Here is a 49,998-nt window from a genome sequence, read left to right as displayed (position 1 = left end):
GCTGCCACCACCTCACGCTACAGGCAGACGTCCGGCCGCGTACGCTGGCGCAAGCCATTGAACTGATCGAAGGCTGGCAGCGTCTGGCCGAGCAGGTGGACTTTCCGATCCTGCTGGAAACCCACCGTTATCGCCTCACCAGCGACCTGCTGTTCACTCTCGACATTCTCGCGCAAATGCCCGACCTCAAACTGTTGGCTGACTTGTCCCACTACGTCGTGGGCCGGGAATTACCTGAGTCGGCTACCGCTGAAGACGACGAACAGATCCTTACCATCCTTCGCCACAGTTGGGGCTTTCACGGCCGGGTCGCCAACGGCGAACAGGTTCAGGTGCCCTTGAGCTTCGCCCAGCATCGACCCTGGCTGGACCGATTCCTGGGCTGGTGGCGCTACGGGATCGAGGATTGGCTGGCCCGCCGGAACACACCCGCCAGCCTGTCCTTCACCTGTGAACTCGGCCCGCCACCTTATGCGATAACAGGGGCTGACGGGCGTGACATCACGGATCGCTGGGCTGAGGCATTGATGTTGAAGGAGCTGATGCGTGGGGTTTGGAGCGACTGCAAGGTGCGAGCGGCTATGTCAAAAGTTTGATTTCACCGATCAGGTCATCGACCTCAACGTCAATCAAACCGGCCACGCAGCGAAGGACACCAAAGTCTTGGCGGATGTCTGCACTCAGATGGTCACCAACCTGGTGGGGGAGGCGCCCGCTGACATGGCCAAGCGAGTAGGTCAGGGCAAGCCCTTCGAAGATGCGTTCAATGGTTATCGCGTATTTCTCAGTAAAAGCATCTGGTCGACTGGCAGGGGTTACGAGCTGAACTTTGTCCTGGCTCAATGCCGATGACCTGCTGCACTATCGAGTGATAATCATCCTTGTCGCGCTAGCGAGCTCGACTTGCGTGCTCTGTGCCGAATTCAACAATTGGCGCTCTGCTTCATGGGGAGTTGAGGAGAATTCACTAATGATCCGTGCTGGCCTTCCTGAATTGACCGCATTTGTAGCCATCGCTGAACAACGCAGTTTCAGCGGTGCTGCCAGGATGCTGGGTGTTTCGGCCTCGGCACTGAGCCATTCAATGCGCGGGCTAGAATCGCGCCTTGAACTTCGCTTGTTCAATCGGACAACCCGCTCAGTCGCCTTGACCGAGGCGGGGGAGCAACTTTTCTTGCGAGTGCAGCCACTGTTGGGCGAACTCGAATGTGCGGTCAACGACGTCACGTCAGAGCGCAATACCCCCTCAGGTCTGATACGACTGAGTGCATCCGAATCGTCATTCAAACTTTTGATCCGCCACGTTATGCCCCAATTTCTCCAGGACAATCCGCAGATCCATATCGAGTGTGTGGCTGAAGGCCGCTTGGTCGATATCGTCGCCGATGGGTTCGATGCGGGCATTCGGCTGTTTGACGATGTTCCACGCGACATGATCGCGGTGCGCTTCGGCCCCGATGTGCGATTTGCTGCAGTGGCTTCGCCCGAGTACCTCAGTCGGCATCCGGCGCCCAAAGCACCACACGACCTCAAGGCTCATCGATGCATCCGGTTTCGCTTTGCCAGCGGCGCGCTGTTTCGTTGGGATCTCGATCATCTGGGCAGATCAGCCAGCATCGATGTCGACGGGCCCATGACCATGGATAACATCAACCTGATGATAGAGTCTGCTTTGGCGGGCATTGGTATTGCGTGGGTACCTGAGCATCAGGCCGAGGAACATTTGCAGGCCGGGCGCCTGGTCCATCTGCTGCCTGACTGGGGCCCTTACTATGCCGGCGCATGTCTCTACTACCCAGCTAATCGGCACCCGCCTATGGCCTTGCGGATGTTCGCGGAAGCGGTGCGCGAGTGGGCACGCCAGCAACAATGAAACCACTCCTGCTGGCCTGTGGCGCTACTGGTCATCGCCATACAAGTATTGAGCGGTAACGCCGCCGTCCATAAGGATGTCGCTGCCGGTGATGAACGTCCCTTCAGGGCCCATAAGAAGAGCAGCGACCGCACCCACTTCATCGGGCGTACCGCCGCGCTTGGCTGCGGACGATTCGATCATGCGGCGGTACCCATCCCCACGCGGGCCATTGAGTTCATCCCGGGCCAAAGGCGTGAAGATAATGCCAGGGCTGATCGTGTTAACACGCGCCCCACGCTTTCCCCATCGAACGGCTTGCGCAGCCACACGCAGAGAGTTGCCACGTTTGGATATCTGATAGGCGTTCAGGGGATCGGTTACTAGCTCGGGCTGTAGCATCGGTAAAGCAAGAAGATCTTCAGTCGGGGTTAACGCCAAGGCTTTGTTCTGTTCGGTGGTGAGCGCCGGCAAGCGGTGACCTGACTGCGAGGCGATGACGATTGCCGAACCACCTTTTGCGATTACATCTCCAAATAGCTCCAGCACTAAAGCGGTGCCATACAGGTCGACCAGGAGAATGGTGGCAGGTGCAGCCTGAGATGGAGAAATACCTGCTGCGTGGATGACTCCGGTAATGTCACCAATGCTTGCAGCAAGGGCGACGAGTGCCTGGACAGACTCGCGGGACGCGATATCAACCTTGGACGTGGTGACTTCAAAACCTGCATCGCTCAAAACTTTCGCGGCTGCATCAACAGTTGCTTGCCGCAGATCGGCAAGCAATACATGTTTGCCAGCGCTCACGCGCCGAGCGATGGCTTGGCCAATTGAACCAGCACCGATTACTACGGTTACATCTGTCATTTTCATTTTCCTGCAATGGTGTGATTCCACTCTACGGTGAGAGGCGCTTGATGATTAGTCCTTCAAAAACGCGCGGCCTTGTGAGTTCAATTCAGTAATTCGTCGAGAAAATACTTCAGCTCTGATCTTGAACACGCTTGCCGAGCCCCCTTCGACAAGAGTCGGTGATTCATAACTTGTTCGAGCAGCTGAAACACTGACGAAACATTCCGGCCATATGATTCGCGTCACCGAAACCTGGGAGGGTTGGAGATGAATCGGCCATCAAGAAGCATGCGCAAACTGCTCGACGCCGTTGCCACCAACAATGAGGCTGCGGCGCTTGATGTGATGCGTGCTGCTGAGCAACTCCAGGATGAGGTGTTGCGCCAACGATTGCTCAACCTGATTCATCGGCTCAACCAGGATGCCAATGACCTGCGAATGGCGCGGGACGATATCCAGGCGGAACCATCAAGCTCGCGTGACCCGCGTCCACCACTTAAGCTCGGTTGACCTCAGTCGCTTACCCGTGCATTGAGCGTAATGACGGGGCCAAAAGTGAGCAGTGGACGTAGTTCATCCATAACGCTGGCGACATGTTGGTTGCCAGCGTGGTCTTCGACAGCCTGCTGGTTTGTCCAGCCATCGATAATGTAAAACGTATTGGGTGCCTCTAAACTCTGATAGAGGTCGTAATACAGGCAACCGGGTTCCGCTCTTGCCGGTTCGACAAATTGCAGGATCAACGTTTTGACCCGCTCGGTGTTGCAATCATCGCAGCGAAGCTCGCAGATGATGTGCCGCTCTTCGGATTTGGTGCTTTGCATGTTCTTACCCTGGATGTAAAGGAACCCTTTGCGGGCGCTAAGTAACCGATTCACTGCCGGTCATTCGACGTACAGCGCCAGATTTGCCAAACGATTTACTCGGAGCGTTTTTCGAATACTCCTTTGGCGATGGCTGCCGCCGACATTGCGTTCGGCCAGCCGGCGTAGAAGGCTAGATGCGTAATGATTTCAGCGGCCTGAATTTGGGTCAGGCCGTTATCCATGGCTTTGTTCACATGAAAAGGGATTTGAGCGGCTTGCCCCACTGCAACCAGGGCTGCAACCGTGACCAGGCTGCGATCACGGGGAGTCAGTGCCGGGCGCAGCCAGAGGTCATGGAAAAGCACCGAAGTGGTGTAGCCTGCAAGCGCTTCGAATGCAGGGCCGATCATCTGTTCTACCGCCGTCACGCGCATCTGCTCAAAGGCGTCGTCAACTGGGAGCAAGTTGTCCTGTACATCCGCCAATGCGGTTGGCGCGATATCGCGAGTCTCAAATACGTCTTTGGCGATGGATGCCGCCAATGTGGCATTGCCCCAGCCTGAATAGAATGCCAAATGAGTGATGACTTCACTCAGTTCGGTGGGCGTAACACCATTGTTCAATGCCAAATCGAATTGGTGAGCCATTTCGGCTGGCTGATGCCGCGCAATCAAGGCGGCAACGGTCACGATGCTGCGATCCCGGGGCAGCAATTGCGGACGCTGCCATATCTCTTCCAGAAGCACGTCCTGGGTGTAGCGTGCAAATGCCGGTACGGCGAAGTTCGCTTCGTCTGACTTCATAGTGATTGATCGCTCGTGTAGGTGAATAGTGGGAAACGAGCGCGTGACGGTGCCCCTGAAGAAACACCGTCAGGCGCTGAAGAACGCTTAACGGTTGATGGTTTTCATCATCTGCGCGTTGTAACGCTCACCTTGTACAGGCACCTTGGCCAGAACCTCACCGAGTTCACGAAGGTCTTCTGCGGTCAATTGCACGGTTGCTCCGCCTACGTTCTCTTCAAGGCGATGCAGCTTGGTTGTACCGGGGATAGGCGCAATCCACGGCTTTTGTGCCAGCAGCCAGGCCAATGCAATCTGGGCCGGGGTTGCTTGCTTGCGCTGGGCGATTTCACCGATCAGGGCGACGAGATGGTGGTTGGCCTCGCGGGCACCATCAGCAAATCGAGGCAGATTATTCCGTACATCACCGCTAGAGAACGTCGTACCGGCATCTATTTTCCCGGTCAGGAACCCTTTGCCCAACGGGCTGAAGGGAATGAATCCAATCCCGAGCGCTTCGAGAGTTGGGATTATTTCCAGTTCCGGCTCACGGGTGAACATCGAATACTCACTTTGAAGTGCCGACAGCGGCTGCACTGCATGGGCACGACGGATAGCGTCTACGCCAGCTTCACACATGCCAAAGTATTTGACCTTGCCCTCGGTGATGAGGTCGCGCACGGCCCCGGCAACATCTTCCATAGGGACATTGGGATCGAAGCGATGTTGGTAAAACAGGTCAATGCAGTCGGTCTTCAGGCGCTTGAGTGATTCTTCCGCCACCTGACGGATGCGCTCAGGTCGACTGTCCAGCCCAGCGGCGGGATTGCCGTCCTTAAAACCGAATTTTGTCGCGATGACGATCTGCTCGCGAAATGGTTGAACGGCTTCGCCCACCATTTCTTCGTTGACTTGCCCATAGGCTTCTGCCGAATCGAAGAGGGTGACACCACGCTCAAAGGCCGCCCTGATGAGTTTGATTGCGTCCGCTTTGTCAGTGGCGGGGCCATATCCGAACGTCAGACCCATGCAGCCCAGGCCAATGGCTGAAACTTCGAGGCCGTTGCTGCCGATTTTGCGCTTTTGCATCATCCATCTCCTTTGAGGGTATTGGAAACCAACCCACAAACTGTTTGGTTATTGGGGATGCAGCTACTTTAAAAAGATCTGATCCATTCAAGAAGTGGCATACTGCGATAACCGGTATGAGATAAATTCATCATGGCGCAGAGCGATTTCAACAGCCTTGCGGTGTTCATCACCGTTGCGCGCGAGCGCAGTTTCACCAGGGCCGCGGCCCATCTGGGTGTGTCCCAATCCGCTATCAGCCATAGCATCCGTAGTCTTGAAGAGCGTCTCGGAATCCGCTTGTTGACCCGCACCACACGCGGGGCGTCGCCGACCGAAGCCGGCGAGCGTTTGCTCGCCAGCCTTGTGCCTTACTACGAGGGAATAGAAGCCGAAGTCGCCGCGTTGGGAGAGTTGCGCGACAAGCCATCAGGGACTATTCGGATAACGTCCCACGACCATGCCGCATCCACTATTCTCTGGCCGAAACTCTCCAGGTTGCTGCCGGAATATCCCGACCTCACCCTGGAGATCAACATCGGCTACGGGTTGATCGATATCGTCGCTGAACGTTATGACGCGGGGGTGCGGATAGGCGATCAGGTGGCAAAAGACATGATCGCAGTCAGGATTTCCCCTGACTTTCGCATGGCTGTCGTAGGCGCGCCGAGTTACTTTGCCCATCGTGAAAAGCCACAAGTTCCCCAGGATCTGACCACCCATAACTGCGCGAACCTGCGGTTGCCAACTCATGGTGGCCTGTATGCCTGGGAGTTTTCCAAGGCGGGTAAGGCACTGCATGTTCAGGTGTCTGGGCAGATGATCTTTAACACCTCACCCCAGACAATGGCCGCCGCTCTGGAAGGATACGGGCTGGCGTATGCGCCGGAGGATCTTGTCCAGACCTATGTCGAGGATGGTCGGTTAATCCGTGTTCTTGAGGACTGGTCGCCGACTTTTCCGGGATATCACCTTTACTACCCAAGCCGGAGGCAGTCCTTGCCAGCCTTCGCCCTTGTAGCCAACGCTCTACGCTACAAGGGTTAGGGGCATGGGCAGATCTTTTATAGGTTGACGATAGTCATCGTTGATGACCAAGTGTTCCGACCAGGGTTCAAGTACAGCAATGCAGAGGTACACCTGCTCAGTCTTTGCCCAAAAGGTGAATACACGGATGACCTTTTTTCCATCTCACAACCGGTCACTACTGAAAAGCTCATGAGCGTGCTGGATTCCATCAATGAGCGATGGGGTAAGCGTCTACTTGGCAGTAAGGTATCTCAGCGCTGCTGTCGGGCTATGGTTCGGCTAGCATCGCGTGCTGGCTGACCAAACGAGTTTGGTTTGGGTACAAAAGGGAGCCTTTCAAAACAAGGTTGGAGGGCCAGCAATAGACGCTCACATCTATGACGCCTGGACTGCTATTACCACTAAAGAAGGCAGACGCTCCTTCGGAATCATTGGCTTTCTTGTCATCGACAGGATTACTAGTGCGCCCGTTACGAAGAGTCCCCCGGCGATACCAAATGCCCAATTGTAGCTACCGGTGGCACTGATCACATAGCCGGTAGCAAAACCGATGCTACCGGCAATGACGAAAGACATGCGCCAGCCGAAAGCCGCGACAAGGGCTGCTAGCACCAAGGAGCAAATGGCAGGGCCGGCATACGACCCACTGTTGAAAATAGCGGTGATCATGCCGCGTTCGGTGCTGGGTATCCATTCTCGAATGACCTTGGCGCCAACAGGATTGCTCACTGATTCACCTGTACCCATTACCAATCGTGCTGTCAGCAGGCTGGCAAAGCTTGAAGCTGCGCCAGTGAGCGCTGTTGCCAGCGACCATATGAAAATACCAAACCCACCCACGCGTTTGACTCCAAATTTGTCGATCAGCAGGCCGACAGGAATCAGGAACAGGGCATAGCTCCAAATGAAGGATGAGAACAGGTAGCCCACCCCACTGACGTCAGATGAAATTCCTCTGCGATAGGTTTGGCCGCAATGGATAGAGCGATGCGATCCATGTAGTTGATCATGGCCAATGAAAACAGGAAGACGGCTATCCAGCCTCTACGGTAAGACTTGTGGTCACCATTATTGTGATTGTGGTGGTTGCTTAGTCGACGCACTGGCTAGTAGGCGTGGCTTCGTAGGCGATATTGAAGTTTTTGTTCAATGGTTGACCTTGCGGAGGGAGGCGGTCAGTCCGATACAACAGATTTTTCCGCATATTTAATCCAGTTGCTGAGCTCCGTCACCATTTGATTGACTTCGCTACCCTCGGCTTCGGAGGGACGAATAATAGCGTTCCAGGCGATATCCAGGCCCTCATTCAGGGCGGCCCATGCAAGCTCGCCACGCTCCAGGCTGGGGGTTACCAAATCGCGTTGCAATATGCTGATTCCATACCCTGACCGCACGAGCTCGACGATGGCTTCGATCAACTCTACGGTGATCATACGGCGCGGCAAAATACTTGCCGGCGCGAAGAAGCGGTCATATTCCCAGCCGCTTGCGCGATCGGTTGAGTAGGTCACCAGGTTGTAAGTCTTGAAGTCCTCGGCGTAGATGTTTTCCCTTCCCGCAAGGGGATGGTCAGTGGCCATGATCGCGATTAAGTCGTCGCGGAACAGCGGCAACTTGGCGACACCGCTAGGCACCATGCCGTCATCGATAATGGACACATCAAGCCGTCCTTGCATCAGGCTCGCGTACACGTCGTTACGAGGCACGGTCACCAGGGTAATTTCGATATCCGGGCGAAGACTTGAGTAATGCTTGATGAATTTTGGAATCCAGCGAAACGGGCCATAGGACGTAACGCCCATACGCACGAACGCTGTGACCCCTCCAGCCATGGATCGCGCCTCGGACTCTGCTTCGTTAAGTATCGCAATGATGTCTTGGGCGGCTCGTTGCAGACGCACACCCGCGGGGCTAAGTCTCAGTTTTCCGCCAGATCGTTCTGTAAGACTCACGCCTAGCCGCCGCTCCGCCTCCCGCATGCGATGACTGACCGCTGAAGGCGTGAGCCATAGACGCTCGGCAACGGCCGTTACGGAATCGACTTCCGACAAGGTTTGCAGCATTACAAGGTGATCCAGGGTGAGTCTCATAAATATCGACCTGAAAATAATTCACAAAATCGCGGAAAAATATGAGCGTGACTTGTTTTCTGTGTGGATGCAATCTGCATCCAGCAAGAGCCACCGGAGAACAACAATCATGACCCTGCTTTCTCTCACACCTGCGCCAACCCTGGGCGATATCGTCGACCTCAAACGCTATCCGATTACTGATCGAACCCACCCGGACTACCTGGCGTTGGTTGCCCGTAGCCAATCACTGCTGGAACAGGAAGGCGTTGCGATCTTCCCGGGTTTTGTCCGTGATGAACCGGTTGACGCGATGGCGGAACAAACGCTTGCGCTGCATCCACGGATGTTCCATTTCCGCGAAAACCATACGGTTTACTTCAAGCCGCAGGAAGAAAGCGTTGATGCCGGGCATCCCCTGCGGCGCCTGATGAAAACCGAAAAAGATACCGTCGCTTACGCCGATATTCCGGGTGAGCATATGATTCGACAGATCTACGAATCGGACGCGGTGCTGTCGTTCATCAGAGACGTGTTGGGGCTGGATGCGCTCTACCGCCATGCTGATCCGCTGGCTGCCCTGAACCTCCAGGGATTTACCGTGGGGCAACAACTGGGTTGGCACTTTGATCGCTCCGATTTCAGCGTCACGCTGTCGCTCCAGGCGGCTGATTCAGGTGGCGATTTCGAGTACGTGCGCATGCTGCGCAATGAAGCAGACGATTGCTATGAGGCGGTCAGGGGATTTCTGGATAACCCCGCAACACAGCAGATAGAAGTGCTGCCTCAAGTGCCTGGAACCCTGACATTGTTTCGCGGCCGCTACTCATTGCATCGTGTGACGCCGGTGGTGGGAGACAGGCTGAGGCTCAACGCTGTATTTGCCTACGTGGATCAGCCCAATGTCGAGTTCAGCGCCTACGCCCGTCAATTGTTTTACGGACGTACCTCCACTGACCCATTGGTTTAAGTTGTCCCAATAACAATAAAAGCAATTGATTCACTCCTTCGCTTCACGTGTTTGCACACTACCTGTCCACGCTGGATCCGTTGGTCTCGTTCGCCTCGTGTGTGCACGCAACAGCTCGCTGCCCCCAATAATAATTTCGGAGCGTCTGATCATGAAAAACAGGAAGAGTGTGCTGGCCTCGTTACTGACCCTGGGCTTGCTCGTTGGTAGTGCTTCAAGCCAGGCCTCGGGATGGTGCGAGTCGGGCAAGTCGGTGAAATTCGCCGGTCTGAATTGGGAGAGCGGGATGCTTCTCACCGACATCATGATGATCGTGCTCAAGGAGGGCTACGGTTGTGCAACCGACCAGTTGGTGGGAAACACCATCATTCTTGAGACCGCCCTGGCCAGCAACGATATTCAGGTATTTGGCGAAGAGTGGATGGAGCGCAGCGAAGTCTGGAAGAAGGCTGCGGCAGCCGGAAAGGTCGTCGGGGTCGGTGCACCGATCATTGGTGCGACTCAAGGCTGGTATGTGCCGCGATATGTCGTGGAGGGAGATGCCAAACGCAACAGGCCAGCACCGGCACCTGACCTCAAGACTGTTTCCGACCTGAGCAAGTACCCGGGTATTTTCAAAGATTCGGAGGAACCGTCCAAAGGCCGTTTCTACAACTGTCCGGCTGGTTGGATTTGTGAGCAGGACAATACCGAGATGCTCAAAGAATATGGTCTTGAAAACACCTTCACGAATTTCCGTCCAGGCACCGGTGCGGCCCTGGATGCGGCAGTCCTGTCCAGCTACAAACGCGGTGAACCGGTGCTGTTCTACTACTGGTCACCGACGCCGCTGATGGGCCAGATTGACGCGATAAGACTGGAAGAAAAGACCGGATCCAACAAAGACGTCATCACCATGGTCGGACTCTCCAAGACATTTCATGAACAGGCCCCTGAACTGGTGGCCGTACTGGAAAAAGTCAATATTCCCATCGGTCTGTTGAATCAGAACCTGGCGAGGATGACCAAGGAGCGCATCGAGTCTCCTAAGCTGGCGAGAATATTTCTTAAGGAACACCCGGAAGTCTGGCATGCCTGGGTCGATGAATCCGTCGCAAAAAAAATCGACGCAACGCTCTAATCAACTCTTGGGGCAAGGAAGCCCTGACCATTGCCACGTCACTGACGCGACCTGCGTAAACACTCGCTCACTGCTGATTTTTCTTGTTTCTACGAAGAGACGGTGCCTCTTTGCGCCCGGGAATTACGAATATGATCAAATCACGTGCTGCCGTGGCCTTTGCCGCTAACCAGCCCCTGCAAATTGTCGAAGTCGATGTGGCTGCACCGCAACCCGGCGAGGTGCTGGTACGCATCATCGCGACCGGTGTCTGCCATACCGATGCATTTACCCTGTCCGGTGCTGATCCCGAAGGTATCTTCCCTGTCATTCTCGGCCACGAAGGCGGCGGTATCGTCGAGGCCGTGGGGGAGGGTGTGACCTCAGTCGTGGTGGGCGATCATGTGATCCCGCTTTACACCCCTGAATGCGGGGAGTGCAGATTCTGCACGTCCGGCAAGACCAACCTGTGTCAGAAAATTCGTACGACTCAAGGTAAAGGCCTGATGCCAGATGGTACCAGCCGCTTTTCCTACCAGGGCCGCCCCATTTTTCACTACATGGGTACCTCGACGTTTTCCGAATACACGGTGTTGCCGGAGATATCGCTAGCGAAAATTCCGAAGGACGCTCCTTTGGATAAGGTTTGCCTGCTCGGTTGCGGTGTCACGACCGGCATTGGCGCGGTGCTCAACACAGCCAAGGTAGAAGAGGGCGCCAGCGTGGCGATCTTCGGTCTTGGCGGCATCGGCCTGGCAGCCATCATCGGCGCCACCATGGCCAAGGCCGGTCGAATAATCGCAATCGATATCAACCCTGCGAAGTTCGAGATCGCCCGGCAATTGGGCGCCACCGATTTCATCAACCCCAAAAATTATCACAAGCCGATCCAGGATGTGATCGTCGAGCTGACCGAGGGAGGCGTGGACTACTCGTTTGAATGCATTGGCAACGTCAACCTGATGCGGGCAGCCCTGGAGTGTTGCCATAAGGGTTGGGGTGAGTCGGTGATTATCGGCGTCGCTGGCGCCGGTCAGGAAATCAGCACCCGGCCGTTCCAGCTGGTAACCGGCCGCGTCTGGCGCGGCTCGGCCTTTGGTGGCGTGAAAGGTCGCAGCGAGCTGCCCAGCTATGTCGAGAAGTCTCAACAGGGTGAGATCCCGCTGGATACCTTCATCACTCACACCATGGGTCTGGATGACATCAACAAGGCCTTCGACCTGATGCACGAAGGCAAGAGCATTCGCACCGTTATCCATTTCGATCGCTGACTCAACCGGCTTGGCGATGGCCGCCGGGGTGAGTCTCGCCCTGGTGAAACTGCAATACCCACCCACAGCATTTCTACCAAAGAGAACATTAAGATGACCATCTTCACTCACGTCACTGTCGGTACCAACGATCTGCAAAAAGCGCGCGATTTTTACGACCATGTACTGGGTACGCTGGGCCAAAAGCGCATTGCTGATCTTGATGACAATGGCTCAATCTGGGGGCAGAACGCCCCGTCCTTCTTCGTGCTGAAACCGGCCAACGGCGCTCCTGCCAGCGTGGGCAACGGTGTCACCGTCAGCTTTGAAGCACCGGATCGATCCGCCATTGACGCGTTCCACGCCGCAGCATTGGCCAGTGGCGGCACCGACGAAGGTGCGCCGGGGCCCCGAGGCTGGGCACCCAACGCCTATGCCGCTTACGCCCGAGACCTCGACGGTAACAAGCTAGCTGCGTACTGTTTCAAACCTGCCTAAGCTTCAGCGAGGCTTCAATCGAGCCTCGCACCACATTTCAATCCGGCGTCTTCACGCTCACGTGCCTCACTCAGCGGTAGAACCTGACGCTGATTGGTGTATTCGCTCATTCGGACAAGGCCCGGCTTGTAGTAGCGCGCCAGAGGGTCGAAGCCCAATATTGAGGCGCCAGATTGGGGATTGCTCATCCGCGAGAGTCTATTGCTGCCACCTTGTGTTGGCAGTCAAACGCTCTAGACCGCAGCTTCGGCCAATCACTGTCGTAAAACTGTAATGTTACGGTCATAGAATTGACACGACTCCTTACACTTTACCTCAGTTGGCCTTTGGCCTTTTCATGGATGAGCAACCCCTATGCGTCGTGTCGTATTCAATCAGAAAGGGGGCGTTGGAAAATCCAGCATTGCCTGCAATCTTGCCGCCGTGAGTGCTGCCGAAGGCTATCGAACGCTGCTGGTTGATCTCGATCCCCAGGCAAATTCGACTTACTACCTCACGGGTTTGATCAATGAGCATATTCCCGCAGGCATAGCCGACTTCTTCAAACAAACCTTGTCCAGCGGCTTCGAGGGTAGAAGAAATCGAGTGGCCATCACCGAGACTCATTACGACAACTTTCACCTGGTCACTGCCAGCCCTGAACTGTCAGACCTCCAGTCAAAACTCGAGCGCAAATTCAAGATCAACAAGCTGCGTAAGCTACTAGTTGAATTGTCCGAGGATTATGAGCGCATCTATATCGATACGCCTCCGTCGCTAAACTTCTACACATTCAGCGCGCTGGTGGCTGCAGATCGGTTGCTGATTCCATTCGATTGCGACAACTTTTCACGTCAGGCGATGTACAGCGTCATCGCACAGGTAGAAGAGCTACGTCTTGATCACAATGAGTCACTGAAAGTGGAAGGGGTGGTGGTCAACCAGTTCACCGGGCATACCGGCCTACACCAATCTCTAGTGAATGAGTTGCTGGCCGAAGGCTTGCCAGTGCTACCGGTCTATCTGAGCAGCTCCGTCAAGATGCGTGAATCTCACGAAGTGTCAGTTCCCATCATCCATTTGGCCCCTCGCCATAAGCTTTCGCTGGAGTTTGTTGGCTTGCTGGACGCCCTGGAGCGGGCGGCTTAGCTTTATCACGCAAGGGTAATCGAACCCTCAGAGGGCGCTCCTTAAGCTAGCGTCACATCAGCCGAAGCCGGTAACTCAAAGCCAGTTCGTGCAGTTGAAACACTGACGAAACATTCCGGCCATATGATTCGCGTCACCGAAACCTGGGAGGGTTGGAGATGAATCGGCCATCAAGAAGCATGCGCAAACTGCTCGACGCCGTTGCCACCAACAATGAGGCTGCGGCGCTTGATGTGATGCGTGCTGCTGAGCAACTCCAGGATGAGGTGTTGCGCCAACGATTGCTCAACCTGATTCATCGGCTCAACCAGGATGCCAATGACTTGCGAATGGCGCGGGACGATATCCAGGGCGGAGCCATCAAGCTCGCGTGACCCGCGTCCATCACTGTTCAGCTCGTCCACCTGAGCCACGATTGAGTGGCGCGATGAACAGCTTTATCTCAATCCAGGTAGTGCTGGACGGGGACGCTTCAAGCTGCTGGTGACACCAGCTCTACTTGAAGCAGTGAGGCCTCAATTTAGCCACGACTGATTTACCTGCTCGACTCGCATCATCCACGGTGAAGCGGACGACCAGAACACTCAGGTGTCATGAGCACTGCGAGCGTCATGTTGATGAACTCTTCGTTTCGGTCGAGAGCGGCCAGAGCCCCGCGCACATTGTCGGCGACGTCACCTGATCCGCGTTGCTCGACCCAATTCGTAAATCGGCATTTAATGCCCGCGACTGCTGCGAATTAACTCATAAGCCCGACGCACCAGAGGATTAATAGTATTGGGCCGAATCCAAAGGTGATAGGTGACGTCCGGCAGACGGGGCAAACCATCGCTTTCACCCAGCACCCGCATATCCGGGCCTAACATTTCCATGCTTCTGGCAGTGACGCCAAGACCTGCGCGGGTCGCCGCCTTGATACCAATCAGGTTCGACGCCAGATAAGCCTGGCGCCAAGGAATATTGGCGCGTTCGAGAGCCTCAAGAGCGTATCGCCGATAGATACTGGGTTCATCCACCAGGATCAACGGCAAGGGTTCGCCGGGGTTGTGAAGGTACTGCGCAGAACAAATCCACCATACCGGTGAGGTGCGTAAGGCAAAACCTTCCAGATTGGGGTCTTCGCGAGTGGAAATCACCATATCGACCTTGCCACGGTGCAGGTCGTCCATGAGAAACGGGCTTCGGCCGACGTCGATTTCCAGGCGCAAACGTGGCGCCGAACGCGCGATGTGACTGAGAATCGGTGGCAGGATGGTGTCGGCGATGTCATGGGGAGAGCCAATGCGCAGCACGCCGCTCAAGCTGCTTTCGCGCAAGGAGTTCAGCGCGTCATCGTTGAGCGAAAGCATCTGCCGGGCATGGCGTAGCAACTGCTGCCCGGCTTCCGTGAGCTGCTTTTGCCGCCCGCGTTTTTCGAACAGGCTGACCCCGACCTGTTGCTCCAGGCGTTGCATGTGCTGAGTGACCGACGATTGTGTGCGGGCCAGTTGCACACCGGCCTCGGCAAAGCTGTGCTGATCGACTACGGCAATGAAGGTGCGCAGTAGTTCGAGATCGAGGGTCGACATGGCGGCTGCTTTTTACATTAAGGGTGCGAACATAAACATTACATATCTTTATGTGTTCGGAGAAATTTATTTTTCCGGGAGCTCGCATAGACCAGTAAACGTAGGCTTATAAGCGTTTATCTAAAAAGTGACAGCACCTGAGTTATAACGATATTAGATATTTGTATTTCCGTTACCTCGGCGCTGTACGCAGGATGCCCACTCATCAGATCGGGGTTTTGCCGATCATTAATGAGGGGAAATCCATGTTGTTCGAGCGCGCGCCTGTAAAACGTTTATTGCCCATGATGTTGGGTGCCTTGATCTCACTAGCCGCCAACACTGCTGCCCAGGCTGACGCGACGCTGGATAAGATCGAGCAGCGTCATGTGGTTGTGGTTGGCGTGCTGCTGTCGGGTGGCCCCTTTGGCGGGATCGATCCTGCCACACAGAAGCCGCGTGGTCTGAATGTAGAGCTCGCTCAAGAACTGGGTCGGCAGTTGGGTGCTGAGGTGCAACTGGTGCCGGTATTGCCGGCCAACCGCGTGCAGTTTCTGCAGCAGGGTAAGGTCGATTTGCTGATCGCCAATATGGAATGGACGGCAGAGCGCGGTGAGATTCTCGGCTTTGTGCCGACACCGTTTTACCGGGTTGGCGGTACCGCAGCGGTACTCAAGGATAGCAAGATCACCCGCTGGGAAGACCTGAAAGGGCAACCGGTGTGCACCTCTCAAGGCAGCAGCTACGTCAAGCCGCTCACCGAGTTGGGCGCTGAGTTGAAGGCATTCAAAAGTTCGTCCGAGTCTTTGTTAGCACTGCGTGGCAACAACTGCGTTGCGGCAGTACATGACGCCACACTGATCAATCCGTTAATCGCCGACAACACCGAATGGCAAGGCTATCGCGCCATCAGTCCGGAGCTTAACCCGGCGCCGTCGGTGATCTGGACGCGTCGTGGTGAAAGTGACATCCAGGCCAAGCTCGACCCGATCGTCAAGGAACTGCACCGCAGCGGCTGGTTGATCGAAGCCCAGACCCGCAATCACATCACCCCCGCGTCACCTGCGCTGGTGGAGCTGCAAAAGCAGTTCCAGGTCAACGGCGCCTGATTCACCTCGTCGTATTCAATACGCCGCCGCATCGCGCGACGGCTATTCAAGGTAGTCGCGCATGAACCGTCATTTTTCCACTAAAAACCTGACCTCACTGTGCCTGGCCAGCGTTGTTGCATTGTCGTCCTGGTTTCGCCTGTCCACCGCGATCAATAGCGTCGCTGAAGCCAGACGTCGCATTGCCCGGGCCTGCGCGCAATTACGGGGCGAAGCATGAGTCATTGGTTGGAACTTTTCGTCCACTGGGCTGCCGGGTTCGGTCTGAACTACAACTTCCTGCTGGACGCCTATCAACGCGGCAGCGTGGTGCAGGGTGCGTTGACCACGATGTGGTTGTGCCTGTTTACCATCGTCGGCAGTTTGCTCGCCGGGATCGGCCTGGCGGCGATGCTGACGACGGGCAATCCGTGGCTGGAAAAACCAGCGCGGGTATTCGTCGAAGTCACCCGCAACACGCCGACCCTGGTGCAGCTGTATTGCGCGTTCCTCGTATTGAACATGTTGCTCACTCAAGCCGTTGGTGCAGCAAACCCACTGACGCCGTTCGCCTGGGTGGTGATCGTGATCTCGTTGCACAAGGGCGCTTTCCATGCCGAGGCCCTGCGCGCCGGTATCGAGGCTGTACCGGCGGTGACGCTGGAGGCGGCCAGTTCGTTGGCATTCAGCAGCCGTCAGTTGCTATGGAACGTGCAACTGCCGCTGGCGCTGCGGTTCGCTTTGCCTTCGCTGATCAACAACCTGATCGACCTGGTGAAGATGACCGCCGTCGCCTCGGCGATTGCCGTCGCAGACATCACCTACGCGTCGATCATGATCTGGACGCAGAGCGATAACGTTCTGGAACTGATGATTCTGATCCTGAGCTTTTTCGGTCTGCTGAGTTTTATTGTCAATTGCGTGGGGCGCTACCTTGAAGCGCACCTGAGGATGCCTGGCTATGGCCATTGAATCGTCCGTCACCGTACCGGTGGCCTGGCCGCGCCGGCATGTCGGCAAACTTCTGCTGTTGGTCTGCATCGTGCTCTGGTTGGTGTGGTTCGCCCCGCAAAGTCCGGTGTTAAAGGCGTTGCTGCAATGGTCGCCGGCACTGGTCGCAGGCTTTGGTCAGAACATTCTAATCAGCCTGGTCGCGATCGCATTGGGCTCGCTGCTGGGGTTGCTGGTTGGGGCGCTGGGGTTGTCGCCGCTACGTCTTATGAGTCTGCCTGCGCGGATCTGGGTGCAGATTTTCCGCAATGTACCCTGGCTGGTGCTGATCTATTTCACTACCTACGTGTTCCCGTTCGAGATCCACATCGGTAGCGCTCACGTGTCGTTTCCGGACTGGGTCAAAGTGACGATCGGCCTGGCCTTGCCGGCGAGTGCCAACGTTGCGGAAATCTTCCGTGGCGCCATCGCTTCGATCCCCAGCACTCAATGGGAGGCCGCACGCTCGCTGGCTTTTACCCGGGGGCAAATATTCCGATCGATCATTCTGCCGCAGTGCTTCAAGCGCATGTTGCCACCGTGGATGAACCTGTATGCGGTGATCACCATGGGCACTGCGCTGGCCTCTCTGGTGGGCGTGCATGATGTGATCGACACCGCACAGATTGCCAGCAACACCGTGAACATGACCGGTTTCACTGTAGTGATCTACCTGAGCCTGCTGGTGCTGTTCTTCGCTTACTGCTACCCGATTTCCCGTCTCACCCAACGCCTGGAGCGACGTTATGCCTTCTATTGAAACCGTCGCTGAGCCGCTGGTGAGCCTGCGCGATCTGCACCTGTCGTTTGGCAGTAACCCGGTGCTCAACGGCATCGACCTCGACGTGCATCGGGGGCAGGCGGTGTCGATCATCGGCCCGTCGGGCTCTGGCAAGTCGACCATCCTGCGCTGTATCACCGGGCTGTTGCAGGCGCAGCGCGGCACCATCCGCGTCGGTGCCACCGAGGTTCACACCCTGGCCCAGGAAGCCCAGCGCATCGAATTGCGCAAGCGCGTGGGTTTTGTATTCCAGCAGTACAACCTGTTCCCGCATTTGTCGGTATTGGAGAACCTGGTGATAGCACCGCGCAAGGTGTTGGGGCGCAGCCGGGTCGATGCCGAAAAAGAGGCACGTGCCTTGCTGGCCAAAGTGCGCATGGAGCACAAGGCTGATGCCTATCCGGGACAACTGTCCGGGGGCCAGCAACAACGTGTGGCAATTGCCCGGGCGCTGGCGATGCGACCGGAACTGATTCTGTTCGATGAAGTGACGTCCGCCCTTGACCCGGAAACCGTCGGCGAGGTGCTGACGGTGATTCGCGAGTTGACCGAAGAAGGGATGACTTGCGTGCTGGTCACCCACGAGATGCGTTTCGCCGAAGAGATCAGCGACATCGTCTATTTCACCGAAAACGGCGTGATCGTTGAGCACGGCAGCGCCGCTCAGATTTTTCAGCACCCGACCAGCGAGCGCACCCGGGAGTTCCTGCGCCATGCATCGGGTGATCCGGGGCGCCGTCCTGTTGTCGCCAACGACCCTTACCTGCTGACCAACCTGGGTCGCTACAGCCTGTCCGTCTAATACCGAGGAGCCTGTTCATGAGTACCGTTAACCGTGCCGTCGTCATCGAGGATTTCCTGAAGAAAATCCGCGTCATCAATCAACGCGGCGTCGACCGTGCCGCGCTGGTGGAAATCGTTGCCCTGCTCGAAGCCCTGGCCGAGCGCCGTGATCTGTTCAATTTCGACGAATTCCCGGCGCCGGTGCCGGGGCAGGGCAGTACCGCGTTTCGCTACCGTTTGAATGACGACGGCGATACGCCAACGCTGTACCTGAACTCGCTGTTGCCGGGCAAAAGTACGATCCCGCACAACCACGAAACCTGGGCGATCATCAGCGCCGTCGAGGGCCAGGAGATCAACTACGTTTACCGCCGTGACGACGAAGGTCGCGAATCCGGGTTCACCACCTTGCACCTGGAAAAGGAAGTGATCGTGCAACCCGGCACGTCGATCTCGTTCCTCGGTGAAGACTTGCACGGCATTCGCGTCGAGGGTGAGCAGGCGACCTTGCATTTCCATCTCTACGGTCTGCCGCTGGAGTCCCTCAACGGTCGCTATGGCGTTGAGACCGACGGACGCATTCTCAATTACAACGCCTCGCAAATGGCGCCGTCGATCAAGGCTTACGCATGATCGATCTTTAGTGCCTGGCGCGAACGCCTCAAGGCGCGTCCAGCCATTCAGCATGCGTACGCGAAGGGCCGCGAACTGGCGGCCAATGAGCGCTCTCTGGCGCTTCAATAATCTTCTTTCGAGCGAAACTCCTATGAGCCAGACCGTAACCCCAGGGCAATTGCAGCAGTGGCTGTTTGATGGGCAGGAAATTGCCCTGTTTGATGTGCGCGAGCATGGTCAGTATGGCGAGGCCCATCTGTTTTTCGGGGTCAATCTGCCTTACAGCCGACTGGAGCTGGAGGTGCTGCGTCTTGCTCCGAATCCCCAGGTGCGGCTGGTGATCTATGACCAGAACGGCGGTGATGTCGCTTCGCGTTCTGCCCGGCGCCTGCATGCGTTGGGGTATGGCAACGTGCACGTTCTGGAGGGCGGTGCGGATGGTTGGCAGGCCGCCGGTTATCAACTGTTCGCCGGCGTGCATGTCCCGTCCAAGGCTTTTGGCGAATTGGTGGAAGAGGCCAGTCATACACCGCATGTCACCGCGCAACAATTGGCCGATTGGCAATCTCGTGGCGAGCCACTGGTCGTACTCGACGGCCGGCCGTTCGATGAATACCGCAAGATGACCATTCCCGGTTCAGTGTGCTGCCCGAACGGCGAGCTGGGCTATCGAATCCATGACCTGGTGCCAGACAACAGCACGCCAATCGTGATCAATTGCGCTGGTCGAACCCGTAGCATTATCGGTGCGCAGACGCTGATAAACCTGGGTTTGAAGAATCCGGTCTTCGCGTTGGAAAACGGAACCCAGGGCTGGTACCTGGAAGACTTTCAACTGGAGCATGGCAGCAGCCGTCGTTATGCCGATGCGGTGTCCGTTGCACCACTAACGGCGCAACGTCTGGCGGCCGCGCAACTGGCGGAGCGGGCCGGTGTGAAAACGGTAACGGCTGCAAAGGTCGAGCAGTGGGCCACAGACGTCGGGCGCAGTCTGTTTTTGTGCGACGTGCGCACCGCCGAAGAGTTTGCCGCCGGCAGTTTACCCGGTGCTCAACACACGCCAGGCGGTCAGTTGGTTCAATCGACTGATCTGTATATCGGCGTGCGTCAGGCGCGGTTGGTGCTGATCGACAGCGATGGTGTACGGGCGCCTATCGTCGCGAGTTGGCTGCGCCAATTGGGGCATGAGGCGTATGTGCTGGAAGGTGGCGTGAGCAGTGGCCTGGCGTTACCCGCGGGTAAAGTTCTCGCTCATGAAAAGTTGTCAACGATCACTGCACGGGCACTCTCTGATGCGTTGAAAGATAACGCCGTCGCGCTGATCGACCTTCGTCCGAGCATGACCTATCGCAAGGGGCACATTGTCGGCGCGAGCTGGTCGATCCGCTCGTTGCTGGCGTCACACGTCGCGGGCGAACAGCGACCGCTGGTGTTACTGGCCGATGATCCGCAACTGGCTGCGCTCGCCGCACAGGAATTACCTCACGCCCAGCGTGCGCAGGTGCAACTGCTTGACGGAGGGCTCGAGGCCTGGCGTGCAGCGGGTTTCGCCGTGCAGGAAAACCCGGACACGCCATCCAGTGATCGATGCATCGATTTTCTGTTTTTTACCCATGACCGCCACTGCGGCAACAAAGACGCGGCGCGTCAGTATCTGGCTTGGGAAATCGGTTTGCTGGCGCAGATGAGCGACGAGGAAATCGCCAGTTTCAAGCCATTACAACCTCCCGCTCGTTCGGATTCGCAGGTGCGTACGCGCCTTGTGCATTCGGCGCGGGCTCAGGGTGCCGGCGGCCGCGCAGTCAATGTGCCGGTCACTCGCTTAAGCACCGTGCTGTTCGACAACCTGGCGCAAATGCGTGACGCCCGAGCTCGCCGTGATAGCGAGCGTGTGCTGAGTTATGGAGCACGCGGAAATCCAACGGCGTTTGCCCTCGAAGACCTGGTCACCGAGCTGGAGGGGGGTTATCGCACTCGCTTGTTCGGTACCGGGTTGGCAGCGGTCGCGCAGACGTTTCTCGCTTACCTGCGCCCCGGCGACCATGTGCTGATCACCGACGCGGTATACGCACCTGTGCGGCGTCTGGCACGGGAGTTTCTTCAGCCCTTCGGTATTCAGGTCAATTATTTCGCCCCGGACGGCCGTGACTTGCAGGCTCAATTGCAAGCCAACACCAAAATGGTCTACACCGAAGTGCCAGGCTCTTTGTTGTATGAACTGTGCGACTTGCCGGCCATCGCTGCCTTGTGCAAACCGCGAGGGATTTTGCTGGCCGTCGATAATACTTGGGGCTCTGGTTACCTGTACCGACCGCTGACACTTGGTGCGGACATCTCGATCATGGCGCTGACCAAGTACCTGAGCGGCCACAGTGATGTGGTCATGGGCAGTGTCTGCACCTGTGAAGCAGTCTGGCAGCCCATGATGAATATGAGCGATGCCTTTGGCGCGACCGTCAGCCCCGACGACGCTTATCTGGTATTGCGAGGCGCCCGGACGTTGGCGCCACGCCTGGAGGTGCATGAGCGCCAGGCCTTGGAAGTCGCTCTTTGGTTGCAAGCGCAACCGCAGGTGAAACGGGTGTTCCATCCGGCCTTGACCGATCATCCTGGCCACGTCTTGTGGCAGCGAGATTTCACCGGCAGCAACGGCTTGCTGTCCTTTGAATTGAGCGAGGCGGACGACGCGTATGTCGAGCGCTTTATTGATGCACTGCAGCTATTCGGTTTGGGTGCTTCTTGGGGTGGTTTTGAAAGTCTGATCACCTTGGCCGATACCCAACACCGTAACAGCACGGCTGATCGCACAATGAATCCTGTGTTGCGGTTGCATATCGGCCTGGAAGATGTCGCGGCGTTGATCGAAGATTTGCAGCGCGGGTTTAAGGCTTTGCATGATCAATCCGCTGATCAGCCTCAATGATGGATCTTCGGCTGGCCATATCTGTGTATGGGCAAGAGGCTCAATCTTGGACTTTGCCCTGTTCTTCCTTTCGCGAAGTACCCATCAACACTGCTCATGGCCTGACACTTCCTCGTCTACCCTTTGACTGCTAGCGCGTCACTAGTCTCGCGTCCGGGAAGATAAAGGAGAGATTGAATGGGCATCGTTCGTCAGCACCAACTGGATTTGAGCGCACAACGAGCCGCCTTGGCGGCGAGCGGCGGCAAACAACCACTGAGCACTGCACCAACGGTTGAGGCTCACGATTTACCGCTCAAGCTGTTAGTGAGGCGAGCCTTTCTATCTGCCGGAGGTGCTCGGCCAACCTCAGTCGAGCAAGAGCGGATCATGGGGACGAACGATCTGGTCGACGAATTTTTTTTTGATCGGGCCCTGCTGGCGGGCATGCCGGTTTGTCGCATTCTGATTCGTGGGCAAGATGGGCGATCTCTGGGTTCAGGAACAGGGTTCATGGTGTCGCCCCGACTGCTACTCACCAATGAGCATGTTTTGCGCAGCGCTGAAGAGGCTGCGCCCTCATTGGCAGAGTTTAACTATCGAATGAACGTGGCCGGCGATCCTGAACCAACCTACCGATTTCATTTGCGGCCAGACCTGTATTTTTTTAACAACGTCGAGTTGGACTTTGCCTTGGTTGCAGTGGAACCCAAGTCAGTCGATGGAGCTACACCATTATCGCGTTTCGGCTACCACCGGTTGATGCCAACCAGCGGTAAGGCGGTGAAAGGCGAATGGCTCACGATTGTCCAGCATCCTGGTGGTGCGCCTCGGCAATGGGCCATTCGGGAAAATGAATGTATGGAAGACAGTCTGGCGGACGTGCTTTTGTACCGAAGTGATACGGCCCCCGGCTCCAGTGGTGCGGCGGTTCTGAACGATAGTTTTCAGGTAGTGGCGTTGCACCACTCAGGCGTGCCGAAGAAAGACGCTTCAGGCCGCCCGATGCTACGTGACGGCTCTTCGGTCGACAGCCTTGATGGTGTTGAAGATTCGCTTGTGGAGTGGGCCGCCAACGAAGGCATACGTATCAGTAGTATTTGCGCTCACATTGATCAGGCGGCGCCAGAAAACCAGGGCTATCTGGCAGAGTTGGTGGCCTCGCGGGAAGGGGGCGATATCCTTTCCACCGCGTTTCACGCCTCTCGTCGAAGCGAGGAGGTTACTCTGCAACCTGCTTCAGTTGCGCCTGCGTCGGCTTCAACACCTGTTTATGCGTCCGTTACCGGGGGAGGGCGTTTGGAACTGGGGACATTGGTGCTTGAACTGGGTGAGCCATTTGCCGGTCTCGCAGCAAGATTGGGGCTGGGGACGCAGCGAAATCTGGCCGGCAATGTTGCTGCAGACATGACAGATGTGAGCGTCGCGACGGAGACTTACAAAGAGCCGATTATCGATATTGATTACTCGACCAGAACTGGCTTCGATTTGAATTTTCTCGGTCTCGACACCCCCCTCCCTGAGGTCAATGACCCGTCGTTGATCGCCCCAACCAAGAGTGGCGATTCAATCATTCCTTACGAGCACTTCAGTGTCGTTTTGCACCGGAAAAGAAAGCTGGCCATCTTCACGGCCTCGAATGTTGATGGCCGCACGCAAGTTGTACAACCGCAACCGGGGCATGACTACACACGGGCCGGACTTACAGGTCTGCTCAAAAAAGGAGAAATGGAAAAGTGGGTTCTTGACCCGCGCGTTGACGAGCGTTTTCAGATTCCGGATCGGTTTTACACCAAGGACAATGGTGCGTTTGATAAGGGGCACATTGTTCGTCGAGAAGATGTCTGCTGGGGAAAAACTTTTGAACAAATTCAGCGGGCTAATGGTGATACCTACCACGTAACCAACTGCTCCCCTCAGCGTGGAAATTTCAACCAGACCGGCAAGAGTGGTATTTGGGGACAGCTAGAGAACTTTATTGGGTCGCAAGCGGATTCTGAGCGTTACTGCATTTTTGCCGGGCCGGTTTTGTCCGACAACGATGAAGTGTTTTCTGGAACCGAGCGAGTTCAGATCCCGTCTCGCTTCTGGAAGGTTGTTTGCGCCGTGAAGGATGGCAAACTTCAGGTTTTTGCCTTCGTCCTGGAACAGGATCTTTCAACTCTCCCCAAGGAGTTCGTCGTCACGCCGGTGTGGAAAGCCAGGCAAAAGTCTCTGGCTCAGATCGAGAAGCTAATCGGTCTGCTGAGCTTTGCGCAGCTCTATCACGACGCGGATCAGATTTGAGTTTGTTGGGCCAAAACTTGGCGTTAGTCAGAGGTCGGTAGGGGGGCCAGCGCCTGCGACGGCAGCGCCCCGCCGGTCTTGATGGTCTTGGTGACGATGTAGGTGAAGTAGCGTTCGATGCCCAGGCTTTCGAGCAGCAACTGGTCGATAAAGCGCTGGTACTGATCGATGTCCGGCGCGCGAATCATTGCGATGTAATCCACGCCGCCTCCGGTTGCGTAGCAGAACTCCACTTCGGCGGCATCGTTCATGCGCTGTTCGAAGCGGCGCATGCCGTGTGCCGTGTGTTGGGACAGAGTGATTTCCACCAACAGTTGCTGGCTCTTGAACACCAGGTTCCAGTCGATCACCGCGCGATAGCCCTTCACCAGGCCGGCGCTTTCCAATTTGCGCACGCGCTCCCACGTGGGCGTTACGGACAGGTTGATCGCCTCGGCCAGGTTCGACTTGGTGATACGCCCATCCTCGGAAAGGAGATGCAGGATTTTCAGGTCATAGCGGTCGAGCTTGTGCATCGTCAAAGAACTCTGTTACGGACGGGGGAGTATCAGGGCATCAACTTAAGTGGCGAGAGAGCAAGCTCCCTCGCCACAACGATAGCGTTAACCCAATACTTCTGCGGCCACCTGGTCAATCGCTCCCTTGGTGATATCGACAATCAAGTCCGCCTCGGCCTCGGTCAGGATCAGTGGCGGGGCGAAGCCGAGGATGTCGCCATGGGGCATCGCCCGGGCGATCATGCCGCGCTCAAGGCAGGCTGCCGAGACTTTCGGACCGACCTTCAAGGCCGTATCGAATGGTGTGCGCTGTTCACGATCGGCCATGAACTCGACGGCGGCGAGCATGCCGTCGCCACGCACTTCACCCACCAACGGATGGCCTTCGAGGGTTTCGCGCAGCCGGCGGTTGAGGTAACCGCCAACCTTTTCGGCGTTGGCCGTGAGGTTTTCCCGCTCCAGGATATCGAGGTTGGCCAAGGCCGCCGCCGCGCAGATCGGATGCCCGGAATAAGTCCAGCCATGGCCCATGGCGCCTTGGGATTCTGAAGCTTTTTCGATCACATCCCAGACTTTTTCGCCGACGATCACTGCTGACAGCGGCGCATAAGCACTGGTCAGGCCCTTGGCCGTGGTGATCAGGTCCGGACGCATGCCATAACGCTGGCTGCCCATCTTCGAACCCAGGCGACCGAAGGCGCAGACCACCTCGTCGGCGATCAGCAACACGTCGTACTTGTTCAGCACCGCCTGAATCGCTGCCCAGTAACCGGCAGGAGGGACCACGATGCCACCGGTGCCCATGACCGGTTCGCCAATGAATGCGGCGACGGTATCGGGGCCTTCGGCGAGGATCATTTTCTCCAGTTCGTCGGCGCAATAACGCACGAACGCGGCTTGATCCATGCCGGTCGGCGCCTTGCGATACCAGTGTGGGCACACGGTATGCTTGATGCCTTCGGCCGGCAGGTCGAAATGCTGATGGAAGCTCGGCAGACCAGTCAGGCTGCCGGTCATGATCCCCGAACCGTGATAACCACGGTCGCGGGAGATGATTTTTTTCTTCTGCGGGCGACCCAATACGTTGTTGTAGTAGCGCACCAGTTTGATCTGGGTTTCGTTGGCGTCGGAACCGGAAAGGCCGTAATAGACCTTCTTCATGCCTTCAGGCGCCCAGTCGATGATGCGGCTCGAAAGCTCGATGATCGCTTCGGTCGAGTGCCCCATGTAGGTGTGGTAATAGGCCAGCTCCTTGGCTTGCTTGTAGATCGCGTCGGCAACTTCGGTGCGGCCATAGCCGATGTTCACGCAGTACAGTCCGGCGAAGGCGTCGATGAGTTCACGGCCTACGTGGTCGCGGATACGGATACCCGAGCCGCCTTGGATGATGCGTCCTTTGAGCGCGCCGCTGGCGTGGTCATGGGCGTGAGTCGAAGGGTGCATGAAGTGCGCACGGTCTTGTTCGAACAGCGAGTCGAGTTCTTGGTTCATGGCATGTCTCCTGAGAACTGGCCTTAGAACTGGCCTTGATGGTGCAAGCAAAAGTATTTGGTTTCGACAAAGGCTTCGAAGCCCTCGGTGCCGCCTTCACGGCCGAGCCCCGAGGCTTTCATGCCACCGAACGGGATCGGATGGCCGGTGAACTTGACGCCGTTGACAGCGACCATGGCGTGGTCGAGTCGGCGGATCAGCGGGTAAATCAGGTCCAGGCGATTGGAACAAATGTAGGCGGCCAGACCGTATTCGGTGTCGTTGGCCATCTCGACGGCCTGGTCGAGGGTGTCGAACGGCATTACCCCGGCAATCGGCGCGAAATTTTCTTCGCGGTAGATGCGCATTTGCGGTGTGACGTCGGCCAGTACCGTTGGCTGGTAAAACAAGCCGCCAAGGGCATGGGCCTCGCCGCCGACCAGCCGTTGCGCGCCTTGTTGCAAAGCATCGGCGACACGTTCAGCGGTGACATCGAAGGCGGCCTGGTGCATCAACGGGCCGACATCGACCTGTTGTTCGCGGTCGCCGATCATTGCCGGACCGACTTTCAACTCACGCACGGCAGCGGCAAAGCGCTTGAGAAATTCCGGGTAAACCGAGCGTTCGACCATGATGCGGTTGGCCGCGCAGCAATCCTGGCCGGAGGTCTGGAACTTGGCCGCTACCGCGATTTTCACCGCCAGCTCAAGATCGGCGTCGGCGCAGACAATGAACGGCGCGTTGCCGCCCAATTCCAGCGAAACCTTTTTCACATCCTGAGCCGCCGCCTGCAGCACCAACTTACCGACGCGGGTCGAACCAGTGAAACTCACCGAACGCACGCGGCTGTCTTGCACCAGGGTCTGCATGGTCATCTGCGGTTCACCCAGCACCACGTTAAACACTCCGGCCGGGAAACCCGCTTCCTCGGCGAGTTGCGCCAAGGCGAACGCCGAGTAAGGTGTTTCATGGGCTGGTTTGATCACAACAGTACAACCGGCGGCCAGGGCGGCGGCCGCTTTGCGGGTGATCATGGCCGAGGGGAAATTCCACGGAGTCAGCAACGCGCAGACGCCGACCGGCTCCTTGACTGTGCCCAGGTGCGCGCCGGGGATGTGGCTGGGAATGTTTTGCCCGTACAGGCGCCGTGCCTCTTCGGCGAACCATGGAATGAAACTGGCGGCATAGGCGATTTCGCCACGGGACTCGGCCAGGGACTTGCCTTGCTCCAGGCTTAGAATCCGCGCCAGGTCTTCCTGATGCTCAAGAATCAATGCCGCCCAGCGCCGCAAAATCTTCCCGCGTGCCTCCAGGCTTTGTTCACGCCAGTCGAAGAAAGCACGGTGCGCGGCATCGACGGCGGCGACGATCTGCGGCTGATCGAGCAGCGGTACATGACCGATCAACGTCTGATCGGCGGGGTTATGCACGGCGATGCTGTGGCCGCTGTCGCTGTGCACCCAATGGCCGTCCACATAGCAGAGGGCCTTGAACAGCAACGGGTAATTGTTGGTCATGGTGTTACTCCCAATCGTCTGAGTTCAACTAATGCTAGGGCAGGGCGGTGGGGGGAATTCGCGGTTTGGTTGGGGGGCAACAGTCGTTTTTTTCTGATTACAGGCTGTCAAACAGAGCTTTTTGTGTTGAGCGGGAGCCCCCGCTCAACACAAGGCATTTGGCGCTACTGAGCGTTTTTGGCCGTGGCCACCCACCCATCCATCGTCGCCTTGTTTTCACTCATCCAGTCGTCAGCCAACTTGCGAATATTGCGTTCGCTTGAACCATCCTGGCTGATGGTTTTTTCCCAGTAGCTCCAGGTCGACTGGGGGAACGTCATCTGCTCCACCAGGGACTTGATGGCCGGGTTGGCGGCGATGAATTGCTTGTTGCCGATGGCGTACCAGTTCCACGCGGCCATGGCCATGCGGCATGGGTCGGCGCCACCGGCACAACCCGCCACCCCGGGAGTCAACGCCGAAGTGGTGCTCGGTACATTGCCAGGCAGGGCGTCAAACGGTGTCGGCAGCCACACCACGTCCTTGCCCGGCACCATGGTGTTGGTCATCCACGACGGCGCCCAGGCATAGAAAAACACCGGTTCGCCGCGCTTGAGACGGGCGACGTTCTCGAACATCAACGCCTCATATTTGCCGCGCACGGGGTTGACGGTGGCCTTCAGGCCAAACTTGTCGAGTTGATAGTCGACCACATCGCCGCAGCCCCAACCCGGGTCGCAGCTGATCAGGTCAGCCTTGCCGTTCTTGCCGAACAGTCCGGCGATCTTCGGGTCTTTCAGCTGTTCCAGACTTGTGATGTGGTAAGCGTCGGCGGTTTTCTTGTCGATCATGTAGCCGTTGTAGCCGGCGCCAGTGATAGAGCCGGCGCCTACTACCTCAGTACGTTCCTTGACCTTGTCAAAGCTGGGTTGCAACTGCGGCAGGGTCACATCCATCGAGAGGTCCAGGTCGCCCTGGGCCGCTGCCGGGAAAAACAGCGTGGTATTGACGGTGCTCAACTTGGTGGCGTAACCGAGGCGCTTGCTGGCTTCGATGGCGATTTTGGTGATGACGTAGTTACCGCCGGTGCTTTCCGACTGCACGAAGCGGATGGTCTTGCCGTTGCCCGGCAGGTCCTCGGCCTGCACCGCAGTGCAAGCCAGACCCACCACGGACAACGTTGCTGCAAATCCAAGCAAGGCGTTGAATGGACGCATCATGATTTTCCTCTTTGTTTTTCTCGTTATGGTTAAGGTGCGGCAGTCAATAACTGGCATTCATGACTTCTTTCTCTTATGCGTTGACCTGGCGCGAGTTGAGCAGCCGTTTGAACAGCGACTTGCGCTTGTGCGGCGTCGGTTGTGCCAGGTTCTGTGTGATCCGGTCGAGCATCATCGCCAGCAACACAATGGCGATCCCACCCACCGCCGCACGGCCCACGTCCATCCGTCCCAGGCCTTGCAACACCACCAGGCCCAGACCTTCGGCACCGATCATCGCCACCACCACGGACATCACCATAGCGGTGAGCACCGTCTGGTTCAGCCCGCCGAGAATGGTCGGGATCGCCAGGGGCAACTGGATTTCCCAGAGCAATTGGCGACGGTCGGCACCAAAGGCCTGGCCTGCTTCGACCAGTTCGGTTTCGACCATGCGAATGCCCAGGTAGGTAAAGCGGATCAGCGGCGGGCAGGCAGAAATCACCACCGCCACTTCGCCCGACACGGTGCCGACGCCAAACAGCATCACCACCGGCACCAGGTACACGAAGGTCGGCGTGGTCTGCATGATGTCGAGGATCGGTCGCATCACGGCCCAGACCCGTTCACTGCGGGCGCACCAAACTCCCACGGGAATGCCGATGACCATGCAGATGACAATCGCCGTGGTGATCAGCGACAGGGTGGTCATCGCCTCGTCCCACACCCCCAGCGTGGCGATGATCACCAGGGCAATGGCACTGAATAGCGCTACCCCCAGGCTGGCGGCGCGGTAAGCGATCAGGAACATCAGCAGCACCATCACCGGGAATGGAATGGCGTGGATCACCGTGTCGCTGAAGGCCAGCAGGTGCTCCACCGGCCAGCGAATGGCCTGGAACATCGGGCGAAAATGAATGCCCAGCCACTCGACGCATTGGCTGATCCATTGGTCCACGGGGAAAACGGCGAGGTCTTCTGAACTAAGCATGGTGTGCAACCTCCGAGACGAAAGGGCGAGTGGCCGGGGGGCTGGAAGGGAGGCCGGCGATGCAATCCAGGATGTGGGCGCTGTTCAGGGTGCCAACAAACACACCGTCAGCCTCGACCACCGCGACCGGCAGGCCGGGTTTGAGCAGCCGTGCCACTTCCACCAACTTGGCGCTGGCCGGCACGCTGACAAACTGCAGCGACAGGCGTTGCTGAGCATCGGCACCACCGCCCACCGCCAGCAGTGCACGGGAGTCCAGCACGCCAATTGCCTCGCCGGCGGCATTCAGCACAAACGCGCTGGCGCTTTCATTACCGACGATGCGGATGTCGTCCTGGACCAGCAGGGTGCCGGCTTGCTCCATGATCGAGCGCGCATCGAAAAGCCGCGAGCGATCCACCTCGCGGGTGAATCCGGCCACGTAGTCGCTGCCGGGGTTGGCGACGATTTCCTGGGGCGTGCCTTCGCGCACCACTTGGCCGTCCGCCATGATCGCAATGCGCGTGCCGAGCTTCAGTGCTTCCTGGAAGTCGTGTGTGATGAACAGAATGGTCTTTTTCAGGGTGCGTTGCAGGCGCAGCAGTTCGTCCTGCATTTCAGTGCGGATCAACGGGTCGAGGGCGCTGAAGGCTTCGTCCATGATCAACACATCGGCGTCGGTGGTCAGGGCGCGGGCCAGACCAACCCGCTGGCGCATGCCGCCGGACAGTTCATGGGGGTGATGATCGGCCCACTTGGCCAGGCCGACGATGGCCAGCACTTCCTCGGCGCGTTTGCGCCGCTGGGCGGCAGGTACGCCGCGAAGCTTGAGGCCGAACTCGGTGTTTTCGATCACGGTCTTGTTCGGCAGCAGGGCGAAGTGCTGGAACACCATGGAGATGCGCGTCCGTCGCACCTCTCGCAACTCGCTTTCGTTCAGGGCCACCAGGTCTTTGCCGTCCAGCAGGATCTTGCCGGCCGTGGGTTCGTTCAAGCGGTTGATGCAGCGGGCCAGGGTGGATTTCCCTGAGCCGGAGAGACCCATGATCATGTAGATCGCACCGCTGGGAATAGACAGCGACACGTTGTTGAGGCCGACCACCGTCGCGGTCTCGGCCAGGATCCGGTCTTTGCTGGCGCCGGCGGTCAAGAGCTGCATGGCTCTGTCCGGGGTTGAGGAGAAGACCTTGTAGAGGTTCTCAATCTTCAGTCGTTCGCTCACCAATTGCCTCCAATTGTTGTTTTTCAATCTGTGGAAAATTTCATCAATAGAAATTTTTTGGGCTTCTGGCAGTTAATGGTCTTTCAGTTGCTACGGGCGCAAGGGTGCAATCTGAAAATTTTTGTTGTTGTGCGGGGCACTTACAGCATGAGCGGTGTGGCGAGTGCAAGGTTGAGACGTCAGCCGGTAGCAGAATCTGTCGCACCCATGCTTTCCCGTGCTTTCCGGGCGACGCGGAAGGCTTCGACACCCGCCGGCACCCCGCAGTACACCGCGACCTGTATCAGGGCGCAGCGCAGTTCCTCGTCCGTAAGGCCATTGCGGATGGCGCCGCAGAAGTGCGTGGCAAACTCGTCCATGCGGCCCAGCGCCGCGAGCATGCCGAGGTTCAGCAGGCTGCGTTGCTTGAGGTCCAGGCCTTCATCGGTCCAGACCATGCCCCAGCAGTATTCGTTGAGCACGTCCTGGAACGGCCGAGAGAAATCATCGGCCTTGCCCAGCGCCTGGTCGACGTATGCATTCCCCAGGACTTGACGGCGAACCGTTTCGCCCTGGGCTTGCAATGACTTATCCATGTTGTACCTCCGGATCATCAATCAGAAAGTCACGCATCAGATTCGCCACCAGTTGCGGCGCTTCGATGAGAATGCAGTGGCGTAACCCCGGCAGGATTTTCAGTTGCGAGCCGTGGATACGCTCGTGCATGAGGGCCGCCATTCTCGGGTTGGAACCCGCATCGTCGGCACCGGTGGCAATCAGCGTCGGGCAGCGAATCCGCTGGAGTTGGTCGCCGAAATCCGACTCCGCCAACACCCGATACGCCGCCGCATAACAACCGGGATCATTGTTGGCATTCAGCTGCCGCAGACGGCTGACGGCCTCAGGGTGATGCGTCTGAAAATCCTCGGTCAGCCAGCGTGACAGCGACGCTTCGTAATGCGCCACCGGTTCGCCGGCTTGCAAGGTCGCCAGACGTGTCTGGACCCGTTCGCGTTCCTGCGCAGTACGCCCGGCGACCGTCGACAACAACACCAGACGCTGAACCCGCGCCGGATGAGTCAGCGCCAGGCGCTGGGCGATCAAACCACCCAGCGAGAAGCCCGCCAGGTCGAAGTGCTTGAAGCCAACGTGATCGGCCAGGGCCAGCGTTTCACCCACGAGGTGATCGATCTCATAGCGTCCCGGGGTGCGGGACGACTGGCCGTGGCCGCGCAGGTCGAAGGTCAGGATGGTGAACTGATCTTTCAATCCGTTCACCACATCACTCCATGCTTCAAGGCTTGAGCCAACGCCATGAATGCACACCAGTGGTCGCGGCCCATGGCCATCGAGGCGATAGTTGAGCGTGACGTTGGCCACACTGAATTGTTGTGCCTGGCTCATGGCGCTTACCCCGTGACCTTGTCGTGGCGTTTGGCGCGTTCGCGTTCGGCGAAAACCGGCATCACTTCATCGATGAACAGGCGCAGGGTCTGCTTCTGCAATTCGAATGGCAGGTTGAAGGTGAGCCCCAGGCAATACTGATCGACGCCAGCGGCTTCGTAGTCGAGCAACTTTTCGATGATTTGCTCCGGGGTGCCGAACATCAGGTTGCGCCGAATGTTTTCCGGGTTGTAGTTCTCCTTGCCCCGCACGGCTTCAAAGGGCACAGGCTCGGGGAAGCCGTTGTGCACGGTGCCGACGTTCTGCATGAGGTTTTCGAAGGCGCGGCCAAAGTCCATGCTGTGCTTGACCGGCAGTTCCCAGTCCTGCGGCTTGGCGTAGACGCAGGTGCGGCGCTGCATCATGAACCGCGGACGCGGTACATGGGGGTTGTCGGCCACGGCTTTGTTGAATTTCTCGCCCAGCACGGCGATTTCTGCCGCCGGGGCCGAGAGCGGGGTGGAGAGAATGTTGGCACCGATGCTCACGGCCCAATCGAAGGTGCCCGGATCCCGCGCGGCCACCCAGATACGCGGGTGATCCTTTTGCAATGGCTTGGGCACGGCGGCCGTCAGCGGGAATTTCCAGTAATGGCCGTCATGGGCGTAATCCCCGGCCCAGAGCTTTTGCACCGCCGGCACCAGTTCCTTCATATAGCCCACGCCTTCCTGCTGTTGCAGGCCAGGGGTCATGCGGTCGAACTCGTATTGATAAGAGCCGCGGGCGATACCGAATTCCAGGCGGCCCTTGGTCAGGTGATCGCACAGCGCAGCTTCACCGGCCAGGCGGATCGGATGCCAGTACGCGGCGGCCAGCGTCGCGGTGCCCAGGCGAATGCGCTGGGTGTGCTGGGCCAGCCACACCAGCGTCTGGAACGGGTTGGGGGCGATGGTGCATTCGAGGGTGTGGTGCTCCGAGGTCCACAGGGTTTCGAAGCCGCCTTCATCCGCGATCTGCGCCAGTTCCAGCAGGTTGGCCATGACGGTCTGCATGGGCACGTCAGGGGAAAAGCGTTCCATGCTCAGGGATACGGCAAATTTCATAAGGTGCTCCTTGAATAATCAGCGCAGGCGAATGACGAAGGGGTCTTGCATTTCGCCGGAGTAGTCGATGACCACGTTCTTGGCCCGGGAAAACTCGCGCATCACGTCGAAGCCGCCACGACGGCCGTAACCGCTCTGCTTGAAGCCGCCATTGGCGGACATGTAGGCTGAACTGCGGTAGGTGTTGATCCACACCGTGCCGGCGTCGATGCGGTTGGCGAAACGCATGGCGCGGTCGATGTTCTGGGTCCAGATCCCCGAGGCCAGGCCGTAGTGGGTGTCGTTGGCCAGGCCGATCATTTGTTCTTCCGAGGTGAACGGCATCACGCCGACCACCGGGCCGAACAGTTCGTCGCGCATGAACGGCATGTCGTTGCTGGCGTTGGCCATCACCGTTGGCTCGAAGTACCAGCCTTCGGACAGATTCGAGGCATTGGGACGTTTGCCGCCGATGGCCACTTGCGCGCCCTGTTTTGCGCCGCTGGCGATGTAGCCTTCGAGTTTTTGCAATTGGGCTTGCAGTGCCAGCGGGCCGATATCGGTGTGTTCTTCCATGGGATGGCCAACCTTGATGCGCTGGGTGCGGGCCACCAGGGCTTCAACGAATTTGTCGTAGATCGGCGCTTCGACGAAGCAGCGCGAGCCGGCGACGCAACTTTGCCCGGCCGCGGCGAAGATGCCAGAGACCACGCCGTTGACCGCCTTGTCGATGTCGACGTCGGCAAACACCACATGGGGGGACTTGCCGCCCAGTTCCATCTGGCACGGCACCAGGTTGTTGGCCGCATTGCCGGCGATGCGTCGGCCGGTGTCGGTGCTGCCGGTGAACACGTATTTAGCGATGTCCGGGTGGCGAGTCAGAGCATCACCAGTGACGGCACCGTTACCGGTGACGACGTTGACCACGCCAGCCGGGAAGCCCGCTTCGATCACCAATTCGGCCAAGGCCAGGGTAGAGGCGCTGGCATGTTCCGACGGCTTGATCACCACGGTGTTACCAATCGCCAGGCACGGCGCCAGGGTGCCGGTGAGCAGCATCAGCGGTGAGTTCCAGGGGGTGATCATGCCGACGACCCCCAGCGGTTCGCGGGTGCTGTAATTGAGCTGGTTGAGCTTGTTGACCGGGATGGTTTCACCTTGCAGCTTGTCGGCCATGCCGGCGAAGTAGATGTAGGCGTCGGGCAGGGCGCTCATCTGGGCACGCATTTCCCGAAGCAGCTTGCCGTTGTCGCGGGTTTCCAGCAGGGCCAGTTCTTCAGCGTTTTCGGCGACCAGTTGCGCCAGGCGATACAACAACTTGCCCCGTGCGGTGGGCGTCATATTGCGCCACTGCGGGTCGTGGAAAGTTTTGTGCGCCGACGCGACTGCGCGAGCCACATCGCTGGCATCGGCCTGGGCGAATTGGTACCAGGCCTGGCCGGTGGTGGGGTCGAAACTTTCGACCCAGGTTTCGCTGGCAGGCGCGACGAACCGGCCATCGATAAACAGGTTGAGGCGGTTGCCCGCAAGGGCGCTGACCGTGGTTTTCATGGAAGAGTCCTGTGGGTGCGTGTCAAAGGGGTTCGGCAGTCAGTGCGCAGCTCTCGATCATCGCCACCCGTCCGCTGGCGGCGGAGCCGGTATAGATGCCGAACTGCTGGTTCTGGCGCTCGCGGGCATAGCGGCGCACCACTGAGCGCAGTTCGTTGACCGGCATCAATTCGATGGGCAAATCGTCGAGGGGAAAGAAGCGCAAGGTGTCGGGTAACTCGACATCAGGGCTGTCGAGTTGGGCGCGGTAGATCAGGTAACCCGGGTCGGTGTCGTCGACATCGAACGCCGAATACAGAAAGGTCGACTCCAGTTCCACCGGCAGCGAGCTTTGGCCGGCATCAATGAAGCCTTTGCGCTTGCCGGCTACGGGCAGCGTCCAGCCGCCTTGGCCATCGGCGCGAAACAGGATCGCGTCATCGGCTTCGATCAGGTAGCCGATGATCATCTTGTGCGAGTCCAGCCAACTGGCCGGTAGCGGGTCCTGGATATTCCCGTAGCGGCCACGGCAAAAACACAGCGGCAACTTGGGGCTGGTGCCGAAGGCGCGAACCTGGCCGATCAACACCAGATGGTCGCCGGCTTCAATGCGCTGGTGCACGGTGCAATCGAACCAGGTCAGGCTGTCGGTGAGGATCGGCGCCCCGGTGTGGACCGTGTCGTGATTGACGGTCTGGAACTTGTCTGGCGATTTGGAGGCAAAGGTGCCCGAGACGTCCACTTGCCCTTCATGCAGCAGGTTCACGGCAAACTGTTCGCTGGCGGCGAACGCAGTGTAGCTGGCCGCCGATTTGCCGACGCACACCAGCAGCAGCGGCGGATCCAGGGAAACCGAGGTGAATGAGTTGGCCGTCATGCCCCGTGGATTGCCTTCGGCGTCATGGGTGGTGATGACGGTGACGCCGGTCACGAAGGTGCCGAAGGCCTGGCGCAAGGCGCCGGGATCGACGGCGGCGTTGGCATTGATCACGGTGCTTGGCATCGGAGTACTCCTGTTTCTTGTTGTTTGGAAGAAGCCTACGGGGAAGCAAAACCGTAGGCTTGCGTCGATCAAGAGGAAGTTTTGTGGAAATTTTGCTGCGTTAAGAAGGAAAGATCAGTCCTTGAGTTGTTCCGCTTCCATCTCCGCCATGTCTTGATAGCGGTCGGCAATCCTTGGGTGCGCACGGGAGCCGTCGGAGGCGCCAATGGCGATCAGCACTTCGTCCGGGCCCGGTGCATCGGCGATCTGGAAGTTGGCGGTCAGGAAGTGCGAGCGCTTGCCGGTTTCGCTTTTGTGCACCATCGGCAACGAGAGCAGGGCGCCCGGAGCGTTGCGGGTGTTGGTGAAACTCAGGTAGGCGGTGCCTTGTACGGCGTCGCGGAACAGGTTGCCGAAGCGCAGGGTGTGGATCAGCCCCGAGGCGTGTTCGATCTCACCGTTGACCCCGACAGCGGCGGCCTTGCCAAAGGCTTCGACCTTGTCGCCCGGCATCAGGGCCGTCAGGCGGCGGGTCATTTCATAGCCCAGGCCCGGGGCCAGGCGCAGGATCTCCGGGCGCAGGTTTTCGACGAAACCCTGGCCAGCCCAAGGGTTCTTCAACACGGCGGCCACCACGATCAGGGTGATCGGCTTACCGGCGTCCTTGCCGCCTTCGATAAAGGTTTCTTCGATAAAGGTGCAGTATTTCCTGACGCCCAGATTTTCCAGATTCATGATGACTCGTCGCCCTTGTGGCTGTTGGTTGTGGCCTTAGGCTAGGAGCAAAGGGAAAGAGCGTCTTCCGTGGTTTCGCAGTGAAAATTAGTTGGACATTGCTCTGAAACGGCGCAAGTATCCGGCGGGCCTGGCAGGCAAGTTGGCTGCCTTGACCTCCATGTTCAGGTGAGCGCCTTGAATCGAGAAATGCAGATACTGTCGTTGCGCGATGTAGCGAGTCAGATCAACTCCGGCGGTGATCTGCAATCGATGCTGCACCAATTGGTCTACGCCAGTTGCCGGCACACCCACTGGACCATGAGCTCGATCATGGCCATCGATATGGAAGCCGGTTTTGGCCATGTCATCGCCCGCCATGACCCGACCCTGGTGCAGCGGCCGCTGGTGGATTGCTGGGAGCTGTCATCCAGCCCGGTAATGACCGCCTTGCAGCGCAATGAGCCGGTGTTCATCCGTGACGTGCGCGTATGCGAGTACCCCGGTTATCGCCACGAATCTCTGGAGCGGGATTACCGCACGGTGATGGTGATGCCGATGAACTGCACCGACTTCGATGGCCGGCCCATGGTGCTCAGCGTGATTTCCCGCACGCTCATGGACGTATCGGAGGAAGATCGGGTGTTCCTCGGCATGATCATCCACCTGGGTGCCATCGCCGTGGAGCGCCAGCGTCAACTGGAAGCCGAGCGTCGCGCCGCCGAACGCATGCAACAGGCGTTGCATGTGCACACCACCTTATTGGAGCACGTGCTGGGTGGTGGTTCGGTGACCTCATTGTCGTTGATGGTCGGCAACCAATTGCCCAACCCGGTGATTGCCGTGGACTTTACCGCCAATCAGGTGGTCGCCGGTCGCTCGCCGGACACTGCATTGTTCGATGATGCCGCCTGGCAGTCGGCGGTCGCCGGTGTGCTGGGGGTGCAAATCTCCAAAGCGACCCATGAAAGCTTGCGCAGTGCTTTGCGCAGCACAGTCAACCTGTTTCTCGACGACGGCGAGCGCCAGTTCACCCTGCGGGCGCAAATCGAGCCGTTGATGGTCGATCAAGAACTTGTGGGAGCGCTGGTGCTGTTCCCGGTGGCTGCGCCGGTCAACGAACTGGACCTGCTGATGCTGGAAAGCGCCAAGTTCGCCTTGAGCGTGCAGATGATGCGCAGCTTTATCCGCTTTCGCTTTGAAACCCGCACCCAGACCGAACTTCTGCTTGAAGTACTTGAAGGTCGCTGGCGCGACACCGATGACATTCAGCAGCGGGCCCAGCGTCTGGGTTTCGGCTTCAACACCGCGCAGCAGATGATCATTGTCGATTATGGCGACAAGGCGCGGGAGGCGAAGAATCTGCACCACAACGTCGCCCGTATCCTGCAACGGGCGGGCATTCACTCGACGGTAATTATCGTCGACAACGGTCTGGTGTGCCTGGTGCCGTCCGAAGGCGAGAAAGGCCGCGAGCGGCTGGCCAAGCTCAAGCGGCAGATTGTCGATGACCTGGCGCATTACTTGGGGAGCGAGCCGATTCTGCTGGCCAGTGGCGTCTGCAAGGCGCTCAGCGATTACCCGGCCGCGTGGGAGCGCTGCCGGCGGCTGATCGAGATCGCCCGATCGTTTGGCCGCCGTGGGCCGATTTCCGATAAGGACTTCGGGCCGATGCCGATCTTTGTGGCCGCGGTGGGCGGGGAGGATATTCGTACCTTCGTCAATGAAAGCGTGGGCGCGATGTTGGCCCATGATCGCAAGCATCAAACGCCTTATCTGGAAACACTGACTGTGTATCTGCGCGAAAGATGCCGTAGCCAGGCCTGTGCGGATGCCATGGGAGTGCATGTGACAACGCTCAGATATCGCCTCACGCGGATTCAGGAGCTATTCGGCATTGATGTCGAGACACCGGAGCGGCGGTTTGCAACGGAATTGGCGATTCACCTGCAACAGGTAATTGATAATTAGGATGACGTTTTTTCAGGTTCAACGAACCTTTCAGATCGGATCATCTTGCAATCTGACTGCGGCAAAGGAAGCGACTAAGGGATGGCCGTAGGGTAACTGCGCCAAGGCGCAGTTATATCGCCGTTCCATGCGAGTATCTATCTTCACTGCGTGCTGGACCTATGGGCAAGACAGTGACGCCTGCGGCATGCCCTCAAAAGTCTAGCCCCTCCCGTAGGCCAGCGTCCTCGAAGTGAGCGATATCGTGATGTTCTGTAGCTAAAACAGCGGAATGCTATAAGTCACGATCAACCGATTTTGATCCTGGTTGCGGGACGCTTCGCTGTTCGACTTGCCATTGCGCCAACCGAATCCAACCCCTTTAAGCGCACCGGACTGGAGCACGTAGTCCAGGCTGATATCCCGCTCCCATTCTTTCTGATTATCACTGGATGTCGTCTTGATATTGTCCCCGCTGAGGTACATGACTGACGCTTTCAAACCCGGTACCCCCAAGGCTGCGAAGTCATATGCATACTGACCGAAGGCTGTGCGCTCGCCCGCGCGGGTGAAGGTCTGGATCAGGCGATCGGTATACAGGTAAAGACTGGCCCCACCGGCGCCTTTGTCCGGCAAATTGCCCTGATTGAGCTGAGTGAAATTACTACCGCTCGAAACGCTTTGGTAACCCGCCGTAATCGCATGGGCACCCAAGGAGTAAATCAGCGCGGCACTCCAGGTCCGGTTGTCGATCTCGCCATCGTTGTCTTGGGTGTAGCCACTGATTCTGTAGCCCGAGGTGCCCGAGCTGTTTTTACCGGACGAGTCGGTCTTGAAGTAACGCAGGTCGGTTTTCAGGGATTGATTGTCCGAGATCGCCAGTGTGTGGATCAGGCCGAAAAACTGCTGGGTGTAATAGTCGTCCAGGTTGGCGTAGTAATACTGGACGGTCAGGTCCTTGGTGATTTTCCAGTCGCCGCCAGCGAAGTCGAACGCATTGCTTTCACGGGTACCGCCCGTGGCGGCCAGGCCGGTTTGATCGCTTGAACCCCGGCCTGTGGCGTGTTCAATTCGGCCACCTGTCAGGGTCAGATCCTTGAACTCGCTCGAAGTGATTTGCCCGCCCTCGAATGTCTGCGGCAGCAGGCGACCGTCGTTGGCCACCAGGATCGGCAGCTTCGGCATCAGCGTGCCCAGACGCAGTTCGGATTTCGAGACCTTGACCTTGCCGGTCAGCCCCAACCGGCTCCACTCATCGACGGCGCTGTTGTCGCTGTCCGAAGGAATCATCGAGCTGCCGACATGCCGTCCTTTGCCGCTGTCCAGGGTAACGCCCATCAAACCCAGCGCATCGATGCCAAAACCCACCACGCCATCGGTGTAGCCCGACTTGTAGTCGAGCATGAAACCCTGTGCCCATTCTTCGGTTTTCGAGGGGGCGGCCGAGCCGTCGCGGTTGTCATTGTTGAAGTAGAAATTGCGCATGCCCAGCGTGGCTTTGCTGTCACTCAGGAAGTCGGCCTGCGCCTGGGTGCTGAGTGCAATGGCACCCAGAGCCAGGGTTACGACCGTGTTCTTGTTGCCCATATGAAGCGCCCCTTGTTTTTGTAGTTGGAATTGAGAAGGGTGACTCCCGCCATCACAGATGCGCTGTCGGCGGGAGCCTGCAGTTGGAATCAGATACCCAGTACGTTGGCACCGATGCACGGGTCAATCCCGCGTTCCAGACGACGCTGGTGCAAGATCACAGTGATCTCCATCGAACCAGTGGTGACTTCGAAATCCAGAATGTGGCCGCCATAGGCCTGGAACGTGGCGTCGCCGGCGACACCGTGCATGTGGATCGAAGGCTGGTCATTCTTCCACGCCACCGAGCCGGTGATGCTGGCCATCTCGACGTTGCTGAAGGTCTTGGCGTCGAAGTCCTTTTTGTCCTTGTTCCAGAAACCGAACTTCACGTTGCCGAAACCGATCCCGCTGATAGAGGCACTGGGGATCTTCTCGGCTATCGCCAGTTTGGTCAGTTCCTTGAACGCGTTGTCACCCGTGCGCAACACCATGAGGTAACCGGTGGGGGTCTTGGTGTAGCGGGGTGTGGCTTCAGTGGCACATTGCATGGGCGCTGTCGTCGCGGTGGGGGTGGTGTCTGCAACGGCCAGTTGAGTGCCTGCGGTATTGATCATCACGGCGGCAGTAACGGCCAGCATCAGTCTGCAAAAGCGTTGTTTCGGGTGACGTTGAACGTGCATGAGACTTCCTCTGTTTTTATTGTGGGTGCAGCGGTTTTCGGGACGAACGAATCCGATGCCTGTTGTTCACAGGCACGGAAGTTGTTGCTATCAGTGGGCGTTAGTTGAAGCCGGTGACTTACAGCGCTTCGCGGTGGCTGACGCCGTCAACCAGGCGGGCGATGCCCAGCGGGTTGGCATTTTTCAGGGCGTCTGGCAGCAGGTTGTCGGGGCAGTTCTGGTAGCACACAGGGCGCAGGAAGCGATCGATCGCCAGAGTGCCGACCGACGTGCCGCGCGCATCCGACGTCGCCGGGTACGGTCCGCCGTGGACCATCGCGTCGCAGACCTCCACGCCCGTAGGGTAACCGTTGAACAATACGCGCCCGACTTTCTGTTCCAGCAGGGCCAGCACGTCGCTGACACTGCCGACTTCCGTGTCTTCAATCATCAGGGTGGCGGTCAACTGTCCGCGCAGGCCGTGCAAGGCCTGCATCAACTCGGCGTGGTCGGCGACTTCGACGACGATAGTGGTCGGGCCGAATACTTCTTCCTGCAGCAATTCATCACCGTTGATCAACAGGCTGACGTCGGCCTTGAACACTTGTGGTCGTGCCTGACTACCCTGTTGGTCGGTGCCGGACAGGTGCGTTATGCCGGGGTGGGCGCGCAGGTTGTCCAGGCCGTGGCAGTAGCTTTTCAGGGCACCGCTGTTGAGCATGGTTTGTGCGGGTTGTTCGTTCATCAATCCGGCAAAACGCTCAATGAAAGCGGTGAACTCCGGCGAGCGAATGCCCAGTACCAAACCGGGATTAGTGCAGAACTGACCCGCACCCAGTACCACAGAAGCGCTCAGCTCGGTGGCGATTTTGTCGCCGCGTGCCTTCAACGCTTCGGGCAACAGCAACACCGGGTTGATGCTGCTCATCTCGGCGAACACCGGGATCGGTTGCGGGCGTGCTGCTGCCATGTCACACAAGGCCCGACCGCCGCGCAACGAACCGGTGAAACCGACTGCCTGAATTGCCGGGTGCTTGACCAGTGCTTCACCGACACTGCCGTAAAGCAGGCTGAAGACACCTTCAGGCATGCCGGTTTTTACCGCGGCGCGAGTGATCGCATCGGCGACGTAATCGGCGGTCGCCATATGCCCGCTGTGGGCCTTGAACACTACAGGGCAACCGGCAGCGAGGGCTGAGGCTGTATCGCCGCCCGCGGTAGAAAAGGCCAGCGGGAAGTTGCTGGCACCGAACACCGCGACCGGTCCGAGGCCGGTGCGATACTGGCGCAGGTCCGGGCGGGGCAGCGGTTGTCGGTCCGGCAGCGCACAGTCGATGCGCGCACCGTAGAAATCGCCGCGCCGCAGCATCGTGGCGAACAGGCGCATCTGGCCGCTGGTGCGGGCCCGCTCACCCTGGATGCGCGCGGCGGGCAGGGCGGTTTCCCGGCACACGAGGCTGATGAACGGTTCATCCAGCGCCTCCAGTTCTGTGGCAATGGCGTCGAGAAAACCGGCGCGACGTGCGGCAGAAAGGTTGCGAAAGGTCGGGTAAGCCGTGGCGGCTGCTTGTGCGGCTGCGTTCACTTCTTCCGTTGTCGCTTGATGAAAGCGGTACGGCAGCGCTTCCCCGGTGCTGGCGTCGTGGCTATGCAGGGTGGTCGTACCGTTTGCCGAACGTGTGCCGGCGATGTAGTTGTGGCCTGAAACTTCAAACATGTTGGACTCCTGGTGAGCGGTGCAAAGGGGTTCAGGTGAGCCGGTAGATGCGTCGGGCGTTGTCATGAAACAGGGCCAGCCGCTCAGCGAGGGGGCGGTCGCGAACAATGGCTTTGAACCCGTCGAGGACTTCGCTGAGGCTGTTCACCACGCCATCGACCGGGTAATTGCTGGCGAACGCGCAACGGCTGACATCGACAATCGAAATCGCGTCGTTCACCACCATCCGGTTCGCTTCGACTGGCCATGCCTTGCCGGGGATGCAGATGCCGGAAATCTTCAAGGCAACGTTCGGCTCCCGTGCCAGCAGCGCAAGGTTGGTACGCCACCCGGCCAAGCCTGCTTCGGACCGATCCGCCGGCAGCGCGGTGTGATTGACCACGATGGTCACGTCGGGAAAGTCCCGGGCCAGCTCGGCGGCTTCTGGCAGATGCCACCAGGGCGCCTGCAACTCGAAGTGCAGGCCGTTTTTCGCCAGGTGTGCGTAGCCCTCACGCCAGCGCGGGTCACGCATGGAGCCTGATTCTGCAAAATCTACACGCCAGGCCTCGCGGCTGGTCACCGTCGGTTTGTGGCGGATGCCGCGCACCAACGGGTGATTTGCGTACAGGCGCAACAGGTCGAAAGCGTCTTCACGGTCCAGCCAGGCCTGCGCAACCATCGCCGCCACGCCGGGTTCGCTCTGCGCCAGTGATTCGACAAACATCACTTCATCCGCAGGTGTTGCCGGGTCCCATTCACCTTCAATGACGACGGTCTGCACCACGCGATGCTTGCCGGCCAGTCGGCGATAGTCGGCCGGCAGAAAGTTGCGGCAAATGGACGAGTAATCGCCATAGCGGAACGGTCGCAACGGGCGATCGTTCAGCCACGGGTAGTAATGGGCTTCGATGTCGAAATAGTGTTGGTGCGCGTCGACGATAGGCAGGTCCGCATCGTCGCCGCTGGCCAGAAAGCGTTCCCGCCAGTCGATGCTCGATACCTCATCCATGCAGTTGCTCCAGGCGATAAAAGCGTTGAGCATTGCCGGCGAACACTGCTTCCTGCACGGCACGACCCATCGGCGCGAGCATGTCAGCCATGCCATTGGCAATCGTGTCGTAGGAAGCGCGCAGCCCGGCCACCGGAAAGTTGCTGGCGAACATGCAGCGTTCGGGGCCGAAAATCTCCAGTGCGGTCAGTACCACCACCCGGTTGTCGGCGTAGTTCCAGGGCGAATCCTTCAGGCCGAACTCCGACAATTTGATGTGCACGTTGGGCTGCAAGGCCAGTGCTTCCAGGCCTTTGCGCCAGCGTGCGATGCCTTGCGGGCTGCGATCCCAGGCGAAGCCGGTGTGATTGAGCGCAATGCGGATTTGCGGAAACATCGCCGCCACCTCGGCCGCCTCGACCAAGTGCCACGGCGGCACGCGCAAGTCCCACGACAGATCGTGATCAGCCAGTCGCGCAAATCCTTCCAGCCATTTCGGGTCCTGCATGGTGCCCTTGGCCCCGGTAATCGACACGTCCGGCGACACCGAGGTCAGCGGTTTCGAACGTATGCCTTTGACCAGTGGCCGCGCAGCCTGGGCGGCGAGAATCTCGGCGCTGTCTTCGCGATCGAACCAGGCGTGGGCGACGATGGCGCTCGGGAAACCATAACGGGCGTTCACCTGTTCCAGCCACTGGGTTTCGGCGACTTGCTCATCGCGTGCGCGCTCGGCCTCGACATGCACAGTGCCGACCAACCGTTGCTTTTCGGTCAGAGCGAGAAAGGTTTCCGGCAGGAAATCACGGCACAGGCTGTGATAGTCGCCAAGAAAGAAGTCCTCGTGATAGTCGTCCTGCAGCCACGGATATCGACCGTTGCCCAGGTCCCACAAGTGATGGTGGGCATCGACAATCGGCAGCGCGTCTTCGCCGGCAAGGTTCGGCAAACCGTTGCGTTCGTGCAGCGTGATCATGACGTCGTCCCTTGTTCAGCGCGCCGCAGTCAATTGGGAAGGGCTGAGCACGCCATCTTCGACGTCGCCCGCAGCCTCTGCTTCGGCTTTGGCCTGGACGCGGCTGCGCAGTTTGGCAACGTTCACCACTACGCGGGTGTGCGCCGCCGTAGCCACCAGTTCAACGTCATCGCGCACTTCGACGTTGAAGGTGACACTGCGACCTTCAATGCGCGTGACCGTGGCAGCGATGTTCACCGACATTCCCAGCAGTGTGGCGCCGACGTGGCGGATATCGACCGCGGCCCCCACAGTGTTCTCGCCTTCATCGAGGAAGGTCAGCAGGTAATCAAGGCAGGTCTGCTCGATGTCATCGACCAGGCGCGGCGTGGCGTAGATGCGCAAGTCTTCGCCGAGAAACGAGATGGTGCGCTCCTTGTCGACGGTCAGTCGGCGTTCGGTGGCGGAGCCTGCATGCATTGTGGAGAAATTCATGGAAAACCTCTTGGTCAAGTCAAAGGGCAATTCAGGCAGTAGGCAGGAAGCCGATGGAAACCCACGGCACGGCGATCAGCACCGCCAGTGCCACCACCAGCGCGCCGAGGTACGGCCAGACCCGACGCATGGCTCCGCTAGGGTCGACCTTGGCGATAGCGCATGCGGCGTAGAACCCCACGCCAAACGGCGGGGCGAACAAGCCCAGGCCCATGGCGAAGATCGCGACCATGGCGTAGTGCACGTCGTTGATGCCCATGGCTTTGGCGATCGGGAATAGCAGCGGTCCAAACAGGACGATGGCCGGGATGCCTTCCAAAAAGCTGCCGAGCAGGATGAACGCCACGGCGGAGATAATCAGAAAGCCCAGCGCGCCGCCCGGCACAGTCGACATCACTTGCGCCAGCTGGTGGGAGAAGCCTGACTGGGTCAGCGCCCATGCCATGGCGGTGGCGCTGCCGATGATGATCAGGATCGCGCCGGACAACGACGCGGTGCTGACCAGGATCGGATACAAGCGGCGCCAATCGAAGCAGCGATAGCACAGCAGACCGACGATGAAGGTGTACGCCACGCCGATGGCGGCGACTTCGGTCGCGGTAGCGACGCCTTCAACCACGGCGGTGCGGATCACGAAGGGCAGGGCCAGGGCCGGCAACGCGACCAGCAGCGAGTGGCCGATTTCCTTGCCCGTGGCGCGTTTACCAGTGGAAGCGTCTTTCTTGCGGTTTTTCCACCAGACCACCGCCGCCATGGCAATTGCGCCCACGACTGCTGGCATGAAGCCGCCGGTGAACAGTGCGGAAATCGACACACCGGTTACCGAACCGATGGTGATCAGCACCAGGCTTGGCGGGATGGTTTCCGACATCGCCCCGGAGGCGTTGAGCATCGCCACCAGCTCGTTTTCGTCTTCGCCGCGTTTCTTCATTTCCGGAAACAGCGCCGGGGCGATGGCGGCCATGTCGGCAGCCTTGGACCCGGAAATGCCGGAGATCAGGTAGATGGCACCTATCAGCACATACGACAGACCGCCGCGCACGTGACCGATCAACGAGCACAGGAAGCGAATCATCGCCCGCGCCATGCCCATGGCTTCGATCAGCGCGCCCAGGAACACGAACAGCGGGATGGCCAACAGGATCAGGCTCGCCATGCCTTCGTCCATCCGACCGACCACCAGGGTCAGCGGCGTGCTGGTCATGGTCGACAGGTACGCCACCGTTGCCAGGCCGAACGCGACCATGATTGGCACGCCGATGACGATCATCGCCATCACGCCGATCATGAAGAAGATCACCAGGTTCCAGTTACCCATCTGTAGCATCGTGCCTTGCGCCACCCACAACAGCGCGGCGAGAGAGGCGAGCATCGCCACTGACACCGAGAAATCGATCAGCCGGGCGCTGGTCAACAGCCGCGCGACACAGGTCATCAGCATCAGGCTCAGGCCAACAGCGATGGCTGACACGCGAAAGGCGTTGGGGATTTCCAGGGCCGCGGTGGTGATGACCCATTCATCGCTGACGTACTCCCAGGCCGGAGTGAACAGCAGCCCGATGAACGTGATGACGATGACTGCGCCCAAGGTGTCGACGAATGCGCGTTTTTCTACCGGCAAGCGGCCGATGAACGAGGTCAGGCGCATGTGCTCGCCGCGACGCATCGCCACCACCGAACCGAGCATCGCCAGCCAGAGGAACAGTAGCGACGCCAGTTCATCCCCCCAGACGATCGGCTGGTTGAGCACATAGCGCGAGAACACGTTGCAGAACAGCAACGTGACTTCGATCACCACCAGCAGAGCCGCGCTGCCTTCAGTCAACCAGCGCAGGCCGGTGTCCAGCGTGCGTCCCAGGCGAAACGTGGCGTGGCGCGGGCTGAGTCCTTCAGCGGTTGTGACATCCGTCATTGGAATTTGATTTTTCATGACTGTGTCTCCGGCTTAGGACAGTTGACCCGCGTACTGCTCGAGCAAGCTCCAGGCTTCAGGGCCGTACTTTTCCTTCCACTGGCTGTAGAAGCCTTTCGATTGCAGGTCAGCCCTGAACAATGCACGGTCGACTTTATTGAAGGTGATGCCGTGGGCGGTCAGGGATGGCTCCAGGCTGGAGTTGAGATCGATCACCTGTTGGCGCTGGACCAGAGCGGCAGCGTTGATTTGCCGGGAGACGATTTCCTGCACATCGGCGGGAAGTTTTGGAAAGGTCTTGCCCGACGCAACGATCCAGAAACCGCCCCAGATGTGGTCGGTCATCGAGCAGTATTTCTGCACCTCATAGAAACGCGCGGACTCGACCACCACCAGTGGATTTTCCTGGCCATCGACGACCTTGGTCTGCAAGGCCGAGTAGGTTTCATTGATGCTGATGCCGGTCGGCGAGGCGCCCAGGGCACTGAACATCGACGTCCACAGGGGGCTGACCAGAACGCGCAGTTTGAAGCCGGCGAGGTCTTGCGGGGTATTGATCGGCCGCGTCGAACTGGTGATCTGGCGGAAGCCGTTGTTCCAGACTTTTTCCATCGGGATCAGGCCGACTTTCTCGGTCTTGGCGCGTACGTGCTCGCCCAGCTTGCCGTCCAGCGCGGCCCAGACACTGTCGTAGTCCTTAAAGGCGAACGGCATGCTTTCGATCGACATGGCCGGCACCAGCGTCGAAAGAATCGCGCCGGGCAACGGAATGAAATCAATCGCCCCGGCGCGCACCTGGGACAGCATGTCTGTGTCGCCTCCCATGGCGCCGTTGGCGTAGACCTGCAAGTCCACTGCGCCATTGGTTTCGACCTTGATGGCTTGCGAGGCAGCTTTCATCTGCTTGTTCAGCGGGTGGGTGTCGGGCAGGCTGCTGGTGTAGCGCAACACAATAGGTTTGGTCGCGGCGAAGGCGCCGGAAGGCAGCAGGCTGGCGGCGAAAGCACCACCCACGGTGACGCCGGCAGACACCAGGAAGGATCGGCGGCTAACGGACTCGGTCAAGATACGGCTCATGATGTTCACCTTGTTGTTTTTGTTGTTGTTCTAAAAAAAGCGGATCGCTGTAGGAGCGAGCTTGCTCGCGATGGACTGGAGAGCGCCGCGTTTAACCAGGCAAAGCGCGTCATCGTTAACGTCCATCGCGAGCAAGCTCGCTCCTACAAGATTGCGGTACATCTCAGGAGGCGAGCGCGACCACCGCCTGGCTTCGAATCAACTCGTCGATTTCGTTTTCCGCGTAACCGCTTTCCTTCAGCACTTCGCGGGTGTGTTCGCCGAGCAGTGGCGCAGGGCGGCTGGTCGGTGGTGCGGCGTTGTCCATGTCGGAGAAGTGAATCGGCAGGCCCATGCCGCGTACCCGCCCTTCAGTGGGGTGTTCAGTCTCGACGACCATGCCGCGCGCCTTGGTTTGCGGGTGGGCCAGGGCGGCGGCGATGTCGAGGACAGGTCCGGCAGGCAGTCCGAGGCTGTCGAACAACACCATCCATTCATCGGTGGTGCGCGCCACCAGCACTTCGTTGAGAATTTCCACCAAAGCCAGGCGGTGCTCCATACGTAACGCGTTACTGGCAAAGCGCGGATCGGCCTTGAGCTGCGGGACGGCCAGCGCCTCGACCAGTCGCTCGTAGTTGGCCTGGTTGGCGGCGCCGATATTGATCCAGCCATCGGCGGTGCGGAACACCTGATACGGCGCACTGGTGGAGTTGGCTGAACCCATTTTCGGCAGGATGGTGCCATCGGCGAAATACGCTGCTGCCGGCCAGTACATCTGTTGCAGGCCGGCTTCGAACAGCGAGGTATCGACCATCTGCCCAAGGCCGGTTTTCTGTTTGGCGGCATAGGCGGCGCAGATGCCGAGGGCGGCGAGGATGCCCGAGTTGATATCGGCTACTGGCGAACCGGCCTTGACCGGCTCGCGTCCGGCTTCACCGGTCATGCTCATCATGCCGCTCATGCCCTGGGCGATCAGGTCGAATCCGCCTTTTTCGCCGAACGGTCCGCTGCGACCGTAGCCGGAGATCGCGCAATAGATCAGGCCCGGATTGAGGATTTTCAGGGTTTCATAGCCCAGGCCGAATTTTTCCATGGTGCCGGCGCGGTAGTTTTCCGTGACCACGTCGGCGTCCATCAGCAAGCGCCGCAACACGTCACGGCCGCCGTCGGTTTTCAGGTTAAGGCCGATCCCGCGTTTGTTGCGGTTGACCACCATGAACGAGGCGGATTCACCGCTGGCCATGATCGGCGAGAAGCGGCGCGAGTCATCGCCATCCGGGACTTTCTCGACTTTCACCACGTCCGCGCCCATGTCGGCCAGCATCATGCCGCACACCGGTCCGGACATGATGTGAGCCAGTTCTACGACGCGCATGCCTGTCAGCGGTCCCATGTTATTTGCCCTCGAATTGTGGTTTGGCTTTCGCGATGAAAGCGTTCAGGCCGATCTGAAAGTCCTGGGTGTCGTAGCAGGAGTAACTGCTGTCGATCTGCTCGTCGGTGGGTGCGACGCCGGCTTCCAGTTGTCGCGCAGCCTGGCGGTGCCAGCGAGCGACAAGCGGCGCGCCGTTGGCGATGCGCTTAGCCGTGGCGAGGGTTTGCGACTCGACTTCGACGTCGGCCACGACACGAGTCACGAGATTTTTCACGTAGGCGTCATTGGCGTCGAGAATGCGACCCTCCAGGAGAATTTCCAGGGTGGTCGAGCGTCCGGCCAGCGCCACCAGGCCGGCCATTTCGTCATAGGACATGACCAGCCCGAGCTTGCCGACCGGCGCGCCGAAGCGGCTGGAGCTGCC

At 58.7% G+C, this 49,998-nt stretch carries 50 protein-coding genes and 2 pseudogenes; 21 read left to right on the top strand and 31 right to left on the bottom strand.

All coding sequences use genetic code 11. The features are described 5' to 3' along the window. The coding region (locus PMI29_RS07040; RefSeq protein WP_008001732.1) for a hypothetical protein at positions 1 to 596 on the top strand (596 nt) is incomplete at its 5' end. Here PMI29_RS07040 and PMI29_RS32100 read toward each other — a convergent pair. Further along, complete coding sequence (locus tag PMI29_RS32100) at positions 580 to 843, bottom strand: hypothetical protein (RefSeq protein WP_157221377.1); 264 nt, start codon at positions 841 to 843, stop codon at positions 580 to 582. The genes PMI29_RS07040 and PMI29_RS32100 overlap by 17 nt on opposite strands. A gap of 127 nt (positions 844 to 970) precedes the next feature. On the opposite strand from PMI29_RS32100, the gene PMI29_RS07050 reads away from it, so the two are divergent. Further along, complete coding sequence (locus PMI29_RS07050; RefSeq protein WP_008001728.1) at positions 971 to 1,873, top strand: LysR family transcriptional regulator; 903 nt, start codon at positions 971 to 973, stop codon at positions 1,871 to 1,873. A 24-nt stretch (positions 1,874 to 1,897) separates the two neighbouring features. On the opposite strand, the gene PMI29_RS07055 is transcribed toward PMI29_RS07050, so the two are convergent. Then, on the bottom strand, positions 1,898 to 2,719 hold the full coding sequence (locus tag PMI29_RS07055) for an SDR family oxidoreductase (protein ID WP_008001726.1): 822 nt from the start codon (positions 2,717 to 2,719) through the stop codon (positions 1,898 to 1,900). Between the two features lie 252 nt (positions 2,720 to 2,971). On the opposite strand from PMI29_RS07055, the gene PMI29_RS0130380 reads away from it, so the two are divergent. Continuing rightward, the gene (locus tag PMI29_RS0130380; RefSeq protein ID WP_008001724.1) at positions 2,972 to 3,214 is read left to right on the top strand and encodes a hypothetical protein; all 243 of its coding nucleotides are present in this window, start codon (positions 2,972 to 2,974) and stop codon (positions 3,212 to 3,214) included. Positions 3,215 to 3,216: 2 nt separating this feature from the next. On the opposite strand, the gene PMI29_RS07060 is transcribed toward PMI29_RS0130380, so the two are convergent. The 3 genes from PMI29_RS07060 to PMI29_RS07070 all read right to left on the bottom strand — a co-directional run bounded on the left by PMI29_RS07060 (position 3,217) and on the right by PMI29_RS07070 (position 5,381). Further along, positions 3,217 to 3,528, bottom strand: coding sequence for a putative quinol monooxygenase (locus tag PMI29_RS07060; protein ID WP_008001722.1), 312 nt, complete (start codon positions 3,526 to 3,528; stop codon positions 3,217 to 3,219). 95 nt (positions 3,529 to 3,623) lie between these two features. Further along, entirely contained in the window at positions 3,624 to 4,313 is a 690-nt protein-coding gene (locus PMI29_RS07065; protein WP_008001719.1) for a carboxymuconolactone decarboxylase family protein, read from the bottom strand. 87 nt (positions 4,314 to 4,400) lie between these two features. Further along, positions 4,401 to 5,381 carry an aldo/keto reductase gene (locus tag PMI29_RS07070; RefSeq protein ID WP_008001718.1) on the bottom strand — a complete coding sequence of 327 codons (981 nt, stop codon included), beginning with the start codon at positions 5,379 to 5,381 and terminating at the stop codon, positions 4,401 to 4,403. A 132-nt stretch (positions 5,382 to 5,513) separates the two neighbouring features. Here PMI29_RS07070 and PMI29_RS07075 point away from each other — a divergent pair, with 132 nt between their 5' ends. Further along, positions 5,514 to 6,407: a LysR family transcriptional regulator gene (locus PMI29_RS07075; protein WP_007991134.1), complete on the top strand. Its 894-nt coding sequence runs from the start codon at positions 5,514 to 5,516 to the stop codon at positions 6,405 to 6,407. Positions 6,408 to 6,764: 357 nt separating this feature from the next. On the opposite strand, the gene PMI29_RS0130375 is transcribed toward PMI29_RS07075, so the two are convergent. Beyond that, on the bottom strand, positions 6,765 to 7,319 hold the full coding sequence (locus tag PMI29_RS0130375) for an MFS transporter (protein ID WP_008001716.1): 555 nt from the start codon (positions 7,317 to 7,319) through the stop codon (positions 6,765 to 6,767). Positions 7,320 to 7,564: 245 nt separating this feature from the next. Further along, a complete protein-coding gene (locus tag PMI29_RS07080; RefSeq protein ID WP_008001714.1) occupies positions 7,565 to 8,479 on the bottom strand; it encodes a LysR family transcriptional regulator in 915 nt (304 codons plus the stop codon). On the opposite strand from PMI29_RS07080, the gene PMI29_RS07085 reads away from it, so the two are divergent. The 4 genes from PMI29_RS07085 to PMI29_RS07100 all read left to right on the top strand — a co-directional run bounded on the left by PMI29_RS07085 (position 8,469) and on the right by PMI29_RS07100 (position 12,275). Beyond that, the gene (locus PMI29_RS07085) at positions 8,469 to 9,428 is read left to right on the top strand and encodes a HalD/BesD family halogenase (protein ID WP_238541679.1); all 960 of its coding nucleotides are present in this window, start codon (positions 8,469 to 8,471) and stop codon (positions 9,426 to 9,428) included. The two genes, PMI29_RS07080 and PMI29_RS07085, sit on opposite strands and share 11 nt — an antisense overlap. A gap of 151 nt (positions 9,429 to 9,579) precedes the next feature. After that, positions 9,580 to 10,548 carry an ABC transporter substrate-binding protein gene (locus PMI29_RS07090; protein WP_008001709.1) on the top strand — a complete coding sequence of 323 codons (969 nt, stop codon included), beginning with the start codon at positions 9,580 to 9,582 and terminating at the stop codon, positions 10,546 to 10,548. A 131-nt stretch (positions 10,549 to 10,679) separates the two neighbouring features. Then, positions 10,680 to 11,798, top strand: coding sequence for an S-(hydroxymethyl)glutathione dehydrogenase/class III alcohol dehydrogenase (locus PMI29_RS07095; RefSeq protein WP_008001707.1), 1,119 nt, complete (start codon positions 10,680 to 10,682; stop codon positions 11,796 to 11,798). A 93-nt stretch (positions 11,799 to 11,891) separates the two neighbouring features. Continuing rightward, positions 11,892 to 12,275, top strand: a complete 384-nt coding sequence (locus PMI29_RS07100) for a VOC family protein (protein ID WP_008001705.1) — start codon at positions 11,892 to 11,894, stop codon at positions 12,273 to 12,275. Between the two features lie 14 nt (positions 12,276 to 12,289). Here the strand turns inward: PMI29_RS07100 and PMI29_RS32095 are convergent, their stop codons facing one another. Then, positions 12,290 to 12,463, bottom strand: coding sequence for a hypothetical protein (locus tag PMI29_RS32095; RefSeq protein WP_157221376.1), 174 nt, complete (start codon positions 12,461 to 12,463; stop codon positions 12,290 to 12,292). Positions 12,464 to 12,629: 166 nt separating this feature from the next. Here PMI29_RS32095 and PMI29_RS07105 point away from each other — a divergent pair, with 166 nt between their 5' ends. From PMI29_RS07105 to PMI29_RS32735, 3 genes and pseudogenes are all read left to right on the top strand, one after another. Then, positions 12,630 to 13,403, top strand: coding sequence for a ParA family protein (locus PMI29_RS07105; RefSeq protein WP_008001703.1), 774 nt, complete (start codon positions 12,630 to 12,632; stop codon positions 13,401 to 13,403). Between the two features lie 158 nt (positions 13,404 to 13,561). After that, positions 13,562 to 13,777, top strand: coding sequence for a hypothetical protein (locus PMI29_RS07110; protein ID WP_008001700.1), 216 nt, complete (start codon positions 13,562 to 13,564; stop codon positions 13,775 to 13,777). 40 nt (positions 13,778 to 13,817) lie between these two features. Then, positions 13,818 to 13,969 (top strand): annotated as a pseudogene (locus tag PMI29_RS32735) (metallophosphoesterase family protein); the annotation flags it as partial. Between the two features lie 150 nt (positions 13,970 to 14,119). Here PMI29_RS32735 and PMI29_RS07115 read toward each other — a convergent pair. Then, positions 14,120 to 14,971 (bottom strand): LysR substrate-binding domain-containing protein, encoded by an 852-nt coding sequence (locus PMI29_RS07115; protein ID WP_008001698.1) that lies wholly within the window; start codon positions 14,969 to 14,971, stop codon positions 14,120 to 14,122. Positions 14,972 to 15,216: 245 nt separating this feature from the next. On the opposite strand from PMI29_RS07115, the gene PMI29_RS07120 reads away from it, so the two are divergent. The 9 genes and pseudogenes from PMI29_RS07120 (at position 15,217) to PMI29_RS30630 (ending at position 24,395) form a co-directional block, all read left to right on the top strand. After that, positions 15,217 to 16,059 carry a transporter substrate-binding domain-containing protein gene (locus PMI29_RS07120; protein ID WP_008001696.1) on the top strand — a complete coding sequence of 281 codons (843 nt, stop codon included), beginning with the start codon at positions 15,217 to 15,219 and terminating at the stop codon, positions 16,057 to 16,059. Between the two features lie 61 nt (positions 16,060 to 16,120). Further along, complete coding sequence (locus PMI29_RS32090; RefSeq protein WP_008001695.1) at positions 16,121 to 16,279, top strand: hypothetical protein; 159 nt, start codon at positions 16,121 to 16,123, stop codon at positions 16,277 to 16,279. Further along, positions 16,276 to 17,010: an amino acid ABC transporter permease gene (locus tag PMI29_RS07125; RefSeq protein ID WP_008001693.1), complete on the top strand. Its 735-nt coding sequence runs from the start codon at positions 16,276 to 16,278 to the stop codon at positions 17,008 to 17,010. The genes PMI29_RS32090 and PMI29_RS07125 overlap by 4 nt, the downstream gene beginning before the upstream one ends. Next, entirely contained in the window at positions 17,000 to 17,788 is a 789-nt protein-coding gene (locus PMI29_RS07130; protein WP_008001691.1) for an amino acid ABC transporter permease, read from the top strand. The genes PMI29_RS07125 and PMI29_RS07130 overlap by 11 nt, the downstream gene beginning before the upstream one ends. Further along, complete coding sequence (locus PMI29_RS07135) at positions 17,775 to 18,611, top strand: amino acid ABC transporter ATP-binding protein (RefSeq protein ID WP_008001689.1); 837 nt, start codon at positions 17,775 to 17,777, stop codon at positions 18,609 to 18,611. Before PMI29_RS07130 ends, PMI29_RS07135 begins: the two co-directional genes overlap by 14 nt. A gap of 17 nt (positions 18,612 to 18,628) precedes the next feature. Then, entirely contained in the window at positions 18,629 to 19,225 is a 597-nt protein-coding gene (locus PMI29_RS07140; RefSeq protein WP_008001687.1) for a hypothetical protein, read from the top strand. Between the two features lie 12 nt (positions 19,226 to 19,237). Then, positions 19,238 to 19,336 (top strand): annotated as a pseudogene (locus PMI29_RS32940) (thiol:disulfide oxidoreductase); the annotation flags it as partial. A gap of 22 nt (positions 19,337 to 19,358) precedes the next feature. Then, positions 19,359 to 22,130, top strand: a complete 2,772-nt coding sequence (gene metC, locus PMI29_RS07145) for a cystathionine beta-lyase (protein WP_008001684.1) — start codon at positions 19,359 to 19,361, stop codon at positions 22,128 to 22,130. Between the two features lie 177 nt (positions 22,131 to 22,307). After that, positions 22,308 to 24,395: a DNA/RNA non-specific endonuclease gene (locus PMI29_RS30630; RefSeq protein ID WP_008001683.1), complete on the top strand. Its 2,088-nt coding sequence runs from the start codon at positions 22,308 to 22,310 to the stop codon at positions 24,393 to 24,395. Between the two features lie 23 nt (positions 24,396 to 24,418). On the opposite strand, the gene PMI29_RS07150 is transcribed toward PMI29_RS30630, so the two are convergent. The 12 genes from PMI29_RS07150 to PMI29_RS07205 form a co-directional block, all read right to left on the bottom strand. Further along, the gene (locus PMI29_RS07150) at positions 24,419 to 24,910 is read right to left on the bottom strand and encodes an Lrp/AsnC family transcriptional regulator (protein WP_008001680.1); all 492 of its coding nucleotides are present in this window, start codon (positions 24,908 to 24,910) and stop codon (positions 24,419 to 24,421) included. Positions 24,911 to 24,997: 87 nt separating this feature from the next. Next, positions 24,998 to 26,383 (bottom strand): aspartate aminotransferase family protein, encoded by a 1,386-nt coding sequence (locus PMI29_RS07155; protein WP_008001679.1) that lies wholly within the window; start codon positions 26,381 to 26,383, stop codon positions 24,998 to 25,000. 23 nt (positions 26,384 to 26,406) lie between these two features. Continuing rightward, positions 26,407 to 27,879, bottom strand: coding sequence for an NAD-dependent succinate-semialdehyde dehydrogenase (locus PMI29_RS07160; RefSeq protein WP_008001677.1), 1,473 nt, complete (start codon positions 27,877 to 27,879; stop codon positions 26,407 to 26,409). Between the two features lie 164 nt (positions 27,880 to 28,043). Further along, complete coding sequence (proX, locus tag PMI29_RS07165) at positions 28,044 to 29,078, bottom strand: glycine betaine/L-proline ABC transporter substrate-binding protein ProX (protein ID WP_008001674.1); 1,035 nt, start codon at positions 29,076 to 29,078, stop codon at positions 28,044 to 28,046. Between the two features lie 73 nt (positions 29,079 to 29,151). Further along, positions 29,152 to 30,048, bottom strand: coding sequence for an ABC transporter permease (locus PMI29_RS07170; RefSeq protein WP_008001672.1), 897 nt, complete (start codon positions 30,046 to 30,048; stop codon positions 29,152 to 29,154). Further along, complete coding sequence (locus tag PMI29_RS07175) at positions 30,041 to 31,186, bottom strand: quaternary amine ABC transporter ATP-binding protein (protein ID WP_081501705.1); 1,146 nt, start codon at positions 31,184 to 31,186, stop codon at positions 30,041 to 30,043. Before PMI29_RS07175 ends, PMI29_RS07170 begins: the two co-directional genes overlap by 8 nt. Positions 31,187 to 31,428: 242 nt before the next feature. Further along, a complete protein-coding gene (locus PMI29_RS07180; protein ID WP_008001668.1) occupies positions 31,429 to 31,824 on the bottom strand; it encodes a carboxymuconolactone decarboxylase family protein in 396 nt (131 codons plus the stop codon). After that, complete coding sequence (locus tag PMI29_RS07185) at positions 31,817 to 32,632, bottom strand: alpha/beta fold hydrolase (protein WP_008001666.1); 816 nt, start codon at positions 32,630 to 32,632, stop codon at positions 31,817 to 31,819. Before PMI29_RS07185 ends, PMI29_RS07180 begins: the two co-directional genes overlap by 8 nt. Before the next feature lie 5 nt (positions 32,633 to 32,637). After that, positions 32,638 to 33,714, bottom strand: coding sequence for an LLM class flavin-dependent oxidoreductase (locus tag PMI29_RS07190; RefSeq protein ID WP_008001665.1), 1,077 nt, complete (start codon positions 33,712 to 33,714; stop codon positions 32,638 to 32,640). A gap of 18 nt (positions 33,715 to 33,732) precedes the next feature. Then, a complete protein-coding gene (locus PMI29_RS07195) occupies positions 33,733 to 35,244 on the bottom strand; it encodes an aldehyde dehydrogenase (protein ID WP_008001663.1) in 1,512 nt (503 codons plus the stop codon). A gap of 22 nt (positions 35,245 to 35,266) precedes the next feature. Beyond that, positions 35,267 to 36,226: a flavin reductase gene (locus tag PMI29_RS07200; protein WP_008001662.1), complete on the bottom strand. Its 960-nt coding sequence runs from the start codon at positions 36,224 to 36,226 to the stop codon at positions 35,267 to 35,269. Positions 36,227 to 36,340: 114 nt separating this feature from the next. Next, entirely contained in the window at positions 36,341 to 36,940 is a 600-nt protein-coding gene (locus PMI29_RS07205) for an amino acid synthesis family protein (RefSeq protein WP_008001659.1), read from the bottom strand. Positions 36,941 to 37,108: 168 nt separating this feature from the next. Between PMI29_RS07205 and PMI29_RS07210 the strand changes: the two genes are divergently transcribed. Continuing rightward, entirely contained in the window at positions 37,109 to 38,890 is a 1,782-nt protein-coding gene (locus PMI29_RS07210; RefSeq protein ID WP_238541677.1) for a helix-turn-helix domain-containing protein, read from the top strand. A gap of 258 nt (positions 38,891 to 39,148) precedes the next feature. Here the strand turns inward: PMI29_RS07210 and PMI29_RS07215 are convergent, their stop codons facing one another. From PMI29_RS07215 to PMI29_RS07260, 10 genes are all read right to left on the bottom strand, one after another. Next, positions 39,149 to 40,456 (bottom strand): OprD family porin, encoded by a 1,308-nt coding sequence (locus PMI29_RS07215; RefSeq protein ID WP_008001655.1) that lies wholly within the window; start codon positions 40,454 to 40,456, stop codon positions 39,149 to 39,151. 89 nt (positions 40,457 to 40,545) lie between these two features. Then, positions 40,546 to 41,118: a PPC domain-containing DNA-binding protein gene (locus PMI29_RS07220; RefSeq protein ID WP_008001651.1), complete on the bottom strand. Its 573-nt coding sequence runs from the start codon at positions 41,116 to 41,118 to the stop codon at positions 40,546 to 40,548. Between the two features lie 118 nt (positions 41,119 to 41,236). Further along, on the bottom strand, positions 41,237 to 42,814 hold the full coding sequence (locus PMI29_RS07225) for an aldehyde dehydrogenase (NADP(+)) (RefSeq protein WP_008001648.1): 1,578 nt from the start codon (positions 42,812 to 42,814) through the stop codon (positions 41,237 to 41,239). Between the two features lie 31 nt (positions 42,815 to 42,845). Next, entirely contained in the window at positions 42,846 to 43,805 is a 960-nt protein-coding gene (locus PMI29_RS07230) for an amidohydrolase family protein (protein ID WP_008001646.1), read from the bottom strand. Then, the gene (locus tag PMI29_RS07235; protein ID WP_008001644.1) at positions 43,798 to 44,757 is read right to left on the bottom strand and encodes an amidohydrolase family protein; all 960 of its coding nucleotides are present in this window, start codon (positions 44,755 to 44,757) and stop codon (positions 43,798 to 43,800) included. Before PMI29_RS07235 ends, PMI29_RS07230 begins: the two co-directional genes overlap by 8 nt. Before the next feature lie 15 nt (positions 44,758 to 44,772). Further along, entirely contained in the window at positions 44,773 to 45,231 is a 459-nt protein-coding gene (locus PMI29_RS07240) for a thioesterase family protein (RefSeq protein ID WP_008001642.1), read from the bottom strand. Between the two features lie 31 nt (positions 45,232 to 45,262). After that, positions 45,263 to 47,161 (bottom strand): TRAP transporter large permease, encoded by a 1,899-nt coding sequence (locus PMI29_RS07245; protein WP_008001640.1) that lies wholly within the window; start codon positions 47,159 to 47,161, stop codon positions 45,263 to 45,265. Between the two features lie 15 nt (positions 47,162 to 47,176). Next, positions 47,177 to 48,220 carry a TRAP transporter substrate-binding protein gene (locus PMI29_RS07250; protein ID WP_008001638.1) on the bottom strand — a complete coding sequence of 348 codons (1,044 nt, stop codon included), beginning with the start codon at positions 48,218 to 48,220 and terminating at the stop codon, positions 47,177 to 47,179. Positions 48,221 to 48,383: 163 nt separating this feature from the next. Continuing rightward, positions 48,384 to 49,592 carry a CaiB/BaiF CoA transferase family protein gene (locus PMI29_RS07255; RefSeq protein WP_008001636.1) on the bottom strand — a complete coding sequence of 403 codons (1,209 nt, stop codon included), beginning with the start codon at positions 49,590 to 49,592 and terminating at the stop codon, positions 48,384 to 48,386. Position 49,593: 1 nt separating this feature from the next. Continuing rightward, the coding region (locus tag PMI29_RS07260) for an enoyl-CoA hydratase-related protein (RefSeq protein ID WP_008001635.1) at positions 49,594 to 49,998 on the bottom strand (405 nt) is incomplete at its 5' end.

It is taken from the genome of Pseudomonas sp. GM49, from assembly GCF_000282355.1.
Taxonomy (GTDB): Bacteria; Pseudomonadota; Gammaproteobacteria; order Pseudomonadales; family Pseudomonadaceae; genus Aquipseudomonas.
This window is presented reverse-complemented; position numbering and strand designations above follow the sequence as displayed.

Excerpts from the sequence above, each read along its gene's own strand:
- PMI29_RS07200 (WP_008001662.1), bottom strand. The coding sequence starts at position 36,226 with ATGCCAAGCACCGTGATCAATGCCAACGCCGCCGTCGATCCCGGCGCC.
- PMI29_RS07110 (WP_008001700.1), top strand. The coding sequence starts at position 13,562 with ATGAATCGGCCATCAAGAAGCATGCGCAAACTGCTCGACGCCGTTGCC.
- PMI29_RS07240 (WP_008001642.1), bottom strand. The coding sequence starts at position 45,231 with ATGAATTTCTCCACAATGCATGCAGGCTCCGCCACCGAACGCCGACTG.
- PMI29_RS07125 (WP_008001693.1), top strand. The coding sequence starts at position 16,276 with ATGAGTCATTGGTTGGAACTTTTCGTCCACTGGGCTGCCGGGTTCGGT.
- PMI29_RS07170 (WP_008001672.1), bottom strand. The coding sequence starts at position 30,048 with ATGCTTAGTTCAGAAGACCTCGCCGTTTTCCCCGTGGACCAATGGATC.
- PMI29_RS07235 (WP_008001644.1), bottom strand. The coding sequence starts at position 44,757 with ATGATCACGCTGCACGAACGCAACGGTTTGCCGAACCTTGCCGGCGAA.
- PMI29_RS07205 (WP_008001659.1), bottom strand. The coding sequence starts at position 36,940 with ATGAATCTGGAAAATCTGGGCGTCAGGAAATACTGCACCTTTATCGAA.
- PMI29_RS0130380 (WP_008001724.1), top strand. The coding sequence starts at position 2,972 with ATGAATCGGCCATCAAGAAGCATGCGCAAACTGCTCGACGCCGTTGCC.
- PMI29_RS30630 (WP_008001683.1), top strand. The coding sequence starts at position 22,308 with ATGGGCATCGTTCGTCAGCACCAACTGGATTTGAGCGCACAACGAGCC.
- PMI29_RS07215 (WP_008001655.1), bottom strand. The coding sequence starts at position 40,456 with ATGGGCAACAAGAACACGGTCGTAACCCTGGCTCTGGGTGCCATTGCA.
- PMI29_RS07245 (WP_008001640.1), bottom strand. The coding sequence starts at position 47,161 with ATGAAAAATCAAATTCCAATGACGGATGTCACAACCGCTGAAGGACTC.
- PMI29_RS07105 (WP_008001703.1), top strand. The coding sequence starts at position 12,630 with ATGCGTCGTGTCGTATTCAATCAGAAAGGGGGCGTTGGAAAATCCAGC.
- PMI29_RS07095 (WP_008001707.1), top strand. The coding sequence starts at position 10,680 with ATGATCAAATCACGTGCTGCCGTGGCCTTTGCCGCTAACCAGCCCCTG.
- PMI29_RS07150 (WP_008001680.1), bottom strand. The coding sequence starts at position 24,910 with ATGCACAAGCTCGACCGCTATGACCTGAAAATCCTGCATCTCCTTTCC.
- PMI29_RS07255 (WP_008001636.1), bottom strand. The coding sequence starts at position 49,592 with ATGGGACCGCTGACAGGCATGCGCGTCGTAGAACTGGCTCACATCATG.
- PMI29_RS07090 (WP_008001709.1), top strand. The coding sequence starts at position 9,580 with ATGAAAAACAGGAAGAGTGTGCTGGCCTCGTTACTGACCCTGGGCTTG.
- PMI29_RS07070 (WP_008001718.1), bottom strand. The coding sequence starts at position 5,381 with ATGCAAAAGCGCAAAATCGGCAGCAACGGCCTCGAAGTTTCAGCCATT.
- PMI29_RS07220 (WP_008001651.1), bottom strand. The coding sequence starts at position 41,118 with ATGCACGTTCAACGTCACCCGAAACAACGCTTTTGCAGACTGATGCTG.
- PMI29_RS07115 (WP_008001698.1), bottom strand. The coding sequence starts at position 14,971 with ATGTCGACCCTCGATCTCGAACTACTGCGCACCTTCATTGCCGTAGTC.
- PMI29_RS07080 (WP_008001714.1), bottom strand. The coding sequence starts at position 8,479 with ATGAGACTCACCCTGGATCACCTTGTAATGCTGCAAACCTTGTCGGAA.
- PMI29_RS07060 (WP_008001722.1), bottom strand. The coding sequence starts at position 3,528 with ATGCAAAGCACCAAATCCGAAGAGCGGCACATCATCTGCGAGCTTCGC.
- PMI29_RS07195 (WP_008001663.1), bottom strand. The coding sequence starts at position 35,244 with ATGAAAACCACGGTCAGCGCCCTTGCGGGCAACCGCCTCAACCTGTTT.
- PMI29_RS07140 (WP_008001687.1), top strand. The coding sequence starts at position 18,629 with ATGAGTACCGTTAACCGTGCCGTCGTCATCGAGGATTTCCTGAAGAAA.
- metC (WP_008001684.1), top strand. The coding sequence starts at position 19,359 with ATGAGCCAGACCGTAACCCCAGGGCAATTGCAGCAGTGGCTGTTTGAT.
- PMI29_RS07185 (WP_008001666.1), bottom strand. The coding sequence starts at position 32,632 with ATGAGCCAGGCACAACAATTCAGTGTGGCCAACGTCACGCTCAACTAT.
- PMI29_RS07055 (WP_008001726.1), bottom strand. The coding sequence starts at position 2,719 with ATGACAGATGTAACCGTAGTAATCGGTGCTGGTTCAATTGGCCAAGCC.
- PMI29_RS07250 (WP_008001638.1), bottom strand. The coding sequence starts at position 48,220 with ATGAGCCGTATCTTGACCGAGTCCGTTAGCCGCCGATCCTTCCTGGTG.
- PMI29_RS07100 (WP_008001705.1), top strand. The coding sequence starts at position 11,892 with ATGACCATCTTCACTCACGTCACTGTCGGTACCAACGATCTGCAAAAA.
- PMI29_RS07190 (WP_008001665.1), bottom strand. The coding sequence starts at position 33,714 with ATGAAATTTGCCGTATCCCTGAGCATGGAACGCTTTTCCCCTGACGTG.
- PMI29_RS07230 (WP_008001646.1), bottom strand. The coding sequence starts at position 43,805 with ATGGATGAGGTATCGAGCATCGACTGGCGGGAACGCTTTCTGGCCAGC.
- PMI29_RS07225 (WP_008001648.1), bottom strand. The coding sequence starts at position 42,814 with ATGTTTGAAGTTTCAGGCCACAACTACATCGCCGGCACACGTTCGGCA.
- PMI29_RS32090 (WP_008001695.1), top strand. The coding sequence starts at position 16,121 with ATGAACCGTCATTTTTCCACTAAAAACCTGACCTCACTGTGCCTGGCC.
- PMI29_RS07130 (WP_008001691.1), top strand. The coding sequence starts at position 17,000 with ATGGCCATTGAATCGTCCGTCACCGTACCGGTGGCCTGGCCGCGCCGG.
- PMI29_RS07155 (WP_008001679.1), bottom strand. The coding sequence starts at position 26,383 with ATGAACCAAGAACTCGACTCGCTGTTCGAACAAGACCGTGCGCACTTC.
- proX (WP_008001674.1), bottom strand. The coding sequence starts at position 29,078 with ATGATGCGTCCATTCAACGCCTTGCTTGGATTTGCAGCAACGTTGTCC.
- PMI29_RS07065 (WP_008001719.1), bottom strand. The coding sequence starts at position 4,313 with ATGAAGTCAGACGAAGCGAACTTCGCCGTACCGGCATTTGCACGCTAC.
- PMI29_RS32095 (WP_157221376.1), bottom strand. The coding sequence starts at position 12,463 with ATGAGCAATCCCCAATCTGGCGCCTCAATATTGGGCTTCGACCCTCTG.
- PMI29_RS07120 (WP_008001696.1), top strand. The coding sequence starts at position 15,217 with ATGTTGTTCGAGCGCGCGCCTGTAAAACGTTTATTGCCCATGATGTTG.
- PMI29_RS07160 (WP_008001677.1), bottom strand. The coding sequence starts at position 27,879 with ATGACCAACAATTACCCGTTGCTGTTCAAGGCCCTCTGCTATGTGGAC.
- PMI29_RS07135 (WP_008001689.1), top strand. The coding sequence starts at position 17,775 with ATGCCTTCTATTGAAACCGTCGCTGAGCCGCTGGTGAGCCTGCGCGAT.
- PMI29_RS07180 (WP_008001668.1), bottom strand. The coding sequence starts at position 31,824 with ATGGATAAGTCATTGCAAGCCCAGGGCGAAACGGTTCGCCGTCAAGTC.
- PMI29_RS07175 (WP_081501705.1), bottom strand. The coding sequence starts at position 31,186 with ATGCAGCTCTTGACCGCCGGCGCCAGCAAAGACCGGATCCTGGCCGAG.
- PMI29_RS07050 (WP_008001728.1), top strand. The coding sequence starts at position 971 with ATGATCCGTGCTGGCCTTCCTGAATTGACCGCATTTGTAGCCATCGCT.
- PMI29_RS07075 (WP_007991134.1), top strand. The coding sequence starts at position 5,514 with ATGGCGCAGAGCGATTTCAACAGCCTTGCGGTGTTCATCACCGTTGCG.